Raw genomic sequence first — 57,671 nt, 5'->3', positions numbered from 1 at the left:
ATGTAACGGGCTTGCTTACGCCATCGCGAACAAGCTCCCTCCCACAGGTTTTGCGCGAGCCCACGAATGGGCATTCACCCCAGCGCCAAGACCTGCCGGCACTCCAGCACCAGGCTCGCGCCGCCGGAGGGGCTGGTGCCGATGTTCAGTTTGAAGCCGTGCAGGTTGACGATGGCCGCGACGATGGACAGGCCCAGGCCGAAGCCGCTTTGCTGGTTGCCGCCTTCGCTGCGGTAGAAGCGCTTGAACACGGCCTCGCGTTCGGCAGCGGGGATACCAGGGCCGGTGTCCTGCACCTCGATGAACGTCGCGTCGCCCTCGGCCCGGGCGATCATGGTGACCTTGCCGCCGGGTGGGGTGAACTTGATCGAGTTGCTCAGCAGGTTCGACAGCGCTTCGAACAGCAGTGCCCGATCCCCCACCACCGGCGGCAGTGCGTCGGCGACCGTCAGCTCCAGCGTCACACCACCTTCTTCGGCCAGCGGCAGGTAGAAGTCGTGCAGCTCCTGCAACAAGGGACGTGGGTCCAGGCGACCAAATGCTGAACGCCGTTGATGATCCTCAAGCTCCGAAATCCGCAGCAACCCACGAAACCGCGCCATCAGCGTGTCGGCATCAGCGATCACTTGGGCCATCTGTTCTCCCTGCGACGAGTCTTCCGGGGATTGCTGCTGAATCCGGTACAACTGCGCGCGCAGCCGGGTCAGCGGCGTGCGCAGGTCGTGGGCGATGTTGTCACAGACGCCCTTGACCTCGTTCATCAGGCGCTCGATACGATCAAGCATGGCGTTCACGATGTCGGCCAGCATGTCCAGCTCATCGCGACGGTCAGACACCGGCAGGCGTCGCGTCAGGTCACCGATGATGATGGCCTCGGCACTCGCCTGAATCGCACGAATACGCTGCAACGGACGGCGGCGCAGCAAGTGCCAGCCCGCGATGCCCGGCAGGATGGTCAGCGAAATGCCCCATAGCAGTGCGCGCAGAATCAACGTGGTCACGGCAAACAGCGAGCCGTTGTCGCGCACCAGCACCAGCCAGCGGTCATCAAGGGTGTGAACCGCCACGGCGTCGCAACTGGCGCGTGGCAGGTCAGGGTTGTCGGAGTCGATGCAGGTGTCGAGTTCCTCGATCTGCCCGTTGAGGGGCAGCCCGGTCGGGACCTTGTGGATCGGCCCGCTGATCGGTTTGAGGTCTTTGTCGAACAGACCGTAGGCATCGACCGAGCGCATGTCGAACTTGTCGCTGTTGGCCAGCGCGTCATCCAGTTGCTCGCCCTCGAAGCGCGAGAACAATTGCTGACGCTGCATCAGCGAATGGCGGGCGAGGGTGTTCAGGTAACTGGTGACTTCCCAGTACAACACCCCCATGAGGATGCTGCTCCAGGCCACGAACAAGAAACTGTAGAGCGCCAGCAAGCGGCTGCTGGAAGAACGCCAGCCCTTAGACGGGTTCGGCAATGACATATCCTGAGCCTCGAACGGTTCGAATCAGGGGCGTCAGGGTAGGGGGATCGATTTTCTTGCGCAAGCGACCGATGTGCACATCGATCAGGTTGGTGCCGGGGTCGAAGTGATAACCCCAGACTTCCTCGAAAATCATCATGCGGGTGATGATCTGGCCGTTGTTGCGCATCATGAACTCGAGCAGCTTGTATTCAGTGGGCAACAGGTTCAGAGGTTGGCCCGCACGACTGGCCTCACGGGTGATCAGGTTCAGTTCCAGATCGGCCACTCGCAGCATGGTTTCAGCCTGGGTACCGGGATTGCTGCGTCGCAACAAGACCTCGACCCGCGCAGCCATTTCATCGGAGGCGAACGGTTTGGACAGGTAATCATCACCGCCTGCGCGCAGACCGCGCACGCGCTCGTCGACATCGGACAGGGCGCTGATCATCAGAATCGGAGTGGAAATGCCCAGTGCGCGCATGGTCGTGACAATCGCCAGCCCGTCGACTTCCGGCAACATGCGATCCAGGGTGATCAGGTCGTAGTCACCACTGACGGCACGCACAAGACCTTCGCGGCCGTTGTCGACCCAGTCTACCTGCAGGCCGTGGCTGCTTAGTTCAGCCACGATTTCCTTCGCCGTTACGGCATCGTCTTCGATCGTCAGAATTCGGGTCATGGGTTTGCCTGAAGCCATTGCAACTGGAAGGTGTAGTTTGCCTATAAATGCGGCGGTTTTTTCTGAATAAATATTTAGGAAAGAACAGACGCTGTTATTTGGTCCCTGTAGGAGCCAACTTGTTGGCGAGAAATGGTGGCGGCGAATCAGGCCCGGCGCCTCGCGAATAAATTCGCTCCTACAGATATCCGTCAGTTATCGCTTGGCCTCGCGCCTGGATTCAGCCGGGGTTTCACGCTTGACTGCGGCGGGCTCTTCCTTAGGCGCCCCTGTCTCACTTCTGATCTGCGCGTGGCTGATCAGGGCGAAGATGAAACTGCCGCCGATGATATTGCCTGCCAGCGTCGGGCCTGCGAAGACCATCCAGAAGTCCTTCCACGGCAGTTCGCCAGCAAACACCAGATAAGACACTTCGGCCGAGCCGACGACGATGTGGGTGAAATCGCCCAGCGCCATCAGGTACGTGATCATGATGATGATCACCACTTTTGCCGACTCCATGGAGGCGATCATCCAAACCATCGTGGCAATCATCCAGCCTGAGATGATCCCTTTGGCGAACATCGTGCCGACATCGTTCTCCATGATCTTGCGACCGATCTCAAGAAAAGCGTGATCTGTCCTGGTGTCGAAAATAGGCAAGTGCAGCATGACGTACGCCACCAGCAACGTGCCGCACAGGTTGCCCACCAGCACCACGCCCCACAGCCGGAATAGCCGCGCGATGTTCTTCACGGTGAACTTGGTCATGATCGGCAGGACCGCCGTCAGGGTGTTCTCGGTGAACAGTTGCTGACGCGCAAGAATCACCGCCAGAAAGCCGGCGCAATAGCCGAAGCTGGCGATTGCCTTGAAGCTTTCGCTGTCAGGCAGTCTTGAATTGAGCAGCCCCATGGCCATCAACGACAAGCCCATGGTCAGGCCAGCCGCCAACGCCGACCACCACAGCGCGGTCACGCTGCGCTCCAGCTCATGATCGCCCTGGGCGCGAATGGTTTCATGCAGAACCGCCGCTCGTGGCGGCTTGTTCTCGTCGATTTCCTGTTCTTCCTTTGCGGTGATGCCGGGGGTCTTGCCTTCTTCTTCCTGGTTTTCCATGGGTGTTCCTGGGTACGTTGATCGTTAACGAAGTGCCGGCATGAGCATTTGATGCTGAACAGGACTGTTGCTTCAGACACAATCTGTCATCTGTCGTTCGCCCCTGAACGATGTCGTTTTAATCTCAAACAGGAGTAACAGAGTGACCCTTCACATTCGTGACGCAAACAGAGCTGACGCCGCCGAGATTCTGGGTTTTATCACTGAGCTTGCGATCTATGAAAAAGCCGAGCACGAGGTGCTTGCGAGCCTCGCAGATATCGAACGAAGCCTGTTCGACGATGCCGCCTCACCGGCCAGGGCGCTTATCTGTCTGCTCGACGATAAGCCGATTGGTTTTGCCGTGTACTTCCTCAGCTATTCAACCTGGCTAGGGCGCAAAGGGCTGTATCTGGAGGACCTGTATGTGTCGCAGGAGCATCGCGGCGTTGGCGCGGGTAAAGCGTTGCTGCGGCACATGGCGAAAATCGCCGTCGACACCGGCTGCGGACGTTTTGAATGGAGCGTGCTGGACTGGAACCAGCCGGCGATTGATTTCTACAAATCGATTGGCGCAGAGCCGCAGGACGAGTGGGTGCGGTATCGGATGGAGGGCCAGAGCCTTACAGACTTTGCCTCGGATAAACGCTGATCACTCTGCGAGCGAAACCTCTGTAGGCGCGAATTTGTTCGCGAGACGTCATCATGCGGATGCCTGTAAAACGTCTCGCCAACACGTAGGCTCCTACAGCGGAAGGCTCAGGATATTCGTGCTATCAATCCGCTCAACCCCCGCCGCCAGCATCTCGCTCCAGGCTTTTTCAAGGGAGCCGCCGAGGTCAATTGCACGGCACGCGTCCTCGATGACCCACGTATTGAAACCCGCCGTACGCGCATCCAGCGCAGACCATGCCACGCAAAAATCCAGCGCCAGGCCGACCACGAATACGCTGTCGATGCCGCGCTCCTTGAGATACCCGGCCAGACCCGTCTGCGTGGTGCGGTCGCCTTCGATGAACGCCGAATAGCTGTCGATCCCCTGATTACAACCTTTGCGCAGCACCAGTTGCGCGTGTGGCAGATCAAGGTCCGCGTGCAACGCGGCCCCGTGAGTGGCTTGTACGCAGTGATCTGGCCAAAGGGTTTGCGGGCCGTAGGGCAGGGTGATCGTGTCAAACGGCGCACGCCCAGCGTGGGTCGAGGCGAAGGAAATATGCCCGCCCGGGTGCCAGTCCTGGGTGATGATCACGTTACGAAACTGCGCTCCGAGGCGATTGATCAGCGGCACCACGGCGTCGCCGTCGGCCACCGCCAGCGCACCGCCAGGCAAAAAGTCATATTGCACGTCGATCACCAGCAACGCGCAACGCGGGTCCGAGGGGCGGAGGCTTGGGAATGTGGTCGTCATCTCAGATCCTTGATGAGGCATTGCTTGATGAAGTGTTGAATGTGCCGCAACCGCAAGGGATGTGCCATAGCCGTCAACCAAACAACCGAATCGGCGCGCCCGCGTGCCATGCCTGAATGTCCTCGATCATTTGCGTGAAGAACATCCGGTAGTTGTTCTCGGCCACGTAACCCACGTGCGGGGTGGCGAGCAGGTTGGGCAGCGAGCGGAAAGGGTGGTCAGCGGGCAGCGGCTCCTGGCCATAAACGTCGAGCGCCGCACCAGCGATCTTTTTCTGTTTGAGCACCTCAGCCAGCGCGTCCTCATCAATGATCGGACCACGCGCCGTATTGACCAGATACGCCGTGGGCTTCATCCGGTTCAGCGCTTGGGCGTCCACCAACCCACGACTGCGATCACTGAGCACCAGATTCACCGAGACCACGTCCGACTGCTCGAACAGCTGAGCCTTGCTCACGTACGTCACGCCATGTTCGGCGGCGCGCTCGGCGGTGAGGTTTTCGCTCCAGGCAATGACCTTCATGTCAAACGCCTGTGCGTATCGGGCGAGCTTCTGGCCGATGCTGCCCAATCCGACGATGCCCAACGTCTTGCCGTACAAGTCACTGCCGATACCCACTTGCCAGTTGCCTGCGCGCAGGGAATTGGCCTCATCGACGATGTTGCGGGTCACGGCCATGATCAGTGCCCAGGTCAGTTCCGGTGCTGCGTATTTATAGCTCTCGGTGCCGGCAATCTGAATGCCCAGGCGCTTGGCGGCGGCGACGTCCAGCGCCGCGTTGCGCATGCCTCCCGTCACCATCAGCTTGAGGTTGGGCAACTGGCTAAACAGCGCATCGTCGAATATCGTCCGCTCGCGCATCACGCAGATGACCGTAAAGTCCTTCAGCCGCGACGCCATCGTTGCCGTATCAGCGGGGAACTCGTGCAGAAAACTCACTTCGCCGATTGAATCGAGTGCCGTCCAGTCCACCACGTGGTGGGCGACGGATTGCCAATCATCCAGTACCGCAATTTTTACCGCAGAACCCTGAGTCATTTGGATAAGCCTCATGCAAGGAAGACAGTGGTGCGACACGCCTCAGCCAAACAGGCCCGCCGCGATATTGATCGAGAATCCGAGAATGGCAGTGTTGAACAGGAATCCGATCAGCGACTGCGCCAGTACCACTTTGCGTAACGCTCGGGTGGCCACGCCGACATCGGAGGTCTGCACGGCAACGCTGAGGGTGAAAGAAAAGTACAGAAAGTCCCAGTAGTTGGGGTTCACTTCGCCATCGGCGAAGCGCAGCGCCGGCTCTTTGCCGCGCCAGGTGTAGAACATGCGGGCGTAATGCAGGCTGAAGATGACACCCGTCAACAGCCATGAGCCGACAATCGTCAGACCGGTGAAGGCGTAATGCAGCGCTTTGTCGCCGGGAGGCAGTGCTTTGGCACCAGACAGCTCAAGGACAATCGCCGCGAGACTGGCAATCGCCGCCACGCAGACCATCGCCAGGACGAGGCCCGCGTTTTCGTCTTCGATCTCGGCGATGCGCTTCACGTCCTCGGCCTTGGAGCGCAACGTGCGCAGCATGATCAGCACCAGATAAATCCACACGCCGACGTTCCAGGCGATCAGGCACTTGGTGGTCAGGGTGACGCCGGGTGCGATAAAAAATGACGCTATGCCTGCGGCTGCGCCCAACGCGGCGGAGATGGACAGGCGAGGATGGGTCTGGGAAAGAAGAGGCATGGAAGGCTTCGCGGCAGGACGTGCAGGTACATGGGTTCGCAGTGATAACGCAAAGAAAAACGGCGCGCAAGGGGTTACGCGCCGGTCGCCAAGTGGCAAGAATCTTGAGGGGCAAGCTATAAGCGGCGAGCGGCGAGCTACAAGCTACAAGCGAGGATCTCAGTGCTCTTAGCTCTTAGCTTGAAGCTTGAAGCTTGCAGCTAACAGCTCCGTGATCAACGCACCAAACACGGCGCCTTGTTGTTGAACTTCCAGTCCGGAATCAAAAACTGCATTGCCGCCGCATCGTCGCGGGCACCCAGGCCCATGCCCTTGTACAGCTCATGGGCTTTGGCCAATTGGTCCATGTCCAGCTCGACCCCCAGGCCTGGCTGTTTGGGCACTTGCACATTGCCGCCGACGATCTGCAATGGCGCCTTGGTCAGGCGCTGGCCGTCCTGCCAGATCCAGTGGGTGTCGATAGCGGTGATGTCGCCCGGCGCAGCGGCGGCCACGTGGGTGAACATCGCCAGTGAAATATCAAAGTGGTTGTTGGAGTGCGAGCCCCAGGTCAGGCCCCACTCGTTGCACATCTGCGCCACCCGCACCGAGCCCTGCATGGTCCAGAAATGCGGGTCAGCCAACGGAATGTCCACTGATTGCAGCTGGATCGCGTGGCCCATCTCACGCCAGTCGGTGGCGATCATGTTGGTGGCGGTGCGCAGGCCGGTGGCGCGGCGGAACTCGGCCATGACTTCGCGGCCGGAATAGCCGTTTTCAGCACCACACGGGTCTTCGGCATAGGCCAGCACCTTGTGCTGATCGCGGCACAGGCGGATGGCCTCTTCAAGCGACCAGGCGCCATTTGGGTCCAGAGTGATTCGCGCTTTCGGGAAGCGTTCGGACAGGGCGGTCACCGCGTCGATTTCCGCATCGCCACTGAGTACGCCGCCTTTGAGCTTGAAGTCTTCAAAGCCGTAACGCTGGTGCGCCGCTTCGGCCAGACGCACCACCGCTTCAGGCGTCAGAGCCTCTTCGTGACGCACGCGGAACCAGTCGTTGTCGGCGTCTTCTTCGGTGCGGTAGGCGAGGCTGGTTTTCTTCTGGTCGCCAACGTAGAACAGGTAGCCGAGCATTTTCACTTCGTCACGCTGCTGGCCTTCGCCAAGCAGTGCCGCCACCGGGACTTCCAGATGCTGACCGAGTAAGTCGAGCAGCGCCGCTTCAAGGCCTGTCACGGCGTGAATGGTGATGCGCAGGTCGAAGGTTTGCAGTCCGCGACCACCGGAATCACGTTCAGCGAAGGCGCGGCGCACATCGTTGAGAATCTTCTGATACGTGCCAATCGTCTGGCCGACCACCAGTGAGCGGGCATCCTCCAGCGTTTGGCGAATGCGCTCGCCGCCGGGGATCTCGCCCACGCCGGTGTGCCCGGCGTTGTCCTTGATGATCACGATGTTGCGCGTGAAGTAGGGGCCGTGCGCACCGCTCAGGTTAAGCAGCATGTCATCGTGGCCCGCCACCGGCACGATCTGCAGATCGTTGATGACCGGGGCTTTGCCGGTGTTCTGCGCGTATTGAGTGGTCATTGTCTGAATCCTTTGCTCAGTGCTTTCAGGCAGCGTGGTGCCGGTTCGAAAGAGTTGGTGGTTACGGATGAACCGGTGTCGTCGTGCCAGACATGCCGGGCGCGGGTTCGTGCTTCTTGGTGGTCCGCACGAAAAACACCAGCACCGCTGCAATGATCGACGTCGCGGTCAGGCCATACAGCCCGCCCTGAATGGAGCCGGTGTGTTGTTCCAGCAGGCCGAAGGTGGTCGGCGCCACGAAGCCGCCGAGGTTGCCCACCGAGTTGATCAAAGCGATGACGCCAGCCGCGATGCGTGCGTCCAGATAGCCTTGTGGGATGGGCCAGAACAGCGACGACGCGGATTTGAAACCTATGGCGGCGAAGCAAATGGCGATAAAGGCAAATATCGGCCCGCCAATGGTGGACATGAACATCCCGGCAGCGGCGATCAACAACGCGCCAGCCACCCAGGCCTGCTGGTGTTTCCACTTGGCCGACATCGACGCGAACGCGTACATGGCGACGATGGCGATGAACCAGGGGATCGAGTTGAACAGCCCCACTTGAATGTCCGACAGATCACCCATCTTCTTGATGATGCTCGGCAGCCAGAAGGTGGCGGCGTAGATGGTCAGCTGAATGAAGAAGTACATCAGGCAGAACATCAGGATCTGCCGGTCTTTGAGCAGTTTGCCGATGGACATTTTCACCGGGCTGGCGGCTTCACGGGCTACTTGTTCAGCGTCGATGGCGTGGGTGAGGGCGTCTTTTTCTGCCTGATTCATCCATTTCGCGTCTTGGGGTTTGGAGTCCAGCCAGAACCAGACGAAGACGCAAAGAAATACCGAGAACAGGCCTTCGATCAGGTACATCCACTGCCAGCCGTGCATGCCCAAGCCTTCGATTTGCAGCAGCAGGCCGGACAACGGGCCCGAGATCACTGAAGCAAATGCTGAACCGCTGAGGAAGATCGCGATGGCCTTGCCGCGCTCGACGCCTGGCAACCAGCGAGTGAAGTAGTAAATCACGCCGGGGAAGAAACCGGCTTCGGCCACGCCCAGCAGAAAACGCAGGATGTAGAAGTGGGTTTCGGTCTGGATGAAGGCCATGCACGCGGCGACGATGCCCCAGGTGAACATGATCCGGGTGAGCCAGATGCGTGCCCCGACTTTCTGCATAAGGATGTTGGAGGGTACTTCGAACAGCGCATAAGCGATGAAGAACAAGCCAGCACCAAAACCGTAGGCGGCGGCGCCGATGCCCAGATCGTGTTCCATGTGACTGCGCACGAACCCGATGTTGACCCGGTCGATGTAGTTGACGATGAACATGATGACGAACAGCGGAAGGATGTGGCGTTTGACTTTCGAGACCGCCGATTGCAGGACGGAATCGGGGCTGTCATGCGCCCCTGCTGAGGATGCGTTCACTGTGTTGACTCCCACTGATTATTTTTATGCGGGTTGCTGCGAGTGTGTGACAGGTGTTGACCTGTTGTTAGTCATCATACAAGTAGAGCGGCGCTAATCAATCGGTTTATGGCGCTATAAGCAGATTATTTTGCTCGGTTTCATAGCTTGTCATACAAGTTGAATGAGTTTTATCCTTCGCTCTCAGGTTCTGGTAATGCGGCTTCCAGCGTCTTTATGGCGGTCGTGTCTGGCACGAATTCCATGACTCATGCCAGGGTCGGGTACGCAAAAGTACAAGTGCTTTTCCTGGGGCTACACCAACTCCGCTTCGTTATTGTCAGGAGACACCCATGCAGGAACACACCGCCACGCAGCCAAAGCGGCGTCAACACAGCTTGGCAACCGACCTGGTGACTGACCTGAGCCAACGTATTCTGATGGGCAAGATCGCGCCGGGTGACAAGCTGCCTTCCGAAAGCGAGATTGTGCGTGAACACGGCGTCAGCCGGACTGTGGTGCGTGAGGCGATCTCGAAGCTGCAGGCGTCCGGGCTGGTGGAGACGCATCAGGGCAAGGGCACCTTCGTATTGCAGCGCTCCGATCACAGCGGGCTGCATTTGAAGGTTGAAACCGCGTTCAGTGTGCGGCACATCATCGAACTGCGCATGGGCCTGGAAACCCAGGCGGTGGCACTGGCGGCAGGGCGGCGCACTCAGGAGCAGCTTAATGCGATGCGCCAGGCGCTCGACGATTATCAAGACCTGCTCGCCAAGGAGGACAGCTGCGTGGAGCCCGACAAGCGTTTTCACCGGTTGATTGCCGAGGCGACCGGTAACCCGTATTTCGTCGAAATCATGCAAAACCTCGGCACGGCGATCATCCCGCGCAGCCGCATTGCCAGCAGTGAAAGGGCAGGCGCCAACCTGACGCGCCATGCCTACTTCGCCAATCTGGAACACGAAGCGATTCTGAGCGCCATCCGCCGCCAGGATCCCGATGCCGCGAGGGCAGCGATGTGGACGCACTTGAGCAATAGCCGCGAAAGGCTGGCGCCGGGGGAGTGAGATATTCGGTCGTTGCGGGCTGTACAGCTGTCCCACACGCGGACACCCTCGCAAAACCTGACACACCGCATGTACCGGGTTTACTGTCGGTGCCCGGCAGATCGTCAGCAAGCTGGACTCCTACGCCCTACGGGCAGAACAAAATCCTGTCAATCCCCAACAGCATTCAGCACCTGCACCATCACCTGTGACTGCCACTCGAAATACGGGTTGAACGTCAATCGGGCGAACACCTTGCCGGGTTCGCGGTGGCCCCAGTCCGAATACCACACCTGTTCGCCGTTCAGGCATTTCTGCATGTCGGCAGTCTCCTGGCCGTTCCAGCACAGGCGCTGGCTGCCGTCTTTGCCGTACAAGCGGTTGTCGGGCGAAAAAAGAAGGCCCATGTGCGAGAACTGAGCGATGCGGTACTCCGGCAGGTAATCATTGCGCACCAGCACGCGCGGTGAGGCCGCAGCTTTGGTGGGGTTGTCGCCATACCAGATCAAACGGCTGGCGGGATGGTTGAAACGCTGATTGAAGTTGTCCAGCACATACGCCGTGTCCAGCACCGAATCATGCTGAGTAATCGCCACGAATACCGGTTTACCGTACGGGTTCTGCTTCAGGCGTTTCTGCGCCATCAATGCGCTGCGGTAAAACTGCGCAAATCCATTGGTCGGTACGTTCAGGTAGCGCACCGGTGTCTGCATGGGTCTGATGCCATCATTCGGTGTCGCCAGCCACGGCCGGAACCAACTGATGTACTGAGTCACCCAGGCGTAGGTATTGGCCGGGCGAAACGCTGGGGAGAACAGCACCAGCCCGGCGATTTCGTCGTGCTCATAGGCGTAATCCAGCACCAGGTTCGCACCGGTAGAGAACCCGCCCAGGTACACCTTCGGCACGTCGCGTCCCAGAATCTGCGCCTGCTCGCGAACCACCTGGCGCCACTGTTTCAGCGAGACGTCGAGCATGTCGGACGGCTGCGTGCCGTGCCCCGGCAGCAGCACCGTGCGAACCAGAAACCCTTGAGCGGCCAGCGTGCGACCAATGTCATTGAACGACCACGGCGAATCCCCCAAGCCGTGCACCAATAGAATCCCGCGTTTGGGCGTGCCAGAGGGGCGCCACTCCTGCGGCGCATTCCACTCCACTTCGCGCGCCTGATCGCGGGTCTGAAACGTACGATGCTGCTCAATCCAGTCAACCGTCTGCTGCCGGTACTCAGTGAAACTCGTCTGGCCCAGCGGCGCGCTGGTCGAGGCGCATGCCTGGAGGGCAAACAATGGTAGGAGTAACGCAAGTCGAGGTTTTGCCAAGGGGGTGAACACTCTGCGTGATGGGGGGCAGATCAACAGTCGCGATCCAGTTCAGAAGACTCGGTTTTTTTATCAAAAATTCAGGCAGACTTCCGCCAATTTCAACAAAAACATGGCCGTGACCTTCATGACCACTTCCTCGCAGACCCTCCAGGCCCCTTTCTATGTTCGTCCTTGACCACGCATTGGCGCAGAACATTGTCGACCGGGCGATGGCGATTTTGCCGTGCAACGTCAACGTCATGGACTACCTGGGCATCATCATTGGCAGCGGTGAGGCAGAGCGCTTGTACACCCGGCACGAGGGTGCGCAATTGGTGCTGGCGAACCGCCGGGTGGTAGAGATTGATTCGCACACTGCCAGGCAACTGGCGGGCGTCAAGCCGGGGGTCAATCTGCCGCTGATGCTCGATCACACCTTGGTGGGCGTACTGGGGATTACCGGCGAGCCTGAGGAGGTGCGGGTTTACGCCGAACTGGTGAAGATGACCGCCGAGATGCTGATGGAGCATCGTCGTCAACAGGCTGATGAGCAGTGGCGGCAGCAACGCAGCGAGGATTTGCTGGCGCGGCTGTTGTTGGGCGACAGCCAGCAGAGCCTGATTGATGAAGCCGAGCACCTGGGTTTGCAGCCGCAGTTGCCACGTCAGGCGGTGTTGATCGAGACCGCCGGTGACGCCGTAGTGACCGGGGACATCGCCAACTGGTTGATGAGTCGCTACGCCCACAGCTGGTGCGTGACCTGCGAGCCGACGCTGTTGTATTGGTGCCGCGAGGCGGGGAAGGAACGCGACGATGCGCTGTTGCTTGAGCAACTGGCGTTGCAAGGCTGGGCAGTGATACGTATGGGCACCGTGGCGCAAGCAACTGATCTGGCCGAACTGCGGCATGCCTGTGCGGCCGCCCGCGATTTGCTGGAGTACGCCCGCCACGTCAAGCCGCAACAGCAATTGCTGCGGCTGGAATCCCATCGCTTGCCCGTGCTGTTCTGGCGCTATCGTCATGACTGGCTGGCGGCGCGTGTCGGCGAGCCGGTCCAGCGAATCGACGGCCAGGCGCAGTTGCTTGAGACGCTGCGCTGCTGGCTCGACTACAGCGGCGAAAGTCAGGCCTGCGCCGACGCATTGGGCATCCACCGCAACAGCTTGCGCTACCGACTTGAAAAAATTGCCGAAATCAGCGGCTGCGACCCCTATCGCACCGACGATCTGCTGCGCTTGTACGTGGGGCTTGAAACCAAACCACGCGGCTGATTCCCAGTGCCTTGCCATTGATTCTGGCGCAGGCCGTGGATCATCAGTTACAGGCTGGTTTTGTTCGGATGACCAATCGGTGCAACACGCCATTGTGCGAAGGTCACGCGGAAAATTCCCACAGCGGTGCGACTATCGGGCATCAAACAAGGAGAACAACCATGAAAATTGTCATTGCCCCTGATTCCTTCAAAGACAGTCTCAGTGCCCAGGCTGTTGCGCAGGCCATTGCGAGTGGGCTGACCGAGGTCTGGCCACAGGCCGAGCTGGTCGAATGCCCCATGGCCGACGGCGGCGAAGGCACCATCGAAGCGGTGCTGGCGGCCTGCGGCGGGCAATGGATGACCCATCAGGTCAGCGGCCCGCTGGGCAAGAAGCTCGACGCGCAGTGGGGCTGGCTGCCCGAGACGCGTACCGCGATCATCGAAATGGCCATGGCCAGCGGGCTGCAACTGCTCAAGCTTGAGCAACGTGACGCAACCGTGACCAGTACGCAGGGCACGGGTGAGTTGATCCGCGCGGCGCTGGACGCGGGTGCGCGCCGCGTCATTCTGGCGATCGGTGGCAGTGCGACCAACGACGCCGGCACGGGCATGCTCTCAGCGTTGGGTGCGCGCTTTCTCGACAGCGACGGCCAGCCGCTGCCGCCGGGCGGCCTCGCGTTGGCAAACCTTGCCCGCATAGCGCTTGACGGCCTGGATGAGCGTTTGCGCGACGTGCATTTCGAGGTCGCAGCCGACGTCGACAATCCGCTGTGTGGCCCAAATGGCGCTTCACATATTTTTGGCCCGCAGAAAGGCGCATCTCCCGATCAGGTGCTTGCGCTGGATGCCGCGTTGGGGCACTTCGCCGATCAATCCGCCAGTGCACTGGGCAGTGACGAGCGTGAGTATCCCGGCTGCGGCGCGGCAGGCGGAATGGGCTTTGCGGCCAAGGCTTATCTGAACGCCTCGTTTCGGCCGGGTGTCGAGGTGGTGGCGGACCTCACGGGTCTTGCGCACGCGCTGGAAGGCGCCGACCTGGTGATCACCGGCGAAGGCCGCTTCGATGCACAAACCCTGCGCGGCAAAACGCCTTTTGGGGTCGCCCGGATCGCCCAGCGCCAAGGCGTGCCGGTGATTGTGCTGGCCGGTACGTTGGGGGAGGGCTACGCCGACTTGTATCGACACGGCATCAGCGCGGCCTTTGGGCTGACGAGTGGCCCCATGACGCTCGATGACGCCTGCCGCGACGCCACGACGCTGCTTCACGACCGTGCACGTGACCTCGCACGCGTGTGGCAACTGGCTACCGACCGCGCAAGTAACAGCACAACTAACTGACGGCATCGATCAATCGAGCAAACATCCAAGGAGGTAACAGCATGATCGATCACCTCGACCATCTGGTCCTGACCGCCGTAGACGCCGACGCGACAGTGGATTTCTATACCCGCGTGCTCGGCATGCAGTTGGAGACATTCGGGGAAGGACGGCGCGCGTTCAGGTTCGGCAATCAGAAGATCAACCTGCACGTGCGCGGTCAGGAGTTCGAGCCCAAGGCCCACGTCCCGGTGCCAGGTGCGCTGGATCTGTGTTTTATCGCGTCTATAGGGCTTGAGCAGGTGATTGAGCGCTTGAACGATGCCGATTGGCCGATCATCGAGGGGCCAATCAACCGCACAGGTGCTGCCGGGCCGATCCGCTCGGTGTATGTGCGTGATCCGGACCTGAACCTGATCGAAATTTCCGAGTACCTCTGAGCCCCTCGCCTGCTGTGAGCGCCGAAGCGCTCAAGAGAAAGTCCTGCCAGGTCACGGCCCGTGGCGCCCGCAAAATTGTCTCGGCACACGCATGGCTCGTGTACAGCAAAAACGCGCCGATAAGCGGCGCGTATTTGATCAGTCTGGAACGGCTGTAATCCATCTACAGCGCTCCTTGAGGCATCGACGGGGTCGGTGGCCCGACGTGCGTCAGGCCTTGGTCGCTTCCGGGACGCGGCCGTAAACGTCGGTGAACCGCACGATGTCGTCTTCGCCCAGGTATTCGCCGCTCTGCACTTCGATCATCACCAGATCGATCACGCCAGGGTTGACCAGGCGGTGAGTGTGTCCCGGCTTGATGAACGTCGATTCGTTGGTGTCGAGCAAGAATTCGCGATCATTGTTGCTCACGAGCGCCATGCCGCTGACGACAATCCAGTGTTCGCTGCGATGGTGGTGCATTTGCAGCGAAAGCGAGGCCTGAGGCTTGACCATGATGCGCTTGATCTTGAAGCGCTTGCCTTCTTCGAGCACGGTGTAGGTGCCCCAAGGCCGGGTGACGGTGTTGTGCAGCAGGTACGCCGGGTGACCCTGACGTTTGAGTTCCTGCGCGATGACCTTCACTTCCTGGCTGCGCGACGCGTCGGCGATCAGGATTGCATCGGGGGTGTCGATAATGATCAGGTTATCGAGGCCCAGAGCGCCAACGAGGCGTTTCGGGGAGTCGATGTAGCAATTGGTCACGTCATGCAGGACCGTTTGCCCGTTGCACTGATTGCCTTGAGCGTCGCCGGGCGTCAGTTCGCGAATCGCCTGCCAGGAGCCGATGTCGCTCCAGCCGAGCTCGCAAGGCAGGACGGCGACTTTCTGCGAACGCTCCATCAGTGCGTAGTCGATGGAGATGTCCGGCGCGAGCGCAAAGCTGGTGCTGTCCAGCTCCATTTGCAGCTCATTGTTGCCTTCTTTGCTCGTGCACTGGGCCAGGCAAGCCTTGACCGCCGCCAACACGTCCGGCGCGTGGACTTCCAGTTCACTCAACAGAACGTCAACGCGCATGCAGAACATGCCGCCGTTCCAGAGGTGCAGGCCGCCGTCGAGGTATTCCTGAGCCGTGTGCGCATCCGGTTTCTCGACGAAACGCGCCACCTGGAATGCTTCTCCACTGAGTGCCTGGCCCTTCTCGATGTAGCCGAAGCCTGTTTCCGGCTTGGTCGGCTTGAGGCCGAACGTCACCAGCCAGCCCTCGTCGGCGAGTTTGCGCGCACTGGCTACGGCTGCGCCGAACGCTTCGATGTCACTGATCAGGTGATCGGCCGGCAAGATAAGCAATTGCGCGTCGGCGCCGTAGCGCGACAGCACATGCAGGGCCGCCGCGGCGATGGCGGGGGCTGTATTGCGACCGAACGGCTCCAGCAGAAAGTCCAGTTGCACTTTTGTTTTATTCAGCAGGCGGTAGTCGTCCACGGTGCGGAAGTACACATCGCGGTTGGTCACGGTCAGCAGGCTTTCGACGTCTTTCAGCCCTGTCGCCCGTTTGAATGTTTTTTGCAGCAGGCTTTCGCCATCCGGCAGTCGCATGAACGGCTTGGGCATCGCTTCACGCGAGACAGGCCAAAGACGGGTGCCAGCACCGCCAGCGATAATGCAGGGAATCAAAGTGCCCATTAGAAAGCCTCGCGAGAAAATTGCGCTGCCATGGCAGCGCTCAACGGAATAGAGAGATAGAAGCTGACAGACTCATCGTGCATGCAGCGGGAACCGGGGAGTGCGATCACGCTTGAGCCATTGAGCGAAAGAATAATGAGCAAAGCGCCCACATAAGAACTGTTCCATGTCTTCAATCCCTGAATAGATGACTGGCTCTTTTGACGCAGGCTTTTAGGGGATAAAAGTCAATAAAGTGACTCTTTTCGCTTACTTGTGATTTAAGCCAATAATTTGTCGATTAAGCACATTCTTGAGGATTAATTCAATGCCCTTGGCGCTGAAAATAATCATTTTTCTTACATTACTCGTCGCCTTTTACCCGAGTAAATGCTGGAAATGATCGACTCGGATATGAAAAAGCGTAACTTTTATGAAACACATCGAGGTATATCGATAGCAAAAGACGCAGCTGGGCTGCGGGTTTTAGCGCAGCCCAAGGTCTGACTCTGAATTTCCCCGTCCGCTCAGTGCCGTTCGTCGATTTGATGGCATTATGCAACCAAAGACTGACCGCCGAGAAAAATTTGCTGAGCGGCGGCGGCTTTTTTTTCCGGGGCCGTGGTCAACATATCTCGCAAAGACCCGCACGATCACAGAGAGACAGAAATGACAGAGCGCAGAGCAATTTTGATTCTCCACGGCAAGCAGGCGCTCAACGAGGATGTGCGCAATGCGGTGGAGAAAAAACGCCAACGAGGCTGGAGCCTGGACGTCCGGCTGACGTGGGAAGCGGGCGACGCGCAGCGCCTGGTCAATGAAGCCCTTGCTGATGGACACCGCGAGATTATCGCCGGCGGTGGCGATGGTACGTTGCGTGATATCGCCGAGGCGCTGGCGCAAGCCGACACCGACGCCCGGCTGACCATCTTGCCGCTGGGCACTGCCAATGACTTCGCGCGTTCGGCCGAAGTGCCGCTGGAAGTCGAGAAAGCGCTGGACCTGCTGGATGTACCCGCTTACGCGGTGGACATGGGCGAGGTCGATGGGCAGATGTTCCTGAACATGGCCACGGGCGGCTTCGGCAGCCAGGTCACCGCCAATACCTCCGAAGACCTGAAGAAAGTCCTGGGCGGCGCGGCGTACCTCTTTACCGGCTTGTCGCGTTTCAGCGAGCTGAGCGCGGCTTACGGTGAGATCACTGGCCCCGATTTCCACTGGCAGGGCGAAATGCTCGCACTGGGTATTGGCAATGGGCGTCAAGCAGGGGGGGGTCACCCTCTGTGTCCGACAGCACTGGCCGACGACGGCATGCTCGACGTCAGCATCCTGCCAGCGCCTCAGGAAGTGATCGGCACGCTCAGGAGTCTGCTTGAGGGCGGGCTGGGGGTTGAGAACATGTTCGTCAGGGCCCGCTTGCCTTGGGTCGAGCTCAAGTCGACCCAAGGGCTGGATATCAATCTGGACGGCGAGCCGCTGAAAGGCGAGAACCTTCGTTTCGAGATCCGGCCAGCCGCACTGCACGTTCACCTGCCATCGCATTCCCCGTTGCTGGGCCGGTCCGCGCGGCTTAATCGTCCAGACTGATGATCTGCTCGCGTACGCAAAACAGAACAAGGCCCGCCACGTCGTAGATCTGCAGGCGCTTCATGATCTGCGAACGGTGGGTCTCGACAGTCTTGATGCTCAGGCTCAGGCCGGTGGCGATTTCCCGGGTGGACTTCCCGCGCACGATCAGCCGCAGGATTTCCAGTTGGCGCGCCGTCAGCGCGTGGTTGTCGTGAACGTCGGCCTTGGCTGATTTGCTCCCCACGAGTGCCTGGTTGATCACGGTATGGGCGATTGCCGGGCTCAAGTAACGCTCGCCGCTGCGCAGTGCGTCTAGCGCCTGTTCGATCTCTGTCGCCGTTGCATCCTTGAGTAGATAGCCATGCGCACCAGCCTCAAGCGCCCGCATGATCAAGTGGGGCTCGGTGTGCATCGACAGAATCAGTACTTTGCTGTCGGGCAATGTCTTTTTCAGTGTCTCCAGAGCATCAAGCCCGTTGCTGCGTTTCATCGAGATGTCGAGGAGGATGATGTCCGGCCGCAGCGTGAGCGTCAGCTCCAGCAATTGCTCGCCATCGGCGCCTTCACCCACGACGGTATAGCCCGGAATGTCCGCCACCAGCGCACGGACTCCAGCCCTGATCAGTGAGTGGTCGTCGATCAACAGTAGCGTGCACGTCATGAGGCACTACTTGTGGCGGCACGTTTTTGTGCGCGAGGCGCCCAAGGGAATACGGCCTGGATATGGGTGCCAGTGCCCGGCGCGCTTTCGATGTTGAAGGTGCCACCCATCAGTGCCGCGCGTTCGCCCATGCCGGCCATGCCGCGTTGGCCTTGTTCGCCAGGATTGACGGCTGGAGTAAAGCCGATTCCGTCGTCAGTGATGCTGAGCGCCAGCCCGTCGGCGCGCCGTTGTATCCGCACGATCAGGTTACTCGCTCGGGCATGACGCAATACGTTAGTGACGGCCTCCTGGGTGATCCGGAACGCAGCCACCGCCACTTCTTCCGGAATTCCGGTCAGCCTTTGCTGGCACTCCAGGCTCCACAGCACTTGGGTGTCGGTGAGCGTGCGCAGCAGGTGGGCACGCAAGCTGGCCTCAAGCCCCAGACTCGCCAATTGGCGCGGGTTGAGAATGGCCGAGACGTCGCGCACCTTGGCGAGGGTTTCATCCAGCGTGTTGTTGAGCACCGCCCAATGAGGTTGCAGTTCTGTCGGCAAACGCCTTTGCAGCCAGTCGCTTTGCAATTTCGCGGCGGTGAGCATTTGACCGATGTCATCGTGCAGCTCGCGACTCAGTCGGTGGCGTTCCGTTTCCTGAACCTGAAGCATGTGGTCCGCAAGCTCCTGAGGCTGAAACTGAATGGACCTTCCCAGGCGCGCCTGGGCGTACCAGACGCTCAGAAACGCCGTGAGATTGAGTACCAGCAAGCTGATGGGCAGCGCACTACACATGAAGTGCAGCGCCAGATTGCACGCCGCAGCTCCCACGCACAGCACCGCGGTCAGTCGCCAGGCATTTTTGGTACTTGGCGGCCATAATTTGAAGATCTTGTAGCTGGCGTGCATAAGAGATGAAGCCATCAAATGGTTGTTGCGGATAAGCCGGACAACGGTATGTCGGGTCACTTTGCGGCAGTCAGCCCTGTATCAGCGGTTCTCTTTGCTTGCGTGCGAAGAGGGGGCGTCCAGATGGTCGACACCGATCTTACCTCAAATGGCCAGCGGTTTAATTGCTGTCTCTGAACGGTCTGTATGGGCTGTTTTCGTTTCAGTACCGCCATGGCGCTCTGGCAGGCGCATCCCGCCAGACAGGGTTGTCGTGCGGGCGCGTTGATATCAAAGTGAGTTGTTATGAAGGACTGGATCATGGGCGCAGTGCCCGTCGGCAGTGGAATGCAAGGAGCCTTGCCGCGTCCATCTCACTGGATGTACAGGGCTTGGCTCAAGTCCGCCGATCCCGGCGCAGCAACTGAAGTGTTCGAGCAATTCTTGCTGCTCTTGTTCATCGAGTAACAACTGGCCCGTGTACGGGTCGATCAGCTCGATCTGCCAGGCCAGTAGCGTGAAGCAGCTTTTAAGACAAAGCAGTGTCTTTGGCTGGATGCGCGCTGCGGCGTGAGCGAAATACAGCAAATACCGCAACTGACGGGCAAAATTGCCAACTGGCGTCACGCCTGCCTTGTCTGCTTCTCCAGCTATTTTATGCAGTGTTTCGAGCAGGCATCCAATGGCATCTTTGTCATCGCTTATCAGCTCCAGATGAGCCAGGCACTCTTCCGAGCGTTTCAGCAATACCTGGGCGTCGCTGAGAAACTCACCGTGCAGCTGATGCCACTCATTGCTGTTCAGCATGTGTAATCTCCACTGTTCATGGATGGCGATCGTAGGTCGCGTGTGGCAAGTGGCATCACGGTAAGCGCGAGAGTAAAGGCAAGTCTGTAGGCCGTTTCCGATTGTTCCGGTCGGGCTGCGTCGGATGTGACGCAGTCGTTGATTGGGGACCTGCGTGATCGCGTCGAACCGCTTTGCTGAAGGTCACTTGTCGCTGCAGGGACAAGGCGGGCGGGTGGCTCGACGTACGCGATCACTGAAACGATTCCGTTCACTCAATGAGAATGCCGTCACAGTAATAGCTCCCGGCGATAACGAATATCAGGTTTGCCCTGACTGTGGCTAAGGAATACCCCTACGGTCTTCACTGCGCTTGCATGAACGAAAGCTGTTTCATTGGTGGAATGATGGCGGGAGAGGAATGATATTAATAGGATGTCATTTCGTCGGGCAGGCACATTCTGATTAAGGTCTGATCGCCGTCAGCCGATAGCGTTTTAGCGAAATCAAATATGACCCTTGCTCCAGGAGCAACAGATGGCTGGCATTCTCGACACAGTAGATCAACGCACTCAGCTGGTGGGTGAGAACCGCCTGGAAATTCTCATGTTTCGCCTGGCCGGCCGACAGTTGTTCGCAATCAACGTGTTTAAGGTTCAGGAAGTACTCCAGCTGCCCAAGCTCACCTTGATGCCCCAGCGCCATCCCTATGTCTGCGGGGTGGTCAACCTTCGTGGACAGACGCTGCCGGTTATTGACCTGTCTCAGGCGATCGGCATGCGGCCGTTGGTGCCAAGCCCGTCGAGCACAATCATCGTCACTGAGTACAACCGCTCGGTTCAGGCATTCCTGGTGGGCGGTGTGGACCGCATCGTCAACATGAACTGGGAAGCGATTCTGCCACCACCGACCAGTGCGGGGCGCCAGCATTACCTGACCGCTATCAGTAAAGTCGATGACCAACTGGTTGAGATTATCGACGTGGAAAAAGTCCTCGCTGAAATCGTGCCCTACAGCGCCAAGGTCTCCCGTGAAAAACTTGAAGATCCGGTGCTGGAACGCGCCCGGGGGCGCGAAGTCCTGCTGGTCGACGACTCCAACGTGGCGTTGGCGCAATTACGCGAAACGCTGGGTCAGCTGGGCGTTAAAATGCACGTCGCCCGCGATGGCCTTAAAGCGCTGAACATGCTCAAGGGCTGGGCTGACAGCGGAGAGGTGATGACTGACAAGCTGCTGATGATCTTCACCGATGCCGAGATGCCGGAAATGGATGGCTACCGGTTGACCACCGAAATTCGTAACGACCCGAGGCTGCGCGGCCTGTACGTGGTGCTGCACACCTCGTTGTCAGGCAGTTTCAACGAGTCGATGGTCAAGAAGGTCGGCTGCGATAACTTCCTGTCCAAGTTCCAGCCGGACAAACTGGTTGACGTGGTCCGTGAGCGCTTGATGCTCGATCAATCGTAATAAGCGTTTCCAGCCTTCGTGACCTGTAATGGGTTGCGAGGGCTTTTTTGTGTCCGCGAGGCTGTAGACGCGGATCGGCTCGTATAAAGTAACGCTTTTTCCGCCATCATCAGATCACCCAAGGAAGCGTTCATGCCGCACCTCAGCGCGTTGTATCGTTACCCCCTCAAGTCCTGCAAGGCCGAGCCGCTGCAACGCGCGCAGTTCGATGAGTTGGGCCTGACCGGTGACCGACGCTGGATGTTGGTGGACGAGACCAATGGACGGTTTTTTACTCAGCGTGTGCTGCCGCAGATGTCACAGTTGTCGGTGCTGTGGAAGGAGGCGGGCGGCGTTACGCTGTCGGCGCCAGGTAATGCGCCCATTGATGTGCGGGTCCCGGAAGACGTGGAATCGAACCTGCGCGGCATCACGGTGTGGCGCGATACGTTCAGGGTGCCGGATGCCGGTGATGAAGCGGCGCGATGGGTCAGTGATTTTGTGGGCAGACCCACGCGCTTGGTGTACATGCCCAGCGAACGGGCACGTTGGCTGCCCAGTGGTTATGGCGATGTAAATGACCGGGTGAGTTTCGCTGACGGCTTCCCGCTGTTGCTGATCGGTCAGGCGTCGCTTGATGATTTGTCTGGCAAGATTGGCCGGGAGCAGGAAATGCTGCGCTTCCGGCCCAATCTGGTGGTGGAAGGCAGTGAAGCGTTCGCCGAGGATGGCTGGAAACGCATCCGCATCGGTGAAATGGAATTCCGTCTGCTCAAGGGCTGCTCGCGCTGCATTCTGACCACTATCGATCCTGCGACCGGTGAACGCACCGAAGATCGTGAACCCCTGACCACTCTCAAGACCTACCGGGAATGGGACGGGCAGATCTGGTTTGGGCAGAACATGGTCAGCGACGGCCCCGGCGTACTCGAAGTTGGCATGCCGGTTGAGGTTCTGGAGTAAGGGTTTACGCAGGCGCAGCCAGATGGCGAGAGGCGCAGACGGTCTCGTCAGCGCCTCCCGAACCCCTTATAAATCGTCAAAAAACCGCTCATGCCAATCCACCAGCGGCTGCGGTGCATTCAGCTTCTGTCCATAGATGACTGCGTAAGACAGTACGTTTTGTACGTACTGGCGGGTTTCATCGAACGGAATGCTTTCAACCCACACGTCGAACGCCAGGTGGTTCGCCCCTCTCAGCCATTGCCGTACACGACCTGGGCCCGCGTTATAGGCCGCTGAAGCCAGCACGCGGTTGCCGTTGAACTGGCTGTGAACCTGGCTCAGATAAGCCGCCCCAAGCTGAATATTCTTGTCCGGATCCAGCACCTGCGCGGGTGAGGTCAGCGGGATGCTGAACTTGCGAGCGGTCTCTTTGGCAGTGGCCGGCATCAGTTGCATCAGGCCACTGGCGCCGACACCGGAGCGTGCGTCGTCCATGAACGCGCTTTCCTGGCGGGTGATCGCGAACACCCAGCTTGAATGCAGGCCGCGCACCTGCGCTTCCCGAACCAGCGTGTCGCGGTGTGCCATCGGGAAGCGAATGTCCAGATCATCCCAGTACTGCGCCTGACTGATCGTGCGGATAGCCGGGAAGTACCACTTCATGTCGTACGCCAGTTTCGCCTGCGCAACCATCTCGTCACGGGTAAAGCGGCGGGTAACGTGGTACCACTCGCGACGCCCGTCAACGATCTGGCCGCGCTCGTAAAACTCAAGCGCACGACGCACGCCCGGCGTATTGCGTACTTTGTTGATGGTGGCCTGACTGAGCATCAGGGGTTTGTTGTTCAACTGGTAAGAGGTCTGAGTGCGATCCGCTGCCAGGAAGCCATAAAAGTCGCGCTCCTTGGCTACATTCTTGTAGAGCGCAGGCAGAAGAGGGCTGTTGGGCTGCGACAGCTCCAGTGAACGCGCCTGCCAGTAGCGCCAGCGATTGGTGGTGGCCAGCGATTGCGGCAGGCGACGCGTCAGTTCGTAAGCGTCATTCCAGCGGGCCAGGCGCAGCAGCAGGCGCAGGCGCCATTCGGTCACCGTGTCGTCGCGCAGATCCGGGTCGTACTTGGTCATCACCTCCAGGGCGCGGCCATCGTAGCTGCGCGCGAGGGTGAGGCCGATTTCCTTGGCGATCTGCACTTGTTCTTCGTGGGAAAAGCGCAGCGCCGGTGCGTAGGCGTCAAGCAGTTCGAGTGCGCGCTGGGGATCCTGCTTAGCCAGGCGGCGCAGGCCCAGGCCGACGACGTCCGACATTGCCTCGTCGGCAGGAACGAACTGGGCCTGGTTGTTGATCATTTCCGGCTTTTGCGCGACGGCAATCAGCAAGCGGCCTTGGGGGGCGAGGGAGTTCAGGCTGTTGACCAATTGGTTGGCCAGCGCGTAATTGCGGGTTTGCGCCGCCAGCTTGGCGCGCTGCCAACGTTTCTGCTCGGTGAGCTGGCCCTCGGCGGCCCACTGGGCAAAGAACGCATCACACGCAGCGGGCAGGGTCTTGCCGGTCATCCAGAGCTTCTCGGCGTTGGCGTAACCTTCTGCTTTCAAGTTGTGGCCTAACTGGTATTGACCATACAGGCAGTCCAGCTCGACGAAATTAAGCTTGGGATCGTAATACTCGACAAACGGTTGCCAGTCGCCCCGCGCTGCAAGTTGTCGCAGCCAGCGCAACTTCATGTAGTTGGCCTGGGGAAGGTCGCCGTGGTCGGCAAAGAACTTTTCGATCTCCTGATCGCTGGCGCTATTCAGGCGGGCGGTCAGTTCATCGTATGCAAGGTAGGGTTCGAGCGGATAATCGGCCAGCGCCGCGCCGTACATCCGATAAGGGCCAGAGTCGCCCTTGGCCAGCGCACGCTTGGCTTCATCGTAGTATTGGCGTTGTTGGGAGAGGTCGACCGCTTGGACAGACTGGGCGGCGGTCGCCGACAGAAGCAGGCAGGACAAAAGACTAAAGAAACGACTGCGCATGAGACTTCCGTGCAGATGAATCGTGAAAAGTGCCGCTAGCTTAGCGGTTTGCCAGCGCTGGTTGAAGCCTTCCGGGTTCGACGGTCACGGATGGAAACAATCTGTGTGTATAAAAAGAAATTATTTGGATGAGGGACTGCACATCCGTCATCCAATGCCGACATGCACCGGGTATCTCAGGTAGAATGCGCGCCCGGTTTTTGGAGAAGCTCATGACCCTGCTCAAATTCAGCGATGTGTCCCTTGCGTTCGGCTCCATGCCGTTGTTGGACAAGGTGTCGTGGCAGATCGCCCGTGGTGAGCGGGTCTGCATCATTGGTCGCAACGGCACTGGCAAGTCCAGCATGTTGAAGCTGGTCAAAGGCGTGCAAAAGCCCGATGACGGCAGCGTCTGGCGCGCCCCGGGCCTGAAAATCGGCGAGCTGCCGCAAGAGTTGCCGGTAGCCGACGACCGTACCGTTTTCGATGTGGTCGCTGAAGGCCTGGACGGTGTGGGCGCCTTGCTCGCCGAGTACCATCACCTGAGTCAGAACATCGTCACCGCCGAGGATCTGGACAAGCTGATGCACGTTCAGCAAGACCTCGAGGCCCGTGATGGCTGGCGCTTGCAGCAATTGGTAGACAGCACCCTCAGCCGTCTGCAGTTGCCCGCCGACAAAACCCTCGCCGAACTCTCCGGTGGCTGGCGTCGCCGGGTACTGCTGGCACAGGCGCTGGTCTCGGAGCCGGATCTGCTGCTGCTCGACGAGCCGACTAACCACCTGGACATCGGTGCGATTGCCTGGCTCGAAGAGGCGCTGAAAGATTTCCAGGGCGCCGTTCTGTTCATCACGCACGACCGTTCCTTCCTGCAGAACCTCGCCACGCGCATTCTTGAGCTGGATCGTGGCGGCCTGATTGACTGGAACGGCGACTACGCCAGCTTCCTGGTCCACAAGGAAGCTGCGCTGGCCGCCGAAGAAACCGCCAACGCACTGTTCGACAAGCGTCTGGCTCAGGAAGAAGTCTGGATCCGCCAGGGCATCAAAGCGCGACGCACCCGCAACGAAGGTCGTGTGCGCGCCTTGAAAGAACTGCGTGTAGAGCGCAGTGAGCGCCGCGAGCGTACCGGTAAGGCCAACATTCAGCTGGATACCGCCGACAAGTCCGGCAAACAGGTGATGGTGCTCGACAACGTCAGCTTCGCCCACCCGGGTGGCCCGATGTTGATCAAGGACTTCTCGATGGTCCTGCAGCGCGAAGATCGCATTGGTCTGCTGGGCGCAAACGGCACTGGCAAGACCACTCTGCTCAAGTTGATGCTCGACAATCTTCAGCCCACCAGTGGCACGGTTGAAGTGGGTACGCGTCTGGATGTCGCTTACTTCGATCAGTTGCGCCATCAGTTGGATCTGGAAAAGACCGTTATCGACAACGTAGCAGAAGGTCGTGATTTCATCGATATCGATGGCCAGAGCCGCCACGTTTTGAGTTACCTGGGCGACTTCCTGTTCAGCCCACAGCGCGCCCGTACGCCGGTTAAAGCCTTGTCAGGTGGTGAGCGCGCCAGGTTGCTGTTGGCAAAACTGTTCAGCAAACCGGCCAACCTGCTGGTACTCGATGAGCCGACCAACGATCTGGACGTCGAAACCCTCGAGCTGCTTGAAGAGGTTCTGTTGACCTTCAAGGGCACGGTGCTGATGGTCAGCCACGACCGGGCATTCCTCGACAACGTCGTGACCAGCACCCTCGTGTTCGAAGGCGAGGGCAAGGTTCGCGAGTTCGTTGGCGGCTATCAGGACTGGTTGCGCCAAGGCGGTTCGCCGCGGTTGTTGGGTGTCACCGACAGCAAGTCGGGCAAGTCCGAACTGGCGACTGCAGTGGTTGAGGCTCAGCCTGTAGCTGCAGCGGAAATGCCGGTCGCCAAGAAAAAGCTCAGCTATAAGTTGCAGCGCGAACTCGAAGCGTTGCCAGCCCAGATCGACGCTGTTGAAGCGCAGATGGCTGTACTGAATGCTGAAATGGCCGAGCCTGGCTTCTACCAGCGTCCTGCCGAGCAGACCACAGCGGTGATCGCTCAGCTGGAAAGCCTGCAGGGCGAGTTAGACGGTCTGCTTGAGCGTTGGGCTGAGCTGGACGATTGATCGAGTCACGACCGATGTGAAAAAGCCCGAGCCCCTTCAAGGGTTCGGGCTTTTTGTTTGGACTGTTAACTGAATTGTGTGGCGCAAGCAGCAGCTTGAATCAATCGGCTCGCTTGACCAGTCGAACAGCCAATACGTCGCACGGTGCGCCGTGGAGTACGTCGTTGGCGGTGGAACCCAGCAATAGTGAAAGGCCGTGGCGACCGTGACTGCCGACCACGATCAGATCGACCTGGTGCTCTTTGGCGAGCTGATGGATTTCCTGGCGTGGCTGGCCGTAGGTCAGATGGCTGTCACCGGTTTTAACATCAGGGTATTTGAGTTTCAGTTTTTCCAGCTTCTCTTTTGCCTGGTCGAACTGCTGCTGTTGCAGTTGCGACAAGTCCATTGGGACATCGCCGCCAAACGCCATGGCCATGGGTTCGACAATGTGAACCAGTGAAAGCTTGGCGCCGCTGGCGAGCGCGAGACTCATGGCCCGTTTGATAACCGGATCGCACTCTTCAGTGAGGTCCACGGCGACCAAAATATGTGTATAGGACATGGGATGTTCCTTCTGAGGTTTGCGATGGTGGTAATTATGGCTCTTTTCGCGCGCCTCATGGCACGCCATTCTTTTTGCGACTACCGCCGTGTAGAGCCGGGAATACAAATATGACGGTGTGGATAGTGCTGTCAATCCTGGCCGTTGTCCTGAGTCCTTTGGTCTGGCTGCGTCCGTCGCGGCAGCAGAGTGGCAGAATGGCGCTACGGATGGAAGCCAGGCGCATGGGCCTGGCAATGCAATTGACGCCCCAGCAATGGCCGCACTGGTTGCCCAAAGAGCCGCCGAGTCCCTGCGCTCAGTACCATCGTCCACGCCGCTCCTCCAAACCCGATAGTTGGGTGTATTTCCAGACGACGCCGGGCGTATGGCTCAATCAGTGGCGTGAGCAATGTGAAGACGCTCGTCTGATGGCGCAATTTCAGACACTGCCTGAGGATGTCTACAAGGTGGAGGCGGGGCCGCAACTTATTGCGCTTTACTGGGCAGAAAAAGGTGAAGCGCAAGTATTGCAGCGAATTACCGAGGTGTTGAAGGCGCTTGCGTGAACGTGGGGGGCCAAATCTCAAGCATTAAAAAGCCCGATAACAACATCGGGCTGGGGTTGGCCAGGCAGGCCGTGATTCTGGGCGCTTCGCGGTGCGATGCAGCGTCGTCCCGGGCAATTCGAGAGTTGTAGCACCACCAATGAACCGTCTTGATGCGCGGTTCAGTGAATGTAGGCCTTATTGGTGCAATTGTCTGCGCTGAGGGTGTTTTTTTCCATTCCCTCGGGGATTTTCCGCTTCCCGTCATGTGGCGTTCACCCCGATGGCTGAAAATTCATCACCCTGATGAATGCAGACTTATCAGCGCACCGCTTCTACCCGATTTTGCCCGTTATGTCGGCTGTTGGCTCAATTGACAATTGCTGGAATATGCTCGAAGGTGTGTCACCCAAATCAAACGGGCGTATGAATTGAGCGTTTGCCGTACGAATGTTCTGACAGACGCTCGACTCGTTTCGACGGGGTGCCTGCGTTTGGTGTTTTGAATCGGCGATGTCGCCGTGTCATTCGCCGGAATTCAGCGTCGATACGTATTGTTCAGCTTCCATATCATGGAGATCAGTTGATGATTTACGAAGGTAAAGCCATCACGGTTAAGGCTCTTGAAAGTGGCATCGTCGAACTGAAGTTCGACCTCAAGGGTGAGTCCGTCAACAAGTTCAACCGTCTCACTCTCAGTGACCTGCGCCAGGCCATTGATACCATCAAAGCCGATCAGTCGATCAAAGGCGTAATCGTGACCAGTGGCAAAGACGTGTTCATCGTCGGCGCCGACATCACAGAATTCGTCGAGAATTTCAAACTGCCAGACGCAGAGCTGGTCGCTGGCAACCTTGAGGCCAACCGCATCTTCAGTGATTTCGAAGACCTGGGTGTGCCCACCGTTGCTGCGATCAACGGCATTGCGCTGGGTGGCGGGCTGGAAATGTGTCTCGCCGCTGACTTCCGCGTGATGTCGACTGCCGCCAAGATCGGCCTGCCTGAAGTCAAACTTGGCATCTATCCAGGCTTTGGCGGCACCGTGCGTCTGCCACGTCTGATTGGCGTCGATAACGCCGTCGAGTGGATCGCTTCCGGCAAAGACAATAGTGCTGAAGATGCACTGAAAGTGGGCGCTGTCGATGCGGTTGTCGTACCTGAGAAGCTTCAGGAAGCAGCGCTGGATCTGATCAAGCGTGCGATTTCCGGCGAGTTCGACTTCCGCGCCAAGCGTCAGCCCAAGCTTGAAAAACTCAAACTCAATGCCATCGAGCAAATGATGGCTTTCGAAACCGCCAAAGGGTTTGTAGCGGGCCAGGCTGGTCCTAACTACCCGGCGCCCGTTGAAGCGATCAAGAGCATCCAGAAGGCAGCAAACTTCGGTCGAGAAAAGGCGCTGGAAATTGAAGCTGCCGGTTTCGTCAAACTGGCGAAAACCTCCGCTGCTCAAAGCCTGATTGGCCTGTTCCTGAACGATCAGGAACTGAAAAAGAAAGCCAAGATCTACGACGAAGTCGCCAAGGACGTGAAGCAGGCGGCCGTGCTGGGCGCTGGCATCATGGGCGGCGGTATTGCCTATCAGTCGGCTGTCAAAGGCACGCCGATCCTGATGAAAGACATCCGCGAAGAGGCCATTCAACTGGGGCTTGGCGAGGCGTCGAAGCTGCTCGGCAAGCGCGTTGAAAAAGGTCGTCTGACGCCGGAAAAAATGGCTGAAGCGCTGAATGCGATTCGTCCTACCCTGTCCTACGGTGATTTCGGCAACGTCGACCTGGTCGTCGAAGCGGTCGTCGAGAATCCGAAGGTCAAGCAGGCCGTGTTGTCGGAAGTGGAAGGGCAGGTGGGTGAAAACACCATTCTGGCTTCCAATACCTCGACGATTTCCATCAGCCTGTTGGCCAAAGCCCTCAAGCGCCCGGAAAACTTCGTCGGCATGCACTTCTTCAACCCGGTGCACATGATGCCGCTGGTTGAAGTGATCCGCGGCGAGAAGTCCAGCGAAATCGCTGTCGCCACCACCGTCGCTTACGCCAAGAAAATGGGCAAGAACCCGATTGTGGTCAACGACTGCCCGGGCTTCCTGGTCAACCGCGTTCTGTTTCCTTACTTCGGCGGTTTTGCGAGGCTGATCAGTGCCGGTGTCGACTTCGTGCGCATCGACAAGGTGATGGAGAAGTTCGGCTGGCCAATGGGCCCGGCATACTTGATGGACGTCGTCGGCATCGACACCGGTCACCACGGCCGCGATGTCATGGCCGAAGGCTTTCCGGACCGTATGAAAGATGAGCGTCGCTCCGCAATCGATGCGTTGTACGACGCCAATCGTCTCGGTCAGAAGAACGGCAAAGGTTTTTACGTTTACGAGACCGACAAAAAGGGCAAGCCGAAGAAAGTGGTCGATGCTTCCGTGCTGGAAGTACTTAAGCCGATCGTTTACGAGCATCGTGAGGTCAGCGACGAAGACATCATCAACTGGATGATGATCCCGTTGTGCCTGGAAACCGTGCGTTGCCTGGAAGATGGCATTGTCGACACGGCTGCCGAGGCTGATATGGGCCTGATCTACGGCATCGGTTTCCCTCCGTTCCGAGGCGGCGCATTGCGCTACATCGATTCCGTCGGTGTTGCACAGTTTGTGGCCCTGGCTGACCAATATGCTGATCTGGGCGCGCTGTACCACCCCACTGCGAAGCTGCGCGAGATGGCCCAGAACGGCCAGAGCTTCTTCGGTTAAGTGCCCAACGAGTAGGTGAGAATATGAGCTTGAATCCCAGAGACGTCGTGATTGTCGACTTCGGTCGCACCCCGATGGGCCGCTCCAAGGGTGGCATGCACCGCAACACCCGCGCTGAAGACATGTCGGCGCACCTGATCAGCAAATTGCTGGAACGCAACGCCAATATCGATCCTGCAGAAGTTGAGGATGTGATCTGGGGCTGCGTCAACCAGACCCTGGAGCAGGGTTGGAACATCGCCCGGATGGCGTCGCTGATGACGCAAATCCCGCACACTTCTGCTGCGCAAACCGTGAGCCGCCTCTGCGGTTCGTCCATGAGCGCCCTGCACACCGCAGCGCAAGCGATCATGACGGGCAATGGCGACGTATTTGTCATTGGCGGCGTCGAGCACATGGGCCACGTCGGCATGATGCATGGTGTCGACCCTAACCCGCACATGTCGCTGTATGCGGCCAAGGCATCCGGCATGATGGGCCTGACCGCCGAGATGCTGGGCAAAATGCACGGTGTGACCCGTGAGCAGCAAGACGCGTTTGCCGTCCGTTCGCACAAACTCGCGCATCAAGCCACCGTTGAAGGCAACTTCAAGGACGAAATCATCCCGATGCAAGGGTATGACGAGAACGGTTTCCTGAAGATGTTCGATTACGACGAGACCATTCGTCCAGAAACCACGCTGGAAAGCCTGGCCGCTTTGAAACCGGCGTTCAATCCGAAAGGTGGTACGGTCACGGCGGGTACATCGTCGCAGATCACTGACGGCGCTTCGTGCATGATCGTCATGTCCGGACAGCGTGCCATGGACCTCGGCATTCAGCCACTGGCGGTTATCCGCTCGATGGCGGTGGCGGGCGTGGACCCTGCGATCATGGGCTACGGACCGGTGCCGGCAACGCAGAAAGCACTCAAGCGAGCCGGCCTCGCCATTGGCGATATCGACTACTTTGAGCTGAACGAAGCGTTCGCTGCACAGGCCTTGCCCGTGCTGAAAGATTTGAAAGTACTCGACAAGATGGACCAGAAGGTTAACCTGCACGGCGGCGCTATCGCCTTGGGTCATCCTTTCGGATGCTCCGGAGCGCGTATCTCCGGCACCTTGCTCAATGTCATGAAGCAAAAAGGCGGCACCCTCGGTGTTGCGACCATGTGCATTGGCCTGGGGCAGGGCATCACCACGGTCTTCGAACGCGTCTGATTGCTGTGATGTTGCAAGCCGGGGCCTGGTGCCCCGGCTTTTGTTTTTTTCAGGAAACGCTTTCTGGCATTTTTTTTTGCTGCAGCCCGTAAGGAGTCACCATGAGTTTGCAACCGGGTCTCTACCGTCACTATAAAGGTCCCGAGTACCGTGTCTTTGGTGTTGCGCGGCATTCCGAGACCGAAGAAGAAGTGGTGTTCTACCAAGCGCTGTACGGGGAATTCGGGCTCTGGGTCAGGCCCTTGAACATGTTCAAGGAGTCCGTCGAGGTTGACGGCGAGCAGGTGCCACGCTTTGCTCTGGTCGAGGCCGAACCGGACCGGTTTGCAACGTCTTGAGGCTGGCCCTTGCAGTAGCCATTGCTTGACCTCATCTTGTAGCCACTATATATAGCGGGGCCTCGACGGCTCTAACGTCTTTTTTCTAGCATTCAGGAATTTTCCGATCCATGGGCAAATCGCTGGTCATTGTGGAATCCCCGGCTAAGGCCAAGACCATCAACAAGTATTTGGGCAACCAGTACGTGGTGAAGTCGAGTATCGGCCATATCCGAGACCTGCCCACCAGCGGTTCGGCTAGCGCCAGTAAGGAGCCTGCCGCCAAGCGTGGCAAGGCTGCTGCAGGCGAAGTCCCCGCGCTCTCGCCCAAGGATAAAGCCAAGCGCCAGTTGGTGGCGCGCATGGGCGTCGATCCGGACCATGGCTGGAAGGCCAAGTATGAAATCCTTCCCGGCAAGGAGAAGGTGATCGAGGAGCTGCGTCGTCTGGCCAAAGATGCCGACACCATCTATCTCGCAACGGACTTGGACCGCGAGGGGGAAGCCATTGCCTGGCACCTGCGCGAAGCCATCGGCGGTGACGATTCGCGCTACAAGCGTGTCGTGTTCAACGAAATCACTAAAAAAGCCATTCAGGAAGCGTTCTCCCGACCGGGTGAGCTGGACATCGATCGTGTCAATGCACAGCAAGCACGTCGGTTCCTCGACCGCGTTGTGGGTTACATGGTCTCGCCGTTGCTGTGGCAGAAAATTGCCCGTGGCCTCTCCGCTGGCCGGGTTCAGTCGGTCGCAGTGAAGCTGGTGGTAGAGCGTGAGCGCGAGATCCGTGCGTTCAACCCTGAAGAGTACTGGGAAGTCCACGCAGACCTCGGCACTGCCAAGGGCGCCAATGTGCGCTTTGAAGTGGCCCGCGAAAACGGCGAGGCCTTCAAGCCGCTGAACGAAGCGCACGCCATGGCTGCGCTGGAAAAACTGAAGACCTCGGCGTACACCATCGCCAAGCGCGAGGACAAACCGACCAGCAGCAAGCCGTCGGCACCTTTCATCACTTCCACGTTGCAGCAGGCGGGTAGCAACCGTCTTGGCTTCGGCGTGAAGAAAACCATGATGATGGCCCAGCGCTTGTATGAGGCCGGCTACATCACCTACATGCGTACCGACTCGACCAACCTGTCGACTGACGCTGTGGCCATGGCTCGCACGTATATCGAGACGGAATTCGGCAAGAAGTACCTGCCTGAGTCGCCGATCGTCTACAGCAGCAAAGAAGGCGCTCAGGAGGCTCACGAAGCGATTCGTCCGTCGGACGTGAACACGCACCCAAGCAAACTGACGGGTATGGAGCGTGATGCAGAGCGCTTGTATGAGTTGATCTGGCGCCAGTTCGTGGCCTGCCAGATGCCGCCCGCGCAGTACCTGTCTACAACGGTCAGCGTGTCTGCAGCCGAGTTTGAATTGCGCGCCAAGGGCCGTATCCTCAAGTTCGACGGTTACACCCGTGTCCTGCCGCAAATGACCAAGCCCGGCGACGATGACGTCCTGCCTGACATGGCTCAGGGCGACAAGATGAAGCTGATCAAGCTTGATCCGACTCAGCACTTCACCAAGCCGCCCGCGCGCTATTCCGAGGCGAGCCTGGTGAAGGAAATGGAGAAGCGCGGTATCGGCCGTCCATCGACCTACGCCGCGATCATTTCGACCATTCAGGACCGAGGCTATGTGGCGTTGCATAACCGCCGCTTCTACTCGGAAAAAATGGGCGACATCGTCACCGAGCGTCTTTCCGAGAGCTTCTCCAATCTGATGGACTACGGCTTCACCGCCGGCATGGAAGAAAACCTCGACGACGTGGCGAAGGGGGGGCGTGACTGGAAAAACGTCCTTGACGAATTCTACGGCGACTTCAAGAAGAAGCTGGAGGTTGCAGAAGCGGCTGACAGCGGTATGCGCTCCAACCAGCCGGTGATGACTGACATCCCGTGCAAGGTTTGCGGCCGTCCCATGCAGATTCGCACCGCATCGACAGGTGTGTTCCTCGGTTGCTCGGGCTACAGCCTGCCACCTAAAGAACGCTGCAAAGCCACCGTCAACCTGACGCCGGGCGATGAAATTGCAGAAGATGACGAGGGTGAATCTGAATCCCGCGTTCTGCGCGGCAAGCATCGTTGCCCGGTGTGCAGTACGGCCATGGACGCCTACCTGCTAGATGAGAAACACAAGCTGCACATCTGCGGTAATAACCCCGATTGCGTGGGGTACGAGATCGAAGAAGGCACTTACCGCATCAAGGGCTATGAAGGCCCGAGCGTTGAGTGCGACAAGTGTGGCGGTGAGATGCAGCTCAAGACGGGCCGGTTCGGCAAGTTCTTCGGCTGCACCAACTGCAAGAACACGCGCAAGCTGCTCAAGAGCGGTGAAGCTGCGCCGCCTAAGATGGACCCGGTGAAGATGCCTGAGCTGAAATGCGACAAGGTCGACGACACCTATATCCTGCGCGACGGCGCTTCCGGGTTGTTCCTGGCGGCCAGCCAATTCCCGAAGAACCGCGAAACCCGTGCGCCGCTGGTCATGGAGATCGTGCCGCACAAGGACGCAATCGATCCCAAGTATCACTTCCTGTGCGAGGCGCCGAAGAAAGACCCGGATGGCCGCCCGGCTGTGATTCGTTTCAGCCGCAAGTCCAAAGAGCAATACGTTCAGACTGAGGTAGAGGGCAAGCCGACAGGCTGGCGCGCTTTCTACGACGGCAAAGTGTGGAAGGTCGAAGACAAGCGTTGATCATTGGCGTCTGACTTGACTGGCAGGCGTCTGCGGTTTGCGTTAAAAGTGTCCCTCGGTTCGCCGGGGGATTTTTTTGTCTGGATGGGGAATGTCGTCCTTACCGGTTACCACTCGTTAATGACGGAGGCCGCTGTCATGGCTCATGAACTCTACACCCGTACCAATCAGAAGCTTTTTTTTGCCGGACTGGCGCTTGAGGCAATGGCCAAGGCCAAAGCCAGCGGTGCCATGAATGCTCAAGGCCTTGAGCAGGCTGAGCGTGAGTCGGCGGTCTTTCATCTGTACGGCGCGTTGCTGGGGCTTTGTCACGAGATTGCAGGCTATTACAGGCTGCCTCAGGCCAGTGCGCCTCGCGCGGAAACCCTGTTGACGCCTCAGGTGCTTGAAGCAATCGCTATTCCGGAAATGGCCGAGCTGGTCGAACTCGCCCATCAACGGGAAACATGGCTTGCGCAGCTGCTTGCTTCCTACAACGCGCTTTTCCAGCCGCCGCGCGCACCGAAAAAAGTCAAAGGCGACGTCAGGCAGCCGTTGATCATTGCGGTGGGGGGCGAGGAGGAGGCTGAGCCGGACTTGAGTCGCGAAGAGATGGAGAGCTGGCGTCAACAGCTGAAGGGACTCGCCATCCGCTTCCGTGACGGGCTCAGCGAGTGCTGAACTCGAGTGATCGATGGGCTAGGGCCTGAGGCATCAGGCTGGTACAATGCCGGCCTTTCGTGGAGAACAGTCTTAATGCCAACGTCTTTTCTGGAAATTGTCGAATTGCCTGATGGCCGTATCGAGTTGCGCCGCGCCGAGGATGAAGGTTCTCTGGTCACGCTGAACTTCTCTGAAGACGCCAAGGCTTTTCTGCAGGGCCAACACGTTGAGGTCGCCAAGGCGATGCTGAGTGTGGGCGTGCAGATGGCCGGTCGTCTTGCTGAGGGTGAGCTTGAAAAAGACGATGGCCCGCGAGTGCTTCATTGAGTCGTTGATGCATTGTTGGCTGGCTTCAGATATCCCTTCTACTTCCCATCCCTGAGCAGTCCGCGCCTTGCAGCGAGCTTTCCTCCTGCGCTCAACCCAGGCGAATGTTCAAGCTTTGTGCATCGCCAATCTTCGCGGCGCTGATCAGTTGCTGACGTGCAATCCCGTTGATTGGATTGATCCAGCTGACTACTGTGTGGCTCCGTCCAAGGCGTAAAGCTTCTCGGGTGAGTTCCAGAGCGGTCTGCGTGCCACGCGGTTGCAGCAAGAGAATGCGTTCCCGATTCAGACCTGCATCCCGAAGCCAGGCCTGTGTCACGCTTGAAGGCGGGGCGATCAGTGTCAGCCAGCGTGCGTTTTGCTCCTGACTGAGCTCTCTCAAGACCGGAGCAAGAAGGCTCAGGCAGTTCCCGGCAGCGCCACGCAATGACAATTCACTGAATGCCTCCGGCTCACTGCTCCATGGCGCTTCTACCCTGTCTTCAAGGATCGGCGCTTTGAGCATTGGCGCAAGCGGCTGCGTCATGAAGGCTTCGAACAGCGGCAGTTGAGCGTGTTGTTGCTGTGCCTGTGGGAACTGCATGGACGTTCTCCTTTAGCGGCGAATTACGCCGACACTCAGACCTTCGATAACCAGATCCTGATCTTTGAGATTCACTTCAATGGGAGCGAAGTCAGGATTCTCTGCGATCAACCAAACCCTGCTGCCTTCACGCTTGAACCGCTTGACGGTTACTTCGTCTCCGATGCGCGCGACGACGATCTGGCCGTTACGTGCTTCTCGAGTGGTGTGCACTGCAAGCAGGTCGCCGTCCAGAATCCCGACATCCTTCATGCTCATTCCATGGACCCGGAGCAGGTAATCGGCGCTCGGGTGAAAAAACGCCGGGTTGATGCTCAAGGATTCTTCGATGTGTTGCTGAGCCAGGATGGGCGCACCGGCGGCGACACGGCCAATGATAGGCAGGCCACTTTCTTCTGATTTGGCTTCAAAGCCAGGAATTCGAATGCCGCGTGAAGCACCGGGGGTCATTTCAATGGCGCCCTTGCGGGCCAGCGCTTTGAGATGTTCCTCGGCGGCGTTGGGCGACTTGAAGCCCAGTTCCTGAGCGATTTCCGCACGGGTGGGCGGGTAGCCGTTGTCTTCCAGGCAGCGTTTGATGAAATCCAGGATTTCGGCTTGGCGTGACGTCAGTTTGATCATTGGGCTCGCTCTGTCTTTTTATACAGTGACTGGGATTATATACAGTGATCTGATCTTGGCAATCTCCCTTTTTGCACTCCAGCAACGGCGCCCGGTTAAACGTTGCTGACCGGCTTGGGAAAGGGTCGGCTACAGACCCCGGTTTATATGATTAAATGCCGCGTGACTGGCCGGACAGAAAACGAACGGCAGGGTTGACAGTCAGCAGGCTGAAACGTATGTTTCAAACAGTTGTTTGTCAGGCAGAGAACCATGGCCCAGTCGGAAACAGTTGAACGTATTCTCGATGCTGCAGAGCAGTTGTTTGCGGAAAAAGGGTTTGCTGAAACCTCGCTCAGGCTCATCACCAGTAAGGCGTCAGTCAATCTGGCGGCAGTTAACTACCATTTCGGTTCCAAGAAGGCGCTGATTCAAGCAGTCTTCTCGCGTTTCCTCGGGCCGTTCTGCATCAGTCTGGACCGCGAGCTCGAACGTCGTCAGGGCAAGCCTGATCAGAAGCCGACCCTCGAGGAATTGCTTGAGATGCTGGTCGAGCAGGCGCTCGTCGTGCAGCCTCGCAGCGGTAATGATCTGTCGATCTTCATGCGCCTGTTGGGATTGGCATTCAGCCAGAGCCAAGGCCATTTGCGGCGTTATCTGGAAGACATGTACGGCAAAGTGTTCCGCCGCTATATGTTGCTGGTAAACGAAGCCGCCCCCCGAATCCCCCCGATCGAGTTGTTCTGGCGCGTGCATTTCATGCTTGGCGCTGCTGCGTTCAGCATGTCGGGCATCAAGGCACTGCGGGCAATTGCCGAGACCGACTTCGGCGTCAATACGTCCATCGAGCAAGTCATGCGCCTCATGGTGCCGTTTCTGGCGGCCGGCATGCGAGCCGAAACGGGCGTCATCGACTCCGCAATGATCAGTGCGCAACTCAGGCCGCGCACAAAAAGTCAGGCCCCTGCCAAAGTCTGATTGCGACAGGGTGCGAGCGCATTTGCGTCGCATCCGTCGATCAAGCACCATGCCCGCCATGTGCATGAGTTGCTGAAGGATCTTCATATGAGTTCTGGCCTGCAAGGCTCCCTGATGGTCGACGTCGCCGGTACCTGGCTGACCGCCGAGGACCGTCAGTTTCTGCGTCAGCCCGAGGTGGGCGGCCTGATCATTTTTGCCCGTAATATCGAAAGTCCACGTCAGGTGCGTGAGCTGAGCGCGTCCATCCGTGCGATTCGTCCCGACCTGCTGCTGGCGGTGGACCAGGAGGGCGGTCGTGTCCAGCGTCTGCGTCAAGGCTTCGTCCGGCTCCCGGCGATGCGTGCGATTGCCGACAATCCCAATGCTGAAAATCTCGCCGAGCACTGTGGCTGGCTCATGGCAACCGAAGTGCTCGCTGTCGGCCTCGACCTCAGCTTTGCCCCAGTGCTGGACCTCGATTACCAGCGCAGCGCTGTGGTCGGCACTCGTGCTTTCGAGGGCGATCCCGAGCGCGCAGCCCTGTTGGCCGGTGCGTTCATCCGGGGGATGAATGCTGCGGGCATGGCTGCCACCGGCAAACACTTCCCAGGTCATGGCTGGGCGGAGGCGGACTCCCATGTCGCCATCCCGACCGACGAGCGTAGCCTGGAAACCATCCGCGCCAATGATCTTGTGCCTTTCGCACGTCTGAGCAAGCAGCTCGCCGCAGTCATGCCCGCCCACGTTATTTACCCTCAGGTCGACACCCAGCCCGCAGGCTTCTCTCGCCGCTGGCTGCAAGACATTCTCAGGGGTGAGCTGGGCTTTGACGGGGTCATCTTCAGCGATGATCTGTCCATGGCGGGCGCACATGTGGTGGGCGACGCAGCCAGTCGTATCGAAGCCGCGCTCTCGGCGGGCTGTGACATGGGCCTGGTGTGCAACGACCGCGGCGCCGCAGAACTGGCCCTCGGCGCAGCCCAGCGCCTGAACATCAAACCTGCTGCACGGATAGCGAAGATGCGCGGCCAGGCGTGGGCTTCCACTGAGTACCGCCAGCATCCGCGCTGGCTGGCAGCGCTGGAATCACTCCGTGCAGCTCAACTGATCGACTGAGGAAACCACATGACTGTTTACGCAATCATCGGCGGCACCGGCCTGACGCAACTTGAAGGGCTCACGATTCGTCAGTCGCTGCCAGTGAACACCCCATACGGCGCGCCGTCCGGGGACATTCAGGTCGGTGAATACGCTGGACGCGAAGTCATGTTCCTTGCCCGCCACGGGCATCCACACCGGGTTCCCCCGCACAAGATCAACTACCGCGCCAATGTGTGGGCATTGAAACAGGCCGGTGCCCAAGCGATTCTGGCGGTTAACGCTGTCGGTGGAATCCATCCTGATATGGGCACCGGCCATTTCTGCGTTCCCCACGATCTGGTGGACTTCACCAGCGGTCGTGAGCACACCTTCTTTGACGACGACCTTGAGCAGGTCACACACATAGACTTTAGCTTCCCGTACAGTCAGCCGCTGCGCGAGCGTTTGATCGCTGCACTGAGGGCTGAAGCCTGTGCTTTCAGTGATGCTGGTGTGTATGCCTGCACCCAAGGCCCGCGTTTGGAAACGGCGGCCGAGATAGTGCGCCTGGAGCGGGACGGCTGTGACATCGTCGGAATGACTGGCATGCCGGAAGCTGCGCTTGCGCGTGAGTTAGGCCTGGAGTATGCCTGTCTGGCGCTGGTGGTGAACCCCGCAGCGGGCAAGTCGGTGTCGATCATCACGATGGCTGAAATCGAACAGGCTCTGCACCACGGCATGGGTAAGGTCAAAGCGACGCTCGCCCGAGTGCTGAGCGCTGCCTGATACTGCCGGCCAACCTTTTGGAAGATACGAACGTCGTCCTGTGTAATAGCCTGCAAAGAGCTGGCACAGGCGCGCTTATTCAACTTCCATGAGCGCGCGTGACGACTCGCCGCTAGACAGCATTCAGATGTTTGATGGGTGACGCTGGGAGGGGAGTGGCAGGCGAGGCATCACCTGAAGGACAAGCTGCCTCGCTAACCCGTTACCGCAGGGTGGCTCAGAGAGAGCCGACCGCTTTACTTGCTGCCACTGCTCGACTTTTCAGTGCCGCCAGTGGATTTGTCGGTGCCGCTGCTGGCGCCGCCAGTGGTCGGCGTGCTGCCGTTACCGTTGTTGCTGCCCATGCCTTTGGTGCCTGGCGTTGAGGACGTGTCTGAGCGGGTAGTGCCGTCAGTGCTTTGGCCCATGCTTGATGAGCTGTTTTTTGGCCCATTGCTGTCAACCGGGTTGGTTGGACCTGTCGAACCTGCGAATGCCGAGCCGGCAGCTGCAGTAAGAAGGCCGGCGAGGGTGAGGGCAGTCAGTTTGCGCTTGATCATGATGTGAATCCCATTGTTGTCGTCGATACCCTTTGGTCTGGTTGGGAGGTGCAGAGGTGCCCTTGATCCCGACAGACGGTCATTCATCATTGCCCGACGTCATCATCGACAAACTTCGTAACACATCACTTCAATTGACCGCTTTTGATGCCGTCCTCCATCCGGGAGGTCTTCAAAAGTGCGGGCTCGCAGCCTGGTTTGCGGCCGAAGTGGCGGATTGATATTAAATTTGCTCGAAACTAGACAACCTCTGTCTTAGCCAATAAAAGCAGGGGTTTCGTGGCCACACGCTGTAGGAAAACACCTACAGGAAATGGTTTTCGATACAGGCTGTCGAGAGACTGTCATCAAACAGAAATGTTTCCGGTTTTAAATCTGCCTCGGGTCATGAATTGTGACCACACACACCCAATTCTCTTGTTGAGGTACTGCCGTGATTCTGCTGACTAAAAAACGCCTGTCACTCCTTCTGGCTTCAATGTGCTTGAGCGGGATGGCACACGCTGTTGACGTCACCGGTGCAGGTTCGAGCTTTGTCTTTCCGGTTATCTCCAAGTGGTCGCAGGATTACAGCAAGAGCGCCGATAACCGCGTGAACTATCAGTCGATCGGTTCGGGCGGCGGTATCGCTCAGATCAAGGCGGCAACCGTCGACTTCGGCGCCTCTGACGCCCCGATGTCCGCTGATGACCTGAAGGCTGCTGGCCTGGGTCAATTCCCAAGCGTGATCGGCGGTATCGTTCCGATCTACAACGTTGAAGGCATCGATTCCGGCAAGCTGAAACTCGACGGTCAATCACTGGCTGATATCTTCCAAGGCACCATCAAAACCTGGAACGACCCTAAACTGGTTGCTCTGAACCCTGACCTCAAACTGCCAGCGACTGCGATCACCGTGGTTCACCGTTCGGACGGTTCGGGTACTTCGTTCAACTTCACCAGCTACCTGGCCAAAGTCAGCGACGCGTGGAAATCCGGCCCAGGTACAGGCTCAGCCGTTCAATGGCCAGTGGGCGTGGGCGGCAAGGGTAACGAAGGTGTGGCCGCTTACGTAAAACAGATCAAGGGTTCGATCGGTTACGTTGAATACTCCTACGCTACTCAGAACAAAATCTCCTACTCGCAGCTGAAAAACGCCGCAGGCAAGTTCATCGAGCCTAACGCCAAAGCGTTCGCTGCTGCTGCTGACACTGCCGATTGGGCAAGCGCCAAAGACTTCAACCTGATCATGACCAACGCTCCGGGCGACGCTGCATGGCCGATCACCGCAACAACCTGGATCATCATGTACAAGCAACCTAAGAACGCCGAGAAAAGCGCTGCTGCTTTCGACTTCTTCAAATGGTCGCTGGAAAAAGGTCAGGCCCAGGCAGAAGCCCTGGAATACGTAGCCCTGCCTGCATCGCTGGTCAGCAAGATCGAAGACTATTGGAAAACAGAGTTCAAGAAGTAACTCAACGCTTCTGAGTCTTACCCCTGTCATCGCCGCCCGGTGACAGGGTTTCTTTGCGAGTGGACCTACCATGACTGAAAACACCCAATATATGTCCGCTGTCATTCCGGATGTCCAATCCGAGAGCGAAAAACGCGCGGCCCGCGATCATCGTCACGACGCCTGGTTCAGGCGCACGATGCTGGGCGCGGCTCTGTTGGTGCTGGTTCTGCTGGCGAGTATTGCTGGCTCTACGCTGTGGGGCGGAGCCCTGGCGTTCAAGACCTTTGGTTTCGAATTTCTGACCAGTACCGAATGGGACGTGGTCAACGGCAAATTTGGCGCTCTGGTTCCGATCTACGGCACCTTGGTGACCTCCTTTCTCGCGCTGCTGATCGCCGTTCCGGTGAGCTTCGGCATCGCAATCTTCCTGACTGAAGTCGCACCGCCGTGGTTGCGCATGCCGATTGCTTCTGCAGTCGAATTGCTGGCGGGCATTCCCTCGATCATCTACGGGATGTGGGGCCTGTTCGTGTTTGGCCCGTTCATGGCCGAAAACATGGCGCCCTGGATCAACGACAACCTCGGCGCCTTGCCTTTGATCGGTCCGATCTTCCAGGGGCCGCCGCTGGGGATCGGCATGCTGACCGCTGGCATCGTGCTTGCGATCATGATCACCCCGTTCATTACCTCGGTGATGCAGGAAGTGTTTCGCAGCGTGCCGGTGGCCCTCAAAGAGTCTGCCTACGCGCTGGGTGGCACGACCTGGGAAGTGGTCTGGGACATCGTCCTGCCTTATACCCGCTCGGCGGTGGTCGGCGGGATTTTCCTTGGACTGGGCCGCGCCCTTGGCGAAACCATGGCCGTGACCTTCGTGCTGGGTAACGCCCACCAATTCTCGGCGTCACTGATGATGCCGAGCAGCTCGATCGCCTCGGTCATCGCCAACGAGTTCAGCGAGGCCTACACCGATCTGCACCGTTCAGCGCTGATCGCCTTGGGCTTCCTGTTGTTTGTAGTCACGTTCATCGTACTGGCCCTGGCCCGTCTGATGCTGTCTCGTCTGTCGCGCAAGGAGGGAGTATGAGCAAGGCCGATAACGAAAACCTGTACCGCATGCGCAGTCTGAAAAACATCATCGCGATGATCTTGAGCTGCGGTGCCACGGCGTTCGGTTTGCTGTGGCTGGTGTGGATTCTGCTGACCACCGTGGTCAATGGCTTTCAGGCGCTCAACACCCGATTGTTTACTGAGATGACGCCGCCCCCCGGTTCCGAAGGTGGTCTGGCCAACGCCTTTTATGGCAGCTTTCTGATGTCCGGCATTGGCCTGTTGATCGGCACGCCGATTGGTTTGATGGCCGGCATCTGGCTCGCCGAGTTCGCCCGTCACACCAAGTTGGGCAACGCAGTGCGCTTCATCAACGATATCCTGCTGTCGGCGCCGTCGATTGTCCTGGGCCTGTTCGTGTACACCGCCGTCATCCTGCCGCTGAGCGCCGTCACTAACCATCAGGTCGGTTTCTCTGCCCTGGCGGGTGCACTGGCTTTGGCATTGCTGGTGATTCCGGTGGTGGTGCGCACCACCGATGAAATGCTTCAGTTGCAACCGTCAACCATGCGCGAAGCCGCCCTGGCCCTCGGTGTGCCGCAGTGGAAGCTGACGCTGCAGATCGTTCTGCGCGCGGCCAAAGCAGGCGTCGTGACCGGTGTGCTGCTGGCATTGGCGCGCATCACGGGCGAAACCGCTCCTCTGTTGTTCACCGCCTTCGGTAACCAGTTCTGGAGCAGCGACATTCTCAAGCCAATCGCCAGCGTTCCTGTGGTGATCTTCCAGTACGCCATGAGCCCGTTCGATGACTGGCATTCCCTGGCATGGGCCGGCGCGTTGATCCTGACAATGTTCGTTTTGGTGCTCAGCCTCAGCTCCCGTCTAATTCTTTTGCGTAATAGGTCGTCCTGATGAATAACCTTTCCCTTGCCGATGAAAAAACCAAGATCCAGGTACGCGGCCTCGAGTTTTTCTACAACGATCACAAGTCGCTCAAGTCCATCGACATGAACATTCCCGAGAAGCGCATCACGGCGATCATCGGTCCTTCGGGCTGCGGCAAATCGACGTTGCTGCGGGTGTTCAACCGCATTTATTCGATGTACCCCAAGCAGGAAGCGCGCGGCGAAGTATTGCTCAACGGCGAAAACATCCTGGCCCCGAGCTATTCGATGAACCGCCTGCGCAGCAACGTTGGCATGGTGTTCCAGAAGCCGGTGCCGTTCCCGATGTCGATCTTCGAGAACATTGCCTACGCGGTGCGTCACCACGAGAAGCTTTCGCGTCGGGAGATGGAAGAGCGCGTGGAACAGGCGCTGCGTGGCGCGGCGTTGTGGGATGAAGTGAAGGACAAACTCAAGCAGAGCGCCCAGAGCCTGTCGGGCGGTCAGCAACAGCGTCTGTGCATCGCCCGGACCATCGCGTTGCGTCCTGAAGTGCTGTTGCTTGACGAGCCGACCTCGGCCCTCGATCCGATCTCAACCGGCCGTATCGAGCAACTGATCACCGAGCTCAAAGAGCAGTTCACGGTGATCATCGTCACGCACAACATGCAACAGGCAGCGCGTTGCTCGGACTACACCGCGTTCATGTTCATGGGCGAATTGATCGAGCACGGCGACACCGACACCATCTTCACCAAGCCTTCGAAGACTCAGACCGAGGACTACATTACCGGTCGTTTCGGCTGAGTTATCTGTTCACTCAAGGCTTTTTCGCAAGCGGGGGGAGCGCGCTGTGGTCCCCCATGAACAGCTCAAGCTTTTTACGAAGCCAGCGCTCGGCCGGGTCGGTGTCCATCACGCTCAGCCAGACCATGGACAGGTCCAGATTGGGTGTGATGAACGGCAGCGGTTCGCCATACAGCAGGCCTTGGCGCGTCATCGCATCGGTCAGGTGATCGGGAATGTTGCACAGCAAGTCGGTGCCAGCCATCAGCGCCGGCAACGTGCTGTATTGCGGCACGGACAGCACGGCATGGCGTTTGCGTCCGATGGCATCCAGCCACTCATCGGCAAAGCTGCTGATGTTGGCCACATGCGACACCACCACATGCGGGCGTGAGCAGTATTCGTCCAGCGTCATCGGTTTGAACGATTTGTCGGCTCGAACCACCATCGGTTGCACCGTTCTGAGCATTTTGCGCTTCGCATTGGCGGGCAACTCACGCGTCAGGCACACGCCAACACTCACTTCGCCGGCCATCAGCAATTCCGAAATATTCCAGTAATTGACCTGCTTGATCACCAGCACGATGCCTGGCGCTTCCTCGCGAATGGCGCGCAGCAGCGGCGGCAACAGGCTGTACTCAACGTCATCAGACAGGCCCAGGCGAAACGTCATGTTGCTGCTGGCAGGGTCGAAGTCGCGGGTCAGGCTCAGCGCCACCGACATGGCGTCCAGCGCGGGGGACAGATGATGAATGATCTCCTGAGCCCTTGCCGTGGGTTCCATGCGGTGGCCGACACGCACGAACAATGGGTCGTTGAACAGGGCTCGCAAGCGGTTGAGGGCGGCGCTAATGGTGGGCTGGCCCAGAAACAGTTTTTCCGCAGCGCGTGTCACGTTGCGCTCTTGCATCAAGGTCTCGAATACCACCATCAGGTTGATGTCGGCCTTGCGCAGCTCATTTCGATTCATCGGTCCTTGCCCCCAATACCCAACATCTGGTCACCCGCTGTTACGAAATGATGGGCGCAGTTTATGGAGCGCGATTGCACTGCGTCCAGCACGGTGGGGTAGATAGCGGGATTTTAATGCGCGATCAACCGCTTCTGGCCGGAGGCCGTGGGAGGCCAGTTTGCTGACGATCTGCGGCGCAGCGGCAGCAAAAGACGCGAATGCGATGCCCCTGACACGACGGCGCCCACCTGTTTGCGACCAGTTCCCGGTCGATCGTCAGCAAGCTGAACTCCCACGCCCTCCGGGCAGAAGTATCGTCAACGCTCGCGACTGAACTTCCCCGGAGCCTCACCAGTCAGCATTTAAACGCTCACACGAGGCTCGATATTTATGCTGATTTCTTTGAAAGGCCAGGTTGCTCTGGTCACTGGCGGCAGTTCCGGACTGGGCGCCGCCTCTGCCAAGGGCCTGGCCGATGCAGGCGCTGCGGTGGTCATCAACTACAACTCACACGCCGAGCCCGCTGAAAAACTCGCGCAGCAGATTCGTGATAACGGCGGCCAGGCGGTTGCCGTTGGCGCTGACGTGTCAAAAGAAGATGACGTCGAAAAGCTGTTTGCCAAGACGCTGGAAGCCTTCGGCCGTCTAGATATCCTGCTGGCCAACTCCGGCCTGCAAAAGGACGCCCCCATTGCCGACCTCACGCTGGCTGACTGGAACAAGGTGATCGAGGTCAATCTCACCGGGCAGTTTCTGTGTGTGCGGGCCGCGCTGCGCCAGTTCGCCAAACAACAGATCCGTCCTGAAGTGTCCCGGGCACTGGGCAAGGTGATCCACATGAGCTCAGTACATCAATTGATCCCTTGGGCCGGTCACGTCAATTACGCGGCGTCCAAGGGCGGCATTGATTTGTTGATGCGCAGCATCGCCCAGGAAGTCGGCGAGCAGCGTATTCGCGTCAATAGCATTGCACCGGGTGCCATTCGTACCGCCATCAATACCAAAGCCACCGAAGGCGACGCCGAGAAGAAACTGCTGCAATTGATCCCTTACGGCCGTGTCGGGGAAGCCGATGACGTCGCAAATGCGGTCGTCTGGCTGGCCTCGGATGCCTCCGATTACGTGCACGGCACGACCCTGTTCATCGATGGCGGAATGAGCTTGTATCCGGAGTTTCGAAACAATGGCTGAAAACAACCGGCAACCTCAGTCCCGTCCTCGCGACGAACTGCAAAACGCCATCGAGAACCACGGCATCATCGGCGACATGCGCAGTGCCGCGCTGGTGGCCGACACCGGCAGCATCGACTTCTGTTGCTGGCCGGACTTCGACAGCCCCTCCATCTTCACCGCCTTGCTGGACACCCCTGACGCCGGGATTTTCCAGCTTTCGCCTGACCTGCCTGATGCGCGACGTCAGCAGCTTTATTTGCCCGAGACCAACGTGCTGATGACACGCTGGATCACCGAGAACGCCGTAGTCGAAGTTACTGACTTGATGCCCGTTGCCACTGAAGTGGAAGACCTCCCGCGCCTGGCGCGCAGGATCAATGTGCGGCACGGCCGCTGTACGGTACGCATGGTCTGCCGTGTGCGGCACGACTACAGCCGCGCGGACACCACCGCGAGAGTCGATGGCGACGACATTTTGTTCGAAGCCAGTGGTCAGCCTTCGATGCGGCTTTCGGCGACCACTCGCCTGAGCCTCGACGAGCATGCGGCGGTGGCCGAGTTCGAGATGAGCGAGGGCGATACTGTCGAGTTTGTGCTGGGCGGTGCGGACGACGAGCAGGTCAGCGCTGGTAAATGTGATCGCTACCTTCAGAACACGCTCAAGTTCTGGCGCGGCTGGAGCAGGCAGTCCGAGTACCGCGGACGCTGGCGCGAAATCGTCAACCGTTCAGCATTGGCGCTCAAGCTGCTGACCTCGCGCAGGCATGGCGGCATCATCGCGGCCGCGACGTTCGGTTTGCCCGAAGAAGTTGGCGGCGAGCGGAACTGGGATTACCGTTACACATGGATCCGCGACGCCTCATTCACCGTCTACGCCTTCATGCGGCTGGGCTACACCGAAGAAGCCAATGACTTTATGCGCTGGGTGCGTGAGCGCATGGGCGACTGCTGTACAGACGCGCACAAGCTCGGAATTCTGTATTCGCTGGAGGGTGAGGAAGAACTCCCCGAAGAAGAACTGGACCATCTGGCCGGACACGGCGGCGCAACGCCAGTGCGCATCGGAAACGAGGCATACAAACAGACCCAACTGGATATCTACGGCGAGTTGCTGGATGCGGTTTATCTGGCTAACAAGTACGGCGAAGCCATTTCCCACGAGGGCTGGAAGCACGTCACCCGGTTGACCAACGAGCTGTGCGAGAAATGGCGCAGCAAGGACGTGGGCATCTGGGAAATGCGCGGCGACGACAAGCATTTTCTGCACTCGCGGCTGATGTGCTGGGTGGCGCTGGACCGCGCATTGAGATTGTCGTTGAAGCGTTCGTTGCCCGCGCCGTTTGATCGTTGGGATAAAGAGCGCCAGGCGATTCATGACGACATCTGGACAAATTTCTGGGACGAAGACCTCGGCCATTTCGTGCAGCACACCGGCAGCAAAAACCTCGACGCCTCGATGCTGCTGATGCCGCTCGTGCGCTTCGTCGGTGCCAGTGATCCGCGTTGGTTGTCGACGCTTGAAGCCATCGAGCGCACCCTCGTGCGCGACGGCATGGTGTACCGATACCGCAACGACGATGTGTACGACGACGGACTGATGGGCGACGAAGGCGCGTTCGTTGCGTGTTCGTTCTGGTACGTCGAGTGCCTGGCAAGAGCGGGCAAGGTTGAGCAGGCACATCTGGAGTTCGAGCAGTTGTTGCGCTACGCCAACCCGCTCGGCCTGTATGCCGAGGAGTTCGACGTCCACGGCCATCATTTGGGCAATACGCCGCAGGCCCTAAGCCACTTGGCCTTGATCAGCGCTGCGACATTCCTGGACCGCAAACTGGATGGCGGCAAGACCCAGTGGCAGCCCTGAAATCGTCGTTTTTTGTTGCGCATAGACATCCTGGAGCTGACGAGCTCAGGCGAGGCCGCGATGCAATGTGTCTGACACACCGCAATCGCGGCCTCGCTCTGGCTCGTCAACGCCTACAAAAAGCAATCGGTGCGACTCGCAGGCTCGTTGTTACTACAGAGTTCATTGGACAGGAGCGCCTTCGCGAATGAATTCGCGCCTACAGACATCGCGCTGGAGTTGAAGAACTCATACTAAAGCCGGAGAACACCATGTCTCATCCCTTCAAAGTCGGCGATCACGTCAAGTGGAATTCCGAAGTCGGTCATGTCAAAGGCGTCGTGACCAAGGTCCACACCCAAGACGTGGAATTCATGGGTCGCCACCGCAAAGCCTCCAAAGACGAGCCGCAGTACGAAGTGAAAAGCGACAAAACCGGGCACCTGGCGATGCACAAGGAAGACGCACTCAAGCGCTGATGGCCGTCCGTTAAATCTCTTGTGTCAGCGGAATCAGCAAAAGCGGGTTGCGCGCACTCAACCGCTTCCTTCTCAACACGTTAAGAATCAGCCTGGCGCCCGGCGGCGGCGACCTGGAGTCAGAAAGCCGTGGGCGGCTGAACACGCGGTGTCTTCCAGCGACCCGATGCGGTCATAATGACCTCACGTAACTCCTTTTGATGGCTGCAGGTTTTGATAACTGCGGGTTTTATGACCGCACGTTGAGATGCATGCAGGTTCGAGGTCGCCATGACAAATCCTTTGCTGCTGGCGTTGGTACCTTTGGTGGCCGACTTATCCCGCGAGCTGCCGGACGAAGAGCGCTATCGGCGCTTGTTGCGTTCGCTGCGCCAGTTATTGCCGTGCGATGCGGTGGCGCTGCTGAAGCTGGAAGGCGATGTGCTGATACCGATGTCGGTAGAGGGCCTGAGTCCCGACACCCTTGGGCGCCGCTTTAGGATCGATGAACATCCACGACTGAAGATCATTCTGGAACACCGCGGCCCAACGCGGTTTTCCACCGACTGCGAGTTGCCGGACCCCTACGATGGGCTGGTGGACGGGCATCATGGCGACCTGCAGATTCACGACTGTCTGGGCTGCCCGCTGTATGTGCAGGACACCGCTTGGGGCGTGATCACTCTCGACTCGCTTGACCCGTCGAGCTTTGGCCAGGTCGATCTGGACAATCTTGAGGCGTTTGCCAGCCTGGCGGCAGCGACAGTGACGGCCAGCGAACGGATCAACCAACTGGCGCGCAGCTTCGAAGATCAGCGGCAGTTGGCCGAAGTCTACAAACGCGCGGCGGGCGGCCGTGGTCCACGCGAGCTGATCGGCCAAAGCGCCGTCCACAACCGTTTGCAACAGGAAATCCAGCTGGTCGGCAACAGCCCGCTTACCGTTCTGATCACCGGTGAAACTGGCGTCGGCAAGGAACTGGTCGCCGAGTCCATCCACCTGCATTCTCCGAGGGCGCACAAACCGCTGATCAGCCTTAACTGCGCGGCGCTGCCGGAGTTGCTGGTGGAAAGTGAATTATTCGGCCATGTGAGAGGCGCGTTTTCCGGAGCGGTCAACGGCCGCAGCGGCAAGTTCGAACTGGCCGATGGCGGCACGTTGTTCCTCGATGAAGTCGGTGAGTTGCCGTTACCGGTGCAGTCCAAGCTGTTGCGAGTGTTGCAGAGTGGGCAGTTACAGCGGGTGGGGTCTGATCAAGAGCATCACGTTGATGTACGGATCATCGCGGCCACCAACCGCGACCTGGCGGAAGAAGTGCGTGCGGGGCGCTTTCGGGCTGATCTGTATCACCGCCTGAGCGTTTACCCGTTGGTGGTGCCGCCGCTGCGCGAGCGCAACCGCGACGTGCTGTTGCTGGCCGGTTACTTTCTCGAAGAAAACCGCGCGCGCATGGGGTTACGCAGCCTGCGCATCAGCAGCGACGCACAAAAAATGCTGCTGGGGTACTCCTGGCCGGGCAACGTCCGCGAGTTGGAGCATCTGATCAGCCGAGGCGTGTTGAAAGCCCTGTCGGCCCATCCCGAGCGACCCCGGATCCTGACAATCGATGCCGCAGCCTTTGGGCTGGCTGAAGAGGTTGCTCTCGCGGCGCCGGTATTGTCGCTGAACGCCGCTGTTCCTCAGGTTCCCTCCGGCCAAGGGCTGAAAGAAACGGTGGACGCCTTCCAGGCCTTGCTGATCGGCCAAGCGCTGGAGCGGCATCAGGGTAAGTGGGCAGACGTGGCAAGGGAGCTCAACGTAGACCGCGCCAACCTGAGCCGTCTGGCGAAGCGGTTGGGAATTCGTTGAGATGGAGGCGCCACACCCCAGCGCCCTACGGGCAGCATCAACATCAAAACCTCCGCGAATCTTGCAGGAGCCACCGGAGGTTACGACGGTCGCAATGGCCGCACAGCGGCCCCAAACCACGCACTCCAATTCCCCCTGAAATCCCCGGGCACGCAGGCATCAATGCGCAATGTCTTCCAGCGCCAGGTTGCGTGTACGCGGCCCGAAGGTGGCGATGGTGATCATCACGATCAGCATGCTGATCACGATAAATGTCAGCACCCCGGGCGTGCCGAAGTGATCGAGAAAGAATCCGATCAACAGGCTGCTGAACACCGTCGACAAACGGCTGAACGAGTAACAGAACCCCACCGCACGCGCGCGGATATTGGTGGGGAACAATTCGCTCTGATAGGAGTGATAACTGAAGCTCAGCCAAGCGTTGCAGAAAGTGATCATCACGCCGCAAAAGATCAGCCCCAACGCCGTGGTCTGTTGCGCGAACAACGTGCCGAAGATCATCGAGCCCAGTGCCGAGCCGACGATTTGCCACTTGTTCTCGAAGCGATTGGCGAACCTGACAAACAGCAGCGGCCCCAGCGGGTAGGCGAGGGTGATGACAAAGGCATACGCCAGGCTGTGCGTGACACTGACGCCCTGGCCTGAAAGAAGCGCCGGCAGCCAGTTGCCGAAGCCGAAAAAGCCGATGGCCTGAAACACATGAAACACGATCAGCATCAGCGCGCGGCGGCGATAGGGCGGCTGCCAGATATCCGCAAAACGGCCTTTGCCCTCTACCGTCACCGTGTGTGTTTCTGGCGGGTCGAGGGTCTGGCCAGGGGATTTGCGCTGCAGGTCGTCGAGGCAGCGCCGTTCCATGTCGTCCATGATGCGCTCGGCCTCCTCGAATCGACCGTGTTGCGCGAGCCAGCGTGGCGATTCCGGCAGGCGCGAGCGCAGCCACCAGATAAACAGCGCGAACACCGCGCTGGCCAGCACCACCCAGCGCCAGCCGGAAATCCCGAACGGCGCCTGCGGCACCAGCCACCAGGACATCAGCGCCACAGACGGCACCGATAGAAACTGCACGAAAAATGCGAATGCGAACGCCGAGCTGCGCATGCGTTTAGGCACCAGCTCCGACAAATAGGCATCGATGGTCACCAGTTCGATGCCCAGGCCGATGCCCACCAGAAAACGCATGCAGATGATGCCCAGTGCGGACGTCTGAATGCCCATCAAGACTGTGGCGACGGTGTACCAGATGAGCGCAAAGGTGAAGATCGCTCGACGGCCGTAGCGGTCGGCGATAGGGCTCAGGCAACTGGCGCCCAGAAACAACCCCAGAAACGTTGCCGAAGCGAACGCTGCCTGGTCGGAGAAGCCGAACACGCCTTGATTGCCGGTTGCAAACAATCCGTCGCGGATCAGGCCGGGGCTGATGTAGGCGGTCTGGAACAGGTCATACAGCTCGAAAAATCCGCCGATGGAGAGCAGGGCTACCAGTTTCCAGAGCGTGGCGACAGCGGGCAGGCGATCAATACGGGCGCAGATCTGCGCCGCGCGGACCGGGTCGACCCCGTCACCTGCGCGATGAGCCTCTGAGGGGCTTTGAGTAATAGACGGCATGTGCGGCATTCCAAATGCTTGTGTCGACCCATGTTAATCGTTTGGCAGTTGAATCGAGACAAAACATTTCTGCGCGTTTAAGCTTTGCGGCTTGCCGCCACCACGTCCCGGATTCCTGTGAAGTACACACTGCCCACCACCGCCACCGCGCCTTTTTGCCCTTCTGCTGTGACCGATACAGTCGAGATCCCGGCCAACGCCTCGTTTTTACGCAAGATGATGCTGTTTGTCGGGCCAGGATTGCTGATCTCCATCGGCTATATGGACCCGGGCAACTGGGCGACGGCTATCGAAGCAGGCTCGCGTTTTGGCTACTCATTGCTGTTCGTGGTGGTGCTCGCAAGCCTCTCCGGGATGGTCCTGCAAAACCTCTGCTCCCGGCTTGGCATCGCAACGGGTCGCGACCTTGCGCAATTGTCGGCGCAACGCTACAGCCCGAACGTGGCAAAGGGCCAATGGATACTCGCCGAGTTATCGATCCTGGCGACCGACCTTGCCGAAGTGCTGGGCGCTGCGTTGGCGTTTCACCTGCTACTGGGCGTTTCAATCACCACCGGCGTTGCCCTCACGGCCTTCGATACCGTTATTGTGCTGGCGCTGCAGGGCGCTAATTTCCGGCGCCTGGAGGCGATCATCCTCGGGCTGATCGTCACTATCGCAACCTGCTTTTTCATCGAACTGGTGCTGATCAAACCGTTCTGGCCCGATGTGGTGGCCGGGCTCAAGCCGTCGTGGGATGTGCTGAGCAGTCAGGAGCCGCTGTACATCGCGATCGGGATCCTCGGTGCCACGGTCATGCCGCATAACCTCTATCTGCACTCATCGGTGGTGCAAACCCGTGTCAACGGCACCACTGAGGCGAGCAAAGCCAGCGCGATCAAATATGCGCGGGTCGACACCATCGGTTCACTGAGCCTGGCGCTGATCATCAACGCCGCGATTCTGATTCTCGCGGCGGCTGCGTTTCACGGCACCGGGCACACCGATGTGGTGGAAATCCAGGACGCCTATCATCTGCTCGATCCGTTAGTGGGCGGCACGCTGGCGAGCATTCTGTTTGGCGTTGCCTTGCTGGCGGCCGGGCAAAGCTCGACATTCACCGGCACCATCGCCGGGCAAGTGGTGCTCGAAGGCTTCTTGAACGCCAAGATTCCCTGCTGGCAGCGGCGGCTGATTACCCGCGGGCTGGCGCTGATTCCGGCGTTCATTGGCGTGGTCTGGTTCGGCGATGGCGCGGTCGGCAAGATGCTGGTGCTCAGCCAGGTGGTGCTCAGCCTGCAACTGCCATTCGCATTGTGGCCATTGATTCGCTTTACCAGCGACAAACAGCTGATGGGACCGTTTGCCAACAGCGTGACCACCAAAATCCTCGCCTGGGGGCTGTTCGGCCTGATCTCCGTTGCCAACCTGACGCTGATGTATTTCTGGGTGAGTTGAGTATCCGCATATCCCGCTTGTGTTTAGCTGACGAGCCCTGGCGAGGCCGCGATGCAATCTATCTGACACACCGCAATCGCGGTCTCGCCCAGGCTCGTCAGCTCAGGTTCACAGAATCTGCGGCCTATCCTGTTGGGCTGAACTCCTGTGCAGGCCCGGAACTCTGAACCCAAAGGCCGCCACCGGCCTCAAGGTGAGGATGAGGCCATGGCAACCACTCGCATTTCACAGCACACAGATCACGCTGTAGACCAAAAAGGCCAGGTGTTTGAAACCGACCTGCCAGCGCGCCTGGACCGCTTGCCGTGGGGGCGCTTTCACACCTTGCTGGTGATTGCGCTGGGCATCACCTGGCTGCTCGACGGGCTGGAAGTGACGCTGGCGGGTTCGGTGTCCGGCGCACTCAAAGACAGCCCCGTTTTGCACCTCACCAACAGCGATATCGGGCTGGCCGGTGGCGCCTACATCAGCGGTGCCGTGCTGGGCGCGCTGCTCTTCGGCTGGCTGACGGACCGACTTGGTCGCCGCAAATTGTTCTTTATCACCTTGATTCTCTACGTGAGCGCGACGGCGGCGACGGCGTTTTCATTCAGCCTGTGGAGCTTCATGCTGTTCCGGTTTCTGACCGGGATGGGCATTGGTGGTGAATACACCGCGATCAACTCGACGATTCAGGAGTTCACCCCGGCGCGCTTTCGCGGCTGGGTCGATTTAACCATAAACGGTACCTTCTGGATCGGCGCGGCTGTCGGTGCGGTTGGCTCCATTGTGCTGCTGGACCCCGGCTGGATCGGGGGCGATCTAGGCTGGCGGCTATGTTTTGGCATTGGCGCGGTGCTGGGGCTGTTGATTCTGGTGATGCGCCTCTGGCTGCCGGAAAGCCCGCGCTGGTTGTTGATTCATGGCCAGGCCGACGAAGCCCGGCAGATCGTTGAGGACATCGAAAAAGGCTTTCGCCAACACGGCCACACGCTGCCTGAACCCACCGGTACACCGTTGCGCCTGCATGCACGGGATCACACGCCGCTTGGGGAAATCTTTCAGACGCTGTTCGTTGCCTATCGCCAGCGCGCATGGGTGGGCATGACGCTGCTCACCGCTCAGGCGTTTTTCTACAACGCGATTTTCTTCACCTACGCGCTGGTACTGACCGAGTTTTACGGCGTGCCTTCTGCGCACATCGGCTGGTACGTATTGCCTCTCGCGCTGGGTAATTTCTGCGGTCCGCTGCTGCTGGGCCGGCTGTTCGACGTGGTTGGCCGACGCGTGATGATCAGCCTGACGTACGCCATTTCGGGGGTATTGCTGGCCATCAGCGGTTACCTGTTTCAGCAGGAGCTGCTCAGCGTCACCCAGCAAGCGATTGCCTGGATGGTGATTTTCTTCTTTGCCTCGGCGGCGGCGAGTTCGGCCTATCTGACCGTAGCGGAAACCTTCCCGCTGGAAATTCGCGCCCTGGCCATTGCGGTGTTTTACGCCTTCGGGACCGGGCTGGGCGGCATTATCGGCCCGATGCTGTTCGGTGAGTTGATCGACAGTCATGATCGCGGCAACGTCTTTATTGGCTATTTGATCGGTTGCGCGCTGATGTTGATTGCGGCGTCGGTGCAGGCCATCTGGGGCGTCGCGTCGGAGCGCAAATCCCTTGAAGAGGTAGCACGCCCGCTGTCCCAGGCCCACGACTGATTTCTGGTGATTGGGTGGTTTCTTTCAATACTGTTGCCGGCGCATTGATTACCGTCACTGGACATTCAGTGGCGGAGAAACGATGTGACGAGTGTTTGGGTTTCCATGGCGCTGTTTGCGCTGGCGGCGTCTATTTCGCCTGGTCCGGTGAACGTCGTCGCGCTCAGTTCGGGCGCGCAGTACGGCCTTCGCTCAAGCTTGCGGCACGTGCTGGGTGCAACGGTTGGCTTTGTCGTGCTGTTGCTGTTCACCGGTTTTGGACTGCACGAGATCCTCCGGCAGTGGCCGATTTTGACGGATCTGATTCGATGGGCGGGGATGGCATTTTTGCTCTATCTGGCCTGGAAGCTGGCGGTTGACAGTGGCCAACTGAACCTCGGTCGCGCGACGCGGCAGCCTTCCCTGTTGCACGGTGCGGCGATGCAGTGGCTCAACCCCAAAGCGTGGCTGGCTGCGGTGGCGGGTATGGGGGCATTCGTGGCCGGCGGTGAGGCACGACTGATCGGCATCTTTGCGATCATCTACTTCGTCGTCTGTTACCTGTCGGTCGCCTGCTGGGCGTATGCCGGCGCTTTTCTGGGCCAGTACCTCGGCAGCCCCGCGCGCATTCGACTGTTCAACCGCTGCATGGCACTGCTGCTGGCCGTGTGTGCGGTGTCACTGCTGTGGGTCTGAGTGAAGATCCTTGATTAAGGCTTGTATTGCCCGGGAGTCACGGCCAGGTGTTTTTTGAACACCCGCTGGAAGTGCGCCTGATCGGCAAATCCTGTCTGTACGGCAACGTCGGTAATCGGGTCGCCCTCACGCAGTTGCGTCTGGGCCAGTTGAATCCGCCGATTGATCAGATAAGCGTGGGGCGTCATGTGGTAACGCTGCTCAAAAGCGCGAATCAGATAGGCTTCGGACAAGTTGGCTGCCCGGCAGATTTCCTCCAGTCGAACCGCCTCAAGACAGTGCTGGTCGATGTACGCGGCGGCGCGCTCGACTTTCTGGTTGGCCTTGCGCACAGGCGGTGCCGAACAGCCCAGTGTTTGCTGCATCAGCAGGCAATAGGCGAGGGTGGCTTCATGCTTGCGCAAGGCATCGACGGCAGGATCGATCAGCATCGCGTGCAACGTGAGCAACCCTTCAAACAACGCCACCGAATGCGTGTGCGTTGCCGCAATCGGCCGAAACGCCTGCGCCTCACCGACGCTGCAGACCTGCTGAATGGACGCCAGCCAACCCGCGTCGATGTACAGCATGATGTAGGACCAAGGCTGATCTTCGATGGGATTACAAGCGTGAACGTCACCTGGGTTCATCAGCACTACGGTGCCGGTGCTGATGGTCAGGGAGGTTTTCTCGTGCAGGTAAGTGCTGCTTCCGGAGGTGATCGCACCGATTGAAAACACATCATGGGAGTGGCGCGAGTAACACACCTTGCGCCCGTCCTCGATACAGCGCGCCTCAATGAACGGTAATTGTGCGTCGCGCCAGAAATGCGGCGTGGTCGGGGAGATCGTCCGATGATCAGCGGGCATGGTGCTGTCCTCTGGTGTAATCAGCCGCCAGTCTTGCAGCTATGAAAGATGTCCAGCACAGGCTGGTATTCCACGGTGGTGACGTCGAGCAAGCCTAGCACCGAATGGAACAGGTAATCGTGGCTCAGGTCCGGTTGATCGCGCCTGGCTTGCAGGCATTTGAGGTCGGCGCCCACGGTCTGGACTTTCAGGGTCTCCTTGATCGCCACGTGCTGCTTGGTCAGCTTGCCGATGGCGTACACGTAATTGGTCGGGTTGATGAAGTGGGTAAGTTTGTCCTCATCACGAACAATCGGTGCGTACGTCGAGTAAAACGCGCCAACCGCTACCGCGATCACCGCCAATCACCCGATGGCGACCAGCACCTTGTTGATCAAGCCCGGCAGCACACGGCGACAGGTCACCGGCAACCGCCAGATGGCCACGGTCGGCAGCACGCCCAGCACCAGCAAGTAGCCGATCAGGGCACTGGTTATCGTTGTGTACCGCAGTGGTGTCATGGACAGCTGTCTCATTGACTGCAGTCGCGATCATAGCGGCCTTCGGGTTGAGGCTGGCACCAATCAGCGCAAGGCTTTTCACACCGCTGTATTGGCGCGTGGCTTCCTGGCTTGAGTGGCGTGTGATCGGGTGAATCGATTGCAGGATCTGAAACGCTGGGTTGCGTGTTCTGGTGATTCTGCTCAATGCGTGGATGG

Annotated in this window: 50 protein-coding genes and 2 pseudogenes; 30 read left to right on the top strand and 22 right to left on the bottom strand. The window is 59.0% G+C overall.

The features are described 5' to 3' along the window. Positions 1-74: 74 nt before the first annotated feature. The 3 genes from OYW20_RS15695 to OYW20_RS15685 form a co-directional block, all read right to left on the bottom strand. The gene (locus tag OYW20_RS15695) at positions 75-1,466 is read right to left on the bottom strand and encodes a sensor histidine kinase (protein ID WP_268796870.1); all 1,392 of its coding nucleotides are present in this window, start codon (positions 1,464-1,466) and stop codon (positions 75-77) included. Further along, a complete protein-coding gene (locus OYW20_RS15690; protein WP_268796869.1) occupies positions 1,444-2,127 on the bottom strand; it encodes a response regulator transcription factor in 684 nt (227 codons plus the stop codon). Before OYW20_RS15690 ends, OYW20_RS15695 begins: the two co-directional genes overlap by 23 nt. Positions 2,128-2,322: 195 nt before the next feature. Beyond that, positions 2,323-3,225: a formate/nitrite transporter family protein gene (locus tag OYW20_RS15685; RefSeq protein ID WP_268796868.1), complete on the bottom strand. Its 903-nt coding sequence runs from the start codon at positions 3,223-3,225 to the stop codon at positions 2,323-2,325. A 142-nt stretch (positions 3,226-3,367) separates the two neighbouring features. Between OYW20_RS15685 and OYW20_RS15680 the strand changes: the two genes are divergently transcribed. Then, a complete protein-coding gene (locus OYW20_RS15680; RefSeq protein WP_268796867.1) occupies positions 3,368-3,856 on the top strand; it encodes a GNAT family N-acetyltransferase in 489 nt (162 codons plus the stop codon). A 93-nt stretch (positions 3,857-3,949) separates the two neighbouring features. Here OYW20_RS15680 and pncA read toward each other — a convergent pair whose 3' ends face one another. From pncA to OYW20_RS15655, 5 genes are all read right to left on the bottom strand, one after another. Next, entirely contained in the window at positions 3,950-4,612 is a 663-nt protein-coding gene (pncA, locus tag OYW20_RS15675; RefSeq protein WP_268796866.1) for a bifunctional nicotinamidase/pyrazinamidase, read from the bottom strand. 73 nt (positions 4,613-4,685) lie between these two features. Beyond that, complete coding sequence (locus OYW20_RS15670) at positions 4,686-5,651, bottom strand: D-2-hydroxyacid dehydrogenase family protein (protein ID WP_268796865.1); 966 nt, start codon at positions 5,649-5,651, stop codon at positions 4,686-4,688. 42 nt (positions 5,652-5,693) lie between these two features. After that, complete coding sequence (locus OYW20_RS15665) at positions 5,694-6,347, bottom strand: DUF1345 domain-containing protein (RefSeq protein WP_268796864.1); 654 nt, start codon at positions 6,345-6,347, stop codon at positions 5,694-5,696. A gap of 215 nt (positions 6,348-6,562) precedes the next feature. Further along, positions 6,563-7,915, bottom strand: coding sequence for a glucarate dehydratase (gene gudD / locus OYW20_RS15660; protein WP_268796863.1), 1,353 nt, complete (start codon positions 7,913-7,915; stop codon positions 6,563-6,565). Positions 7,916-7,976: 61 nt separating this feature from the next. Then, a complete protein-coding gene (locus tag OYW20_RS15655; protein ID WP_268796862.1) occupies positions 7,977-9,326 on the bottom strand; it encodes an MFS transporter in 1,350 nt (449 codons plus the stop codon). A gap of 332 nt (positions 9,327-9,658) precedes the next feature. On the opposite strand from OYW20_RS15655, the gene OYW20_RS15650 reads away from it, so the two are divergent. Beyond that, on the top strand, positions 9,659-10,372 hold the full coding sequence (locus OYW20_RS15650; protein WP_268796861.1) for a FadR/GntR family transcriptional regulator: 714 nt from the start codon (positions 9,659-9,661) through the stop codon (positions 10,370-10,372). 149 nt (positions 10,373-10,521) lie between these two features. On the opposite strand, the gene OYW20_RS15645 is transcribed toward OYW20_RS15650, so the two are convergent. Beyond that, entirely contained in the window at positions 10,522-11,673 is a 1,152-nt protein-coding gene (locus OYW20_RS15645) for an alpha/beta hydrolase (RefSeq protein WP_268796860.1), read from the bottom strand. A 164-nt stretch (positions 11,674-11,837) separates the two neighbouring features. Between OYW20_RS15645 and OYW20_RS15640 the strand changes: the two genes are divergently transcribed. The 3 genes from OYW20_RS15640 to OYW20_RS15630 all read left to right on the top strand — a co-directional run bounded on the left by OYW20_RS15640 (position 11,838) and on the right by OYW20_RS15630 (position 14,667). Further along, a complete protein-coding gene (locus OYW20_RS15640) occupies positions 11,838-12,926 on the top strand; it encodes a sugar diacid recognition domain-containing protein (protein WP_268796859.1) in 1,089 nt (362 codons plus the stop codon). Between the two features lie 161 nt (positions 12,927-13,087). Further along, entirely contained in the window at positions 13,088-14,248 is a 1,161-nt protein-coding gene (locus tag OYW20_RS15635; protein WP_268796858.1) for a glycerate kinase, read from the top strand. Positions 14,249-14,289: 41 nt separating this feature from the next. Beyond that, positions 14,290-14,667: a VOC family protein gene (locus OYW20_RS15630; RefSeq protein ID WP_268796857.1), complete on the top strand. Its 378-nt coding sequence runs from the start codon at positions 14,290-14,292 to the stop codon at positions 14,665-14,667. A 210-nt stretch (positions 14,668-14,877) separates the two neighbouring features. Here the strand turns inward: OYW20_RS15630 and OYW20_RS15625 are convergent, their stop codons facing one another. Next, positions 14,878-16,332, bottom strand: coding sequence for a mannose-1-phosphate guanylyltransferase/mannose-6-phosphate isomerase (locus OYW20_RS15625; RefSeq protein WP_268796856.1), 1,455 nt, complete (start codon positions 16,330-16,332; stop codon positions 14,878-14,880). Positions 16,333-16,980: 648 nt separating this feature from the next. Here OYW20_RS15625 and yegS point away from each other — a divergent pair. Next, a complete protein-coding gene (gene yegS / locus OYW20_RS15620) occupies positions 16,981-17,898 on the top strand; it encodes a lipid kinase YegS (RefSeq protein WP_268796855.1) in 918 nt (305 codons plus the stop codon). Here the strand turns inward: yegS and OYW20_RS15615 are convergent. The 3 genes and pseudogenes from OYW20_RS15615 to OYW20_RS15605 all read right to left on the bottom strand — a co-directional run. Continuing rightward, positions 17,882-18,541 carry a response regulator gene (locus tag OYW20_RS15615; RefSeq protein WP_268796854.1) on the bottom strand — a complete coding sequence of 220 codons (660 nt, stop codon included), beginning with the start codon at positions 18,539-18,541 and terminating at the stop codon, positions 17,882-17,884. The two genes, yegS and OYW20_RS15615, sit on opposite strands and share 17 nt — an antisense overlap. Then, positions 18,538-19,428, bottom strand: a complete 891-nt coding sequence (locus tag OYW20_RS15610) for a sensor histidine kinase (RefSeq protein ID WP_268801154.1) — start codon at positions 19,426-19,428, stop codon at positions 18,538-18,540. The genes OYW20_RS15615 and OYW20_RS15610 overlap by 4 nt, the downstream gene beginning before the upstream one ends. 411 nt (positions 19,429-19,839) lie before the next feature. Then, positions 19,840-20,214 (bottom strand): annotated as a pseudogene (locus OYW20_RS15605) (hypothetical protein); the annotation flags it as partial. Positions 20,215-20,730: 516 nt separating this feature from the next. On the opposite strand from OYW20_RS15605, the gene OYW20_RS15600 reads away from it, so the two are divergent. Beyond that, complete coding sequence (locus OYW20_RS15600; protein ID WP_268796853.1) at positions 20,731-21,660, top strand: chemotaxis protein CheV; 930 nt, start codon at positions 20,731-20,733, stop codon at positions 21,658-21,660. Positions 21,661-21,792: 132 nt separating this feature from the next. Further along, complete coding sequence (locus tag OYW20_RS15595) at positions 21,793-22,602, top strand: MOSC domain-containing protein (RefSeq protein WP_268796852.1); 810 nt, start codon at positions 21,793-21,795, stop codon at positions 22,600-22,602. A 66-nt stretch (positions 22,603-22,668) separates the two neighbouring features. Here the strand turns inward: OYW20_RS15595 and OYW20_RS15590 are convergent, their stop codons facing one another. Beyond that, the gene (locus tag OYW20_RS15590) at positions 22,669-24,597 is read right to left on the bottom strand and encodes a transglycosylase SLT domain-containing protein (RefSeq protein WP_268796851.1); all 1,929 of its coding nucleotides are present in this window, start codon (positions 24,595-24,597) and stop codon (positions 22,669-22,671) included. 212 nt (positions 24,598-24,809) lie between these two features. Between OYW20_RS15590 and OYW20_RS15585 the strand changes: the two genes are divergently transcribed. After that, positions 24,810-26,720, top strand: a complete 1,911-nt coding sequence (locus OYW20_RS15585) for an ATP-binding cassette domain-containing protein (RefSeq protein WP_268796850.1) — start codon at positions 24,810-24,812, stop codon at positions 26,718-26,720. Positions 26,721-26,820: 100 nt separating this feature from the next. Here OYW20_RS15585 and OYW20_RS15580 read toward each other — a convergent pair whose 3' ends face one another. Further along, positions 26,821-27,264, bottom strand: a complete 444-nt coding sequence (locus OYW20_RS15580; protein WP_268796849.1) for a universal stress protein — start codon at positions 27,262-27,264, stop codon at positions 26,821-26,823. A gap of 110 nt (positions 27,265-27,374) precedes the next feature. Between OYW20_RS15580 and OYW20_RS15575 the strand changes: the two genes are divergently transcribed. The 7 genes from OYW20_RS15575 to OYW20_RS15545 all read left to right on the top strand — a co-directional run bounded on the left by OYW20_RS15575 (position 27,375) and on the right by OYW20_RS15545 (position 35,748). Further along, on the top strand, positions 27,375-27,812 hold the full coding sequence (locus tag OYW20_RS15575) for a hypothetical protein (RefSeq protein ID WP_268796848.1): 438 nt from the start codon (positions 27,375-27,377) through the stop codon (positions 27,810-27,812). A 565-nt stretch (positions 27,813-28,377) separates the two neighbouring features. Next, the gene (gene fadB, locus OYW20_RS15570; protein ID WP_268796847.1) at positions 28,378-30,525 is read left to right on the top strand and encodes a fatty acid oxidation complex subunit alpha FadB; all 2,148 of its coding nucleotides are present in this window, start codon (positions 28,378-28,380) and stop codon (positions 30,523-30,525) included. Between the two features lie 23 nt (positions 30,526-30,548). Further along, entirely contained in the window at positions 30,549-31,724 is a 1,176-nt protein-coding gene (fadA, locus tag OYW20_RS15565; protein ID WP_268796846.1) for an acetyl-CoA C-acyltransferase FadA, read from the top strand. 101 nt (positions 31,725-31,825) lie between these two features. After that, the gene (locus OYW20_RS15560; protein ID WP_268796845.1) at positions 31,826-32,062 is read left to right on the top strand and encodes a DUF1653 domain-containing protein; all 237 of its coding nucleotides are present in this window, start codon (positions 31,826-31,828) and stop codon (positions 32,060-32,062) included. A 110-nt stretch (positions 32,063-32,172) separates the two neighbouring features. Next, complete coding sequence (gene topA / locus OYW20_RS15555; RefSeq protein ID WP_268796844.1) at positions 32,173-34,779, top strand: type I DNA topoisomerase; 2,607 nt, start codon at positions 32,173-32,175, stop codon at positions 34,777-34,779. 138 nt (positions 34,780-34,917) lie between these two features. Then, positions 34,918-35,439 (top strand): DUF6586 family protein, encoded by a 522-nt coding sequence (locus OYW20_RS15550; protein WP_268796843.1) that lies wholly within the window; start codon positions 34,918-34,920, stop codon positions 35,437-35,439. Positions 35,440-35,514: 75 nt separating this feature from the next. After that, positions 35,515-35,748, top strand: a complete 234-nt coding sequence (locus tag OYW20_RS15545) for a hypothetical protein (RefSeq protein WP_268796842.1) — start codon at positions 35,515-35,517, stop codon at positions 35,746-35,748. A 91-nt stretch (positions 35,749-35,839) separates the two neighbouring features. Here OYW20_RS15545 and sulA read toward each other — a convergent pair whose 3' ends face one another. After that, positions 35,840-36,331 (bottom strand): SOS-induced cell division inhibitor SulA, encoded by a 492-nt coding sequence (sulA, locus tag OYW20_RS15540; RefSeq protein ID WP_268796841.1) that lies wholly within the window; start codon positions 36,329-36,331, stop codon positions 35,840-35,842. A gap of 12 nt (positions 36,332-36,343) precedes the next feature. Then, positions 36,344-36,952 (bottom strand): transcriptional repressor LexA, encoded by a 609-nt coding sequence (gene lexA, locus OYW20_RS15535; protein ID WP_268796840.1) that lies wholly within the window; start codon positions 36,950-36,952, stop codon positions 36,344-36,346. A gap of 252 nt (positions 36,953-37,204) precedes the next feature. Between lexA and psrA the strand changes: the two genes are divergently transcribed. From psrA to OYW20_RS15520, 3 genes are all read left to right on the top strand, one after another. Continuing rightward, complete coding sequence (gene psrA, locus OYW20_RS15530; protein ID WP_268796839.1) at positions 37,205-37,909, top strand: transcriptional regulator PsrA; 705 nt, start codon at positions 37,205-37,207, stop codon at positions 37,907-37,909. A gap of 99 nt (positions 37,910-38,008) precedes the next feature. After that, positions 38,009-39,007 carry a beta-N-acetylhexosaminidase gene (gene nagZ, locus OYW20_RS15525; RefSeq protein ID WP_268801153.1) on the top strand — a complete coding sequence of 333 codons (999 nt, stop codon included), beginning with the start codon at positions 38,009-38,011 and terminating at the stop codon, positions 39,005-39,007. A gap of 9 nt (positions 39,008-39,016) precedes the next feature. Next, entirely contained in the window at positions 39,017-39,757 is a 741-nt protein-coding gene (locus tag OYW20_RS15520; protein WP_268796838.1) for an S-methyl-5'-thioinosine phosphorylase, read from the top strand. A gap of 236 nt (positions 39,758-39,993) precedes the next feature. On the opposite strand, the gene OYW20_RS15515 is transcribed toward OYW20_RS15520, so the two are convergent. Continuing rightward, entirely contained in the window at positions 39,994-40,296 is a 303-nt protein-coding gene (locus OYW20_RS15515; protein ID WP_268796837.1) for a hypothetical protein, read from the bottom strand. 433 nt (positions 40,297-40,729) lie between these two features. Between OYW20_RS15515 and pstS the strand changes: the two genes are divergently transcribed. The 4 genes from pstS (at position 40,730) to pstB (ending at position 44,469) form a co-directional block, all read left to right on the top strand. Next, positions 40,730-41,749 (top strand): phosphate ABC transporter substrate-binding protein PstS, encoded by a 1,020-nt coding sequence (gene pstS, locus OYW20_RS15510; RefSeq protein WP_268796836.1) that lies wholly within the window; start codon positions 40,730-40,732, stop codon positions 41,747-41,749. Positions 41,750-41,819: 70 nt separating this feature from the next. Continuing rightward, on the top strand, positions 41,820-42,815 hold the full coding sequence (pstC, locus tag OYW20_RS15505; RefSeq protein ID WP_268796835.1) for a phosphate ABC transporter permease subunit PstC: 996 nt from the start codon (positions 41,820-41,822) through the stop codon (positions 42,813-42,815). After that, a complete protein-coding gene (pstA, locus tag OYW20_RS15500) occupies positions 42,812-43,690 on the top strand; it encodes a phosphate ABC transporter permease PstA (RefSeq protein ID WP_268796834.1) in 879 nt (292 codons plus the stop codon). Before pstC ends, pstA begins: the two co-directional genes overlap by 4 nt. Further along, complete coding sequence (pstB, locus tag OYW20_RS15495) at positions 43,690-44,469, top strand: phosphate ABC transporter ATP-binding protein PstB (protein WP_268796833.1); 780 nt, start codon at positions 43,690-43,692, stop codon at positions 44,467-44,469. Before pstA ends, pstB begins: the two co-directional genes overlap by 1 nt. Before the next feature lie 13 nt (positions 44,470-44,482). Here the strand turns inward: pstB and OYW20_RS15490 are convergent, their stop codons facing one another. Continuing rightward, positions 44,483-45,418 (bottom strand): LysR family transcriptional regulator, encoded by a 936-nt coding sequence (locus OYW20_RS15490; RefSeq protein WP_268796832.1) that lies wholly within the window; start codon positions 45,416-45,418, stop codon positions 44,483-44,485. A 372-nt stretch (positions 45,419-45,790) separates the two neighbouring features. Here OYW20_RS15490 and OYW20_RS15485 point away from each other — a divergent pair, with 372 nt between their 5' ends. The 4 genes from OYW20_RS15485 (at position 45,791) to norR (ending at position 50,719) form a co-directional block, all read left to right on the top strand. After that, positions 45,791-46,591, top strand: coding sequence for an SDR family oxidoreductase (locus tag OYW20_RS15485; protein WP_268796831.1), 801 nt, complete (start codon positions 45,791-45,793; stop codon positions 46,589-46,591). Further along, entirely contained in the window at positions 46,584-48,434 is a 1,851-nt protein-coding gene (locus OYW20_RS15480; RefSeq protein ID WP_268796830.1) for a glycoside hydrolase family 15 protein, read from the top strand. The genes OYW20_RS15485 and OYW20_RS15480 overlap by 8 nt, the downstream gene beginning before the upstream one ends. A 251-nt stretch (positions 48,435-48,685) precedes the next feature. Continuing rightward, entirely contained in the window at positions 48,686-48,892 is a 207-nt protein-coding gene (locus OYW20_RS15475) for a hypervirulence associated TUDOR domain-containing protein (RefSeq protein ID WP_268796829.1), read from the top strand. A gap of 270 nt (positions 48,893-49,162) precedes the next feature. Further along, complete coding sequence (gene norR / locus OYW20_RS15470; RefSeq protein ID WP_268796828.1) at positions 49,163-50,719, top strand: nitric oxide reductase transcriptional regulator NorR; 1,557 nt, start codon at positions 49,163-49,165, stop codon at positions 50,717-50,719. A gap of 159 nt (positions 50,720-50,878) precedes the next feature. Here norR and OYW20_RS15465 read toward each other — a convergent pair whose 3' ends face one another. Further along, complete coding sequence (locus OYW20_RS15465; RefSeq protein ID WP_268796827.1) at positions 50,879-52,327, bottom strand: MFS transporter; 1,449 nt, start codon at positions 52,325-52,327, stop codon at positions 50,879-50,881. 168 nt (positions 52,328-52,495) lie between these two features. On the opposite strand from OYW20_RS15465, the gene OYW20_RS15460 reads away from it, so the two are divergent. The 3 genes from OYW20_RS15460 (at position 52,496) to OYW20_RS15450 (ending at position 56,125) form a co-directional block, all read left to right on the top strand. Beyond that, complete coding sequence (locus tag OYW20_RS15460) at positions 52,496-53,764, top strand: Nramp family divalent metal transporter (RefSeq protein ID WP_268801152.1); 1,269 nt, start codon at positions 52,496-52,498, stop codon at positions 53,762-53,764. 207 nt (positions 53,765-53,971) lie between these two features. Continuing rightward, positions 53,972-55,450 carry an MFS transporter gene (locus OYW20_RS15455; RefSeq protein ID WP_268796826.1) on the top strand — a complete coding sequence of 493 codons (1,479 nt, stop codon included), beginning with the start codon at positions 53,972-53,974 and terminating at the stop codon, positions 55,448-55,450. Between the two features lie 105 nt (positions 55,451-55,555). After that, positions 55,556-56,125, top strand: a complete 570-nt coding sequence (locus OYW20_RS15450) for a LysE family translocator (RefSeq protein WP_268801151.1) — start codon at positions 55,556-55,558, stop codon at positions 56,123-56,125. 14 nt (positions 56,126-56,139) lie between these two features. Here OYW20_RS15450 and OYW20_RS15445 read toward each other — a convergent pair whose 3' ends face one another. Both OYW20_RS15445 and OYW20_RS15440 read right to left on the bottom strand, forming a co-directional pair. Then, complete coding sequence (locus tag OYW20_RS15445) at positions 56,140-56,973, bottom strand: AraC family transcriptional regulator (protein WP_268796825.1); 834 nt, start codon at positions 56,971-56,973, stop codon at positions 56,140-56,142. Between the two features lie 164 nt (positions 56,974-57,137). Then, positions 57,138-57,437: pseudogene (locus OYW20_RS15440) on the bottom strand (phosphoethanolamine transferase domain-containing protein); the annotation flags it as partial. Between the last annotated feature and the right edge of the window lie 234 nt (positions 57,438-57,671).

Source organism: Pseudomonas sp. BSw22131 (assembly GCF_026810445.1).
Taxonomy (GTDB): Bacteria; Pseudomonadota; Gammaproteobacteria; order Pseudomonadales; family Pseudomonadaceae; genus Aquipseudomonas; species Aquipseudomonas huanghezhanensis.
The sequence above is the reverse complement of the archived record's forward strand: the minus strand, read 5'-3'. Positions and strand labels throughout refer to the sequence as shown.

Coding starts and splice junctions, on each gene's coding strand:
- OYW20_RS15630 (WP_268796857.1), top strand. CDS start 14,290: ATGATCGATCACCTCGACCATCTGGTCCTGACCGCCGTAGACGCCGAC.
- OYW20_RS15575 (WP_268796848.1), top strand. CDS start 27,375: ATGACGGTGTGGATAGTGCTGTCAATCCTGGCCGTTGTCCTGAGTCCT.
- fadA (WP_268796846.1), top strand. CDS start 30,549: ATGAGCTTGAATCCCAGAGACGTCGTGATTGTCGACTTCGGTCGCACC.
- OYW20_RS15580 (WP_268796849.1), bottom strand. CDS start 27,264: ATGTCCTATACACATATTTTGGTCGCCGTGGACCTCACTGAAGAGTGC.
- OYW20_RS15445 (WP_268796825.1), bottom strand. CDS start 56,973: ATGCCCGCTGATCATCGGACGATCTCCCCGACCACGCCGCATTTCTGG.
- pstA (WP_268796834.1), top strand. CDS start 42,812: ATGAGCAAGGCCGATAACGAAAACCTGTACCGCATGCGCAGTCTGAAA.
- OYW20_RS15640 (WP_268796859.1), top strand. CDS start 11,838: ATGTTCGTCCTTGACCACGCATTGGCGCAGAACATTGTCGACCGGGCG.
- OYW20_RS15615 (WP_268796854.1), bottom strand. CDS start 18,541: ATGACGTGCACGCTACTGTTGATCGACGACCACTCACTGATCAGGGCT.
- norR (WP_268796828.1), top strand. CDS start 49,163: ATGACAAATCCTTTGCTGCTGGCGTTGGTACCTTTGGTGGCCGACTTA.
- topA (WP_268796844.1), top strand. CDS start 32,173: ATGGGCAAATCGCTGGTCATTGTGGAATCCCCGGCTAAGGCCAAGACC.
- sulA (WP_268796841.1), bottom strand. CDS start 36,331: ATGCAGTTCCCACAGGCACAGCAACAACACGCTCAACTGCCGCTGTTC.
- OYW20_RS15595 (WP_268796852.1), top strand. CDS start 21,793: ATGCCGCACCTCAGCGCGTTGTATCGTTACCCCCTCAAGTCCTGCAAG.
- psrA (WP_268796839.1), top strand. CDS start 37,205: ATGGCCCAGTCGGAAACAGTTGAACGTATTCTCGATGCTGCAGAGCAG.
- pncA (WP_268796866.1), bottom strand. CDS start 4,612: ATGACGACCACATTCCCAAGCCTCCGCCCCTCGGACCCGCGTTGCGCG.
- OYW20_RS15600 (WP_268796853.1), top strand. CDS start 20,731: ATGGCTGGCATTCTCGACACAGTAGATCAACGCACTCAGCTGGTGGGT.
- OYW20_RS15550 (WP_268796843.1), top strand. CDS start 34,918: ATGGCTCATGAACTCTACACCCGTACCAATCAGAAGCTTTTTTTTGCC.
- OYW20_RS15485 (WP_268796831.1), top strand. CDS start 45,791: ATGCTGATTTCTTTGAAAGGCCAGGTTGCTCTGGTCACTGGCGGCAGT.
- OYW20_RS15625 (WP_268796856.1), bottom strand. CDS start 16,332: ATGGGCACTTTGATTCCCTGCATTATCGCTGGCGGTGCTGGCACCCGT.
- OYW20_RS15545 (WP_268796842.1), top strand. CDS start 35,515: ATGCCAACGTCTTTTCTGGAAATTGTCGAATTGCCTGATGGCCGTATC.
- OYW20_RS15475 (WP_268796829.1), top strand. CDS start 48,686: ATGTCTCATCCCTTCAAAGTCGGCGATCACGTCAAGTGGAATTCCGAA.
- OYW20_RS15635 (WP_268796858.1), top strand. CDS start 13,088: ATGAAAATTGTCATTGCCCCTGATTCCTTCAAAGACAGTCTCAGTGCC.
- OYW20_RS15560 (WP_268796845.1), top strand. CDS start 31,826: ATGAGTTTGCAACCGGGTCTCTACCGTCACTATAAAGGTCCCGAGTAC.
- pstB (WP_268796833.1), top strand. CDS start 43,690: ATGAATAACCTTTCCCTTGCCGATGAAAAAACCAAGATCCAGGTACGC.
- OYW20_RS15520 (WP_268796838.1), top strand. CDS start 39,017: ATGACTGTTTACGCAATCATCGGCGGCACCGGCCTGACGCAACTTGAA.
- OYW20_RS15455 (WP_268796826.1), top strand. CDS start 53,972: ATGGCAACCACTCGCATTTCACAGCACACAGATCACGCTGTAGACCAA.
- OYW20_RS15585 (WP_268796850.1), top strand. CDS start 24,810: ATGACCCTGCTCAAATTCAGCGATGTGTCCCTTGCGTTCGGCTCCATG.
- OYW20_RS15450 (WP_268801151.1), top strand. CDS start 55,556: ATGGCGCTGTTTGCGCTGGCGGCGTCTATTTCGCCTGGTCCGGTGAAC.
- lexA (WP_268796840.1), bottom strand. CDS start 36,952: ATGATCAAACTGACGTCACGCCAAGCCGAAATCCTGGATTTCATCAAA.
- yegS (WP_268796855.1), top strand. CDS start 16,981: ATGACAGAGCGCAGAGCAATTTTGATTCTCCACGGCAAGCAGGCGCTC.
- OYW20_RS15690 (WP_268796869.1), bottom strand. CDS start 2,127: ATGACCCGAATTCTGACGATCGAAGACGATGCCGTAACGGCGAAGGAA.
- OYW20_RS15670 (WP_268796865.1), bottom strand. CDS start 5,651: ATGACTCAGGGTTCTGCGGTAAAAATTGCGGTACTGGATGATTGGCAA.
- OYW20_RS15590 (WP_268796851.1), bottom strand. CDS start 24,597: ATGCGCAGTCGTTTCTTTAGTCTTTTGTCCTGCCTGCTTCTGTCGGCG.
- OYW20_RS15665 (WP_268796864.1), bottom strand. CDS start 6,347: ATGCCTCTTCTTTCCCAGACCCATCCTCGCCTGTCCATCTCCGCCGCG.
- fadB (WP_268796847.1), top strand. CDS start 28,378: ATGATTTACGAAGGTAAAGCCATCACGGTTAAGGCTCTTGAAAGTGGC.
- pstC (WP_268796835.1), top strand. CDS start 41,820: ATGACTGAAAACACCCAATATATGTCCGCTGTCATTCCGGATGTCCAA.
- OYW20_RS15465 (WP_268796827.1), bottom strand. CDS start 52,327: ATGCCGTCTATTACTCAAAGCCCCTCAGAGGCTCATCGCGCAGGTGAC.
- gudD (WP_268796863.1), bottom strand. CDS start 7,915: ATGACCACTCAATACGCGCAGAACACCGGCAAAGCCCCGGTCATCAAC.
- OYW20_RS15480 (WP_268796830.1), top strand. CDS start 46,584: ATGGCTGAAAACAACCGGCAACCTCAGTCCCGTCCTCGCGACGAACTG.
- OYW20_RS15490 (WP_268796832.1), bottom strand. CDS start 45,418: ATGAATCGAAATGAGCTGCGCAAGGCCGACATCAACCTGATGGTGGTA.
- OYW20_RS15650 (WP_268796861.1), top strand. CDS start 9,659: ATGCAGGAACACACCGCCACGCAGCCAAAGCGGCGTCAACACAGCTTG.
- OYW20_RS15610 (WP_268801154.1), bottom strand. CDS start 19,428: ATGCACGCCAGCTACAAGATCTTCAAATTATGGCCGCCAAGTACCAAA.
- OYW20_RS15515 (WP_268796837.1), bottom strand. CDS start 40,296: ATGATCAAGCGCAAACTGACTGCCCTCACCCTCGCCGGCCTTCTTACT.
- OYW20_RS15685 (WP_268796868.1), bottom strand. CDS start 3,225: ATGGAAAACCAGGAAGAAGAAGGCAAGACCCCCGGCATCACCGCAAAG.
- OYW20_RS15695 (WP_268796870.1), bottom strand. CDS start 1,466: ATGTCATTGCCGAACCCGTCTAAGGGCTGGCGTTCTTCCAGCAGCCGC.